The 55,270-nt window shown below is 73.9% G+C and carries 55 protein-coding genes (2 of these 55 cut by a window edge); 34 read left to right on the top strand and 21 right to left on the bottom strand.

Features of this window, described 5'->3' with window-relative positions; all coding sequences use genetic code 11:
- Together ACH499_RS27015 and ACH499_RS27010 are read left to right on the top strand one after the other, a co-directional pair.
- A protein-coding gene (locus tag ACH499_RS27015) for an AMP-dependent synthetase/ligase (protein ID WP_356206455.1) crosses the window boundary here: on the top strand, positions 1 to 523 show its 3' portion. The gene continues 1,394 nt to the left of window position 1, outside the view; 523 of the gene's 1,917 nt are visible here — the last part of the coding sequence; the start codon falls outside the window, past its left edge; the stop codon is at positions 521 to 523.
- A 136-nt stretch (positions 524 to 659) separates the two neighbouring features.
- On the top strand, positions 660 to 1,094 hold the full coding sequence (locus ACH499_RS27010; RefSeq protein ID WP_356206453.1) for an ATP-binding protein: 435 nt from the start codon (positions 660 to 662) through the stop codon (positions 1,092 to 1,094).
- A 9-nt stretch (positions 1,095 to 1,103) separates the two neighbouring features.
- On the opposite strand, the gene ACH499_RS27005 is transcribed toward ACH499_RS27010, so the two are convergent.
- Together ACH499_RS27005 and ACH499_RS27000 are read right to left on the bottom strand one after the other, a co-directional pair.
- A complete protein-coding gene (locus ACH499_RS27005) occupies positions 1,104 to 1,583 on the bottom strand; it encodes an ATP-binding protein (protein ID WP_356206450.1) in 480 nt (159 codons plus the stop codon).
- A 46-nt stretch (positions 1,584 to 1,629) separates the two neighbouring features.
- Positions 1,630 to 2,001 carry a PRC-barrel domain containing protein gene (locus ACH499_RS27000; protein WP_356206447.1) on the bottom strand — a complete coding sequence of 124 codons (372 nt, stop codon included), beginning with the start codon at positions 1,999 to 2,001 and terminating at the stop codon, positions 1,630 to 1,632.
- A gap of 380 nt (positions 2,002 to 2,381) precedes the next feature.
- On the opposite strand from ACH499_RS27000, the gene ACH499_RS26995 reads away from it, so the two are divergent.
- The 10 genes from ACH499_RS26995 (at position 2,382) to ACH499_RS26950 (ending at position 18,183) form a co-directional block, all read left to right on the top strand.
- Positions 2,382 to 6,377: a HAMP domain-containing protein gene (locus tag ACH499_RS26995; RefSeq protein ID WP_356206445.1), complete on the top strand. Its 3,996-nt coding sequence runs from the start codon at positions 2,382 to 2,384 to the stop codon at positions 6,375 to 6,377.
- Positions 6,378 to 6,480: 103 nt separating this feature from the next.
- Positions 6,481 to 8,895, top strand: coding sequence for a SpoIIE family protein phosphatase (locus tag ACH499_RS26990; RefSeq protein ID WP_399018944.1), 2,415 nt, complete (start codon positions 6,481 to 6,483; stop codon positions 8,893 to 8,895).
- 219 nt (positions 8,896 to 9,114) lie between these two features.
- Positions 9,115 to 9,507: an STAS domain-containing protein gene (locus ACH499_RS26985; RefSeq protein WP_399018906.1), complete on the top strand. Its 393-nt coding sequence runs from the start codon at positions 9,115 to 9,117 to the stop codon at positions 9,505 to 9,507.
- 157 nt (positions 9,508 to 9,664) lie between these two features.
- On the top strand, positions 9,665 to 10,561 hold the full coding sequence (locus tag ACH499_RS26980) for an STAS domain-containing protein (protein WP_399018904.1): 897 nt from the start codon (positions 9,665 to 9,667) through the stop codon (positions 10,559 to 10,561).
- Positions 10,558 to 10,989: an STAS domain-containing protein gene (locus ACH499_RS26975; protein WP_356206439.1), complete on the top strand. Its 432-nt coding sequence runs from the start codon at positions 10,558 to 10,560 to the stop codon at positions 10,987 to 10,989. The genes ACH499_RS26980 and ACH499_RS26975 overlap by 4 nt, the downstream gene beginning before the upstream one ends.
- Entirely contained in the window at positions 10,989 to 11,429 is a 441-nt protein-coding gene (locus ACH499_RS26970) for an anti-sigma regulatory factor (protein WP_356206437.1), read from the top strand. The genes ACH499_RS26975 and ACH499_RS26970 overlap by 1 nt, the downstream gene beginning before the upstream one ends.
- On the top strand, positions 11,429 to 12,490 hold the full coding sequence (locus tag ACH499_RS26965; RefSeq protein ID WP_399018902.1) for a SpoIIE family protein phosphatase: 1,062 nt from the start codon (positions 11,429 to 11,431) through the stop codon (positions 12,488 to 12,490). The genes ACH499_RS26970 and ACH499_RS26965 overlap by 1 nt, the downstream gene beginning before the upstream one ends.
- On the top strand, positions 12,487 to 14,220 hold the full coding sequence (locus ACH499_RS26960) for a PP2C family protein-serine/threonine phosphatase (RefSeq protein WP_399018900.1): 1,734 nt from the start codon (positions 12,487 to 12,489) through the stop codon (positions 14,218 to 14,220). The genes ACH499_RS26965 and ACH499_RS26960 overlap by 4 nt, the downstream gene beginning before the upstream one ends.
- A 252-nt stretch (positions 14,221 to 14,472) precedes the next feature.
- Positions 14,473 to 15,849: an NAD(P)/FAD-dependent oxidoreductase gene (locus tag ACH499_RS26955; protein ID WP_356206430.1), complete on the top strand. Its 1,377-nt coding sequence runs from the start codon at positions 14,473 to 14,475 to the stop codon at positions 15,847 to 15,849.
- A gap of 87 nt (positions 15,850 to 15,936) precedes the next feature.
- Positions 15,937 to 18,183 carry an FUSC family protein gene (locus ACH499_RS26950; RefSeq protein ID WP_356206427.1) on the top strand — a complete coding sequence of 749 codons (2,247 nt, stop codon included), beginning with the start codon at positions 15,937 to 15,939 and terminating at the stop codon, positions 18,181 to 18,183.
- Positions 18,184 to 18,187: 4 nt separating this feature from the next.
- On the opposite strand, the gene ACH499_RS26945 is transcribed toward ACH499_RS26950, so the two are convergent.
- From ACH499_RS26945 to ACH499_RS26930, 4 genes are all read right to left on the bottom strand, one after another.
- On the bottom strand, positions 18,188 to 18,622 hold the full coding sequence (locus ACH499_RS26945) for a hypothetical protein (RefSeq protein WP_356206425.1): 435 nt from the start codon (positions 18,620 to 18,622) through the stop codon (positions 18,188 to 18,190).
- Between the two features lie 28 nt (positions 18,623 to 18,650).
- Positions 18,651 to 19,484 (bottom strand): DUF1206 domain-containing protein, encoded by an 834-nt coding sequence (locus tag ACH499_RS26940; protein WP_356206422.1) that lies wholly within the window; start codon positions 19,482 to 19,484, stop codon positions 18,651 to 18,653.
- A 162-nt stretch (positions 19,485 to 19,646) separates the two neighbouring features.
- Positions 19,647 to 20,507: a SigB/SigF/SigG family RNA polymerase sigma factor gene (locus ACH499_RS26935; RefSeq protein ID WP_399018897.1), complete on the bottom strand. Its 861-nt coding sequence runs from the start codon at positions 20,505 to 20,507 to the stop codon at positions 19,647 to 19,649.
- Between the two features lie 177 nt (positions 20,508 to 20,684).
- Entirely contained in the window at positions 20,685 to 21,128 is a 444-nt protein-coding gene (locus ACH499_RS26930; RefSeq protein WP_399018895.1) for an ATP-binding protein, read from the bottom strand.
- Between the two features lie 178 nt (positions 21,129 to 21,306).
- On the opposite strand from ACH499_RS26930, the gene ACH499_RS26925 reads away from it, so the two are divergent.
- From ACH499_RS26925 to ACH499_RS26915, 3 genes are all read left to right on the top strand, one after another.
- On the top strand, positions 21,307 to 21,528 hold the full coding sequence (locus ACH499_RS26925) for a hypothetical protein (protein WP_356201242.1): 222 nt from the start codon (positions 21,307 to 21,309) through the stop codon (positions 21,526 to 21,528).
- A 201-nt stretch (positions 21,529 to 21,729) separates the two neighbouring features.
- Positions 21,730 to 23,205, top strand: a complete 1,476-nt coding sequence (locus ACH499_RS26920; RefSeq protein WP_399018942.1) for an aminotransferase class I/II-fold pyridoxal phosphate-dependent enzyme — start codon at positions 21,730 to 21,732, stop codon at positions 23,203 to 23,205.
- 314 nt (positions 23,206 to 23,519) lie between these two features.
- Positions 23,520 to 23,975, top strand: a complete 456-nt coding sequence (locus ACH499_RS26915; RefSeq protein WP_356201243.1) for a cyclic nucleotide-binding domain-containing protein — start codon at positions 23,520 to 23,522, stop codon at positions 23,973 to 23,975.
- 7 nt (positions 23,976 to 23,982) lie between these two features.
- On the opposite strand, the gene ACH499_RS26910 is transcribed toward ACH499_RS26915, so the two are convergent.
- Both ACH499_RS26910 and ACH499_RS26905 read right to left on the bottom strand, forming a co-directional pair.
- Entirely contained in the window at positions 23,983 to 25,299 is a 1,317-nt protein-coding gene (locus tag ACH499_RS26910; protein WP_399018892.1) for an MFS transporter, read from the bottom strand.
- 77 nt (positions 25,300 to 25,376) lie between these two features.
- Positions 25,377 to 25,991, bottom strand: a complete 615-nt coding sequence (locus ACH499_RS26905; RefSeq protein ID WP_356201246.1) for a LysE/ArgO family amino acid transporter — start codon at positions 25,989 to 25,991, stop codon at positions 25,377 to 25,379.
- Positions 25,992 to 26,061: 70 nt separating this feature from the next.
- Between ACH499_RS26905 and ACH499_RS26900 the strand changes: the two genes are divergently transcribed.
- Positions 26,062 to 27,027 carry a LysR family transcriptional regulator ArgP gene (locus ACH499_RS26900; protein ID WP_399018890.1) on the top strand — a complete coding sequence of 322 codons (966 nt, stop codon included), beginning with the start codon at positions 26,062 to 26,064 and terminating at the stop codon, positions 27,025 to 27,027.
- A 44-nt stretch (positions 27,028 to 27,071) separates the two neighbouring features.
- Positions 27,072 to 27,323 (top strand): WhiB family transcriptional regulator, encoded by a 252-nt coding sequence (locus tag ACH499_RS26895; protein ID WP_356201250.1) that lies wholly within the window; start codon positions 27,072 to 27,074, stop codon positions 27,321 to 27,323.
- A gap of 175 nt (positions 27,324 to 27,498) precedes the next feature.
- Here ACH499_RS26895 and ACH499_RS26890 read toward each other — a convergent pair whose 3' ends face one another.
- From ACH499_RS26890 to ACH499_RS26880, 3 genes are all read right to left on the bottom strand, one after another.
- Entirely contained in the window at positions 27,499 to 27,972 is a 474-nt protein-coding gene (locus tag ACH499_RS26890; protein WP_399018888.1) for a DUF6098 family protein, read from the bottom strand.
- A 70-nt stretch (positions 27,973 to 28,042) separates the two neighbouring features.
- Positions 28,043 to 29,716: an FAD-binding dehydrogenase gene (locus ACH499_RS26885; RefSeq protein ID WP_399018886.1), complete on the bottom strand. Its 1,674-nt coding sequence runs from the start codon at positions 29,714 to 29,716 to the stop codon at positions 28,043 to 28,045.
- Between the two features lie 25 nt (positions 29,717 to 29,741).
- Positions 29,742 to 30,374, bottom strand: a complete 633-nt coding sequence (locus ACH499_RS26880; RefSeq protein ID WP_356201255.1) for a TetR/AcrR family transcriptional regulator — start codon at positions 30,372 to 30,374, stop codon at positions 29,742 to 29,744.
- Between the two features lie 150 nt (positions 30,375 to 30,524).
- Between ACH499_RS26880 and ACH499_RS26875 the strand changes: the two genes are divergently transcribed.
- The 3 genes from ACH499_RS26875 to ACH499_RS26865 all read left to right on the top strand — a co-directional run bounded on the left by ACH499_RS26875 (position 30,525) and on the right by ACH499_RS26865 (position 33,219).
- Positions 30,525 to 31,154 carry an alpha-ketoglutarate-dependent dioxygenase AlkB gene (locus tag ACH499_RS26875; protein WP_399018883.1) on the top strand — a complete coding sequence of 210 codons (630 nt, stop codon included), beginning with the start codon at positions 30,525 to 30,527 and terminating at the stop codon, positions 31,152 to 31,154.
- Positions 31,155 to 31,230: 76 nt separating this feature from the next.
- Positions 31,231 to 31,977 (top strand): MBL fold metallo-hydrolase, encoded by a 747-nt coding sequence (locus ACH499_RS26870; RefSeq protein WP_356201259.1) that lies wholly within the window; start codon positions 31,231 to 31,233, stop codon positions 31,975 to 31,977.
- Between the two features lie 9 nt (positions 31,978 to 31,986).
- Entirely contained in the window at positions 31,987 to 33,219 is a 1,233-nt protein-coding gene (locus tag ACH499_RS26865; RefSeq protein ID WP_399018881.1) for a DUF4032 domain-containing protein, read from the top strand.
- Between the two features lie 16 nt (positions 33,220 to 33,235).
- Here the strand turns inward: ACH499_RS26865 and ACH499_RS26860 are convergent, their stop codons facing one another.
- Positions 33,236 to 34,108, bottom strand: coding sequence for a universal stress protein (locus tag ACH499_RS26860; RefSeq protein ID WP_399018879.1), 873 nt, complete (start codon positions 34,106 to 34,108; stop codon positions 33,236 to 33,238).
- Between the two features lie 267 nt (positions 34,109 to 34,375).
- Between ACH499_RS26860 and ACH499_RS26855 the strand changes: the two genes are divergently transcribed.
- The 6 genes from ACH499_RS26855 to ACH499_RS26830 all read left to right on the top strand — a co-directional run bounded on the left by ACH499_RS26855 (position 34,376) and on the right by ACH499_RS26830 (position 42,240).
- Complete coding sequence (locus tag ACH499_RS26855; protein WP_399018877.1) at positions 34,376 to 34,729, top strand: UBP-type zinc finger domain-containing protein; 354 nt, start codon at positions 34,376 to 34,378, stop codon at positions 34,727 to 34,729.
- 498 nt (positions 34,730 to 35,227) lie between these two features.
- Positions 35,228 to 38,185: an AAA family ATPase gene (locus tag ACH499_RS26850; protein WP_399018874.1), complete on the top strand. Its 2,958-nt coding sequence runs from the start codon at positions 35,228 to 35,230 to the stop codon at positions 38,183 to 38,185.
- A gap of 120 nt (positions 38,186 to 38,305) precedes the next feature.
- The gene (locus ACH499_RS26845) at positions 38,306 to 39,601 is read left to right on the top strand and encodes a CAP domain-containing protein (RefSeq protein WP_399018872.1); all 1,296 of its coding nucleotides are present in this window, start codon (positions 38,306 to 38,308) and stop codon (positions 39,599 to 39,601) included.
- A gap of 105 nt (positions 39,602 to 39,706) precedes the next feature.
- Complete coding sequence (locus ACH499_RS26840; protein WP_399018870.1) at positions 39,707 to 40,666, top strand: threonine/serine dehydratase; 960 nt, start codon at positions 39,707 to 39,709, stop codon at positions 40,664 to 40,666.
- Between the two features lie 69 nt (positions 40,667 to 40,735).
- Entirely contained in the window at positions 40,736 to 41,713 is a 978-nt protein-coding gene (locus ACH499_RS26835; RefSeq protein ID WP_399018868.1) for an LLM class F420-dependent oxidoreductase, read from the top strand.
- A 101-nt stretch (positions 41,714 to 41,814) separates the two neighbouring features.
- Entirely contained in the window at positions 41,815 to 42,240 is a 426-nt protein-coding gene (locus ACH499_RS26830; RefSeq protein ID WP_399018866.1) for an SsgA family sporulation/cell division regulator, read from the top strand.
- A gap of 45 nt (positions 42,241 to 42,285) precedes the next feature.
- Here the strand turns inward: ACH499_RS26830 and ACH499_RS26825 are convergent, their stop codons facing one another.
- The gene (locus ACH499_RS26825) at positions 42,286 to 42,795 is read right to left on the bottom strand and encodes a DUF6328 family protein (RefSeq protein WP_399018864.1); all 510 of its coding nucleotides are present in this window, start codon (positions 42,793 to 42,795) and stop codon (positions 42,286 to 42,288) included.
- A 154-nt stretch (positions 42,796 to 42,949) separates the two neighbouring features.
- Here ACH499_RS26825 and ACH499_RS26820 point away from each other — a divergent pair, with 154 nt between their 5' ends.
- Positions 42,950 to 43,297 (top strand): hypothetical protein, encoded by a 348-nt coding sequence (locus tag ACH499_RS26820; RefSeq protein WP_356201276.1) that lies wholly within the window; start codon positions 42,950 to 42,952, stop codon positions 43,295 to 43,297.
- A gap of 15 nt (positions 43,298 to 43,312) precedes the next feature.
- On the opposite strand, the gene ACH499_RS26815 is transcribed toward ACH499_RS26820, so the two are convergent.
- Positions 43,313 to 44,296 carry an aldo/keto reductase gene (locus tag ACH499_RS26815; RefSeq protein ID WP_399018861.1) on the bottom strand — a complete coding sequence of 328 codons (984 nt, stop codon included), beginning with the start codon at positions 44,294 to 44,296 and terminating at the stop codon, positions 43,313 to 43,315.
- 58 nt (positions 44,297 to 44,354) lie between these two features.
- Positions 44,355 to 45,581, bottom strand: coding sequence for an FAD-dependent monooxygenase (locus ACH499_RS26810; protein ID WP_399018859.1), 1,227 nt, complete (start codon positions 45,579 to 45,581; stop codon positions 44,355 to 44,357).
- A gap of 156 nt (positions 45,582 to 45,737) precedes the next feature.
- Here ACH499_RS26810 and ACH499_RS26805 point away from each other — a divergent pair, with 156 nt between their 5' ends.
- Positions 45,738 to 46,190 carry an SRPBCC family protein gene (locus tag ACH499_RS26805; RefSeq protein ID WP_356201280.1) on the top strand — a complete coding sequence of 151 codons (453 nt, stop codon included), beginning with the start codon at positions 45,738 to 45,740 and terminating at the stop codon, positions 46,188 to 46,190.
- Between the two features lie 19 nt (positions 46,191 to 46,209).
- On the opposite strand, the gene ACH499_RS26800 is transcribed toward ACH499_RS26805, so the two are convergent.
- The 3 genes from ACH499_RS26800 to ACH499_RS26790 all read right to left on the bottom strand — a co-directional run bounded on the left by ACH499_RS26800 (position 46,210) and on the right by ACH499_RS26790 (position 48,387).
- A complete protein-coding gene (locus ACH499_RS26800; RefSeq protein ID WP_399018857.1) occupies positions 46,210 to 46,908 on the bottom strand; it encodes a ribonuclease H in 699 nt (232 codons plus the stop codon).
- 31 nt (positions 46,909 to 46,939) lie between these two features.
- Complete coding sequence (locus ACH499_RS26795) at positions 46,940 to 47,737, bottom strand: VOC family protein (protein ID WP_365597331.1); 798 nt, start codon at positions 47,735 to 47,737, stop codon at positions 46,940 to 46,942.
- A 167-nt stretch (positions 47,738 to 47,904) separates the two neighbouring features.
- Positions 47,905 to 48,387: a VOC family protein gene (locus tag ACH499_RS26790; RefSeq protein ID WP_356201286.1), complete on the bottom strand. Its 483-nt coding sequence runs from the start codon at positions 48,385 to 48,387 to the stop codon at positions 47,905 to 47,907.
- A 234-nt stretch (positions 48,388 to 48,621) separates the two neighbouring features.
- Between ACH499_RS26790 and ACH499_RS26785 the strand changes: the two genes are divergently transcribed.
- Both ACH499_RS26785 and ACH499_RS26780 read left to right on the top strand, forming a co-directional pair.
- Positions 48,622 to 49,278 carry an ATP-dependent Clp protease proteolytic subunit gene (locus tag ACH499_RS26785; RefSeq protein ID WP_356201288.1) on the top strand — a complete coding sequence of 219 codons (657 nt, stop codon included), beginning with the start codon at positions 48,622 to 48,624 and terminating at the stop codon, positions 49,276 to 49,278.
- Positions 49,278 to 49,880, top strand: a complete 603-nt coding sequence (locus tag ACH499_RS26780; RefSeq protein ID WP_356201290.1) for an ATP-dependent Clp protease proteolytic subunit — start codon at positions 49,278 to 49,280, stop codon at positions 49,878 to 49,880. The genes ACH499_RS26785 and ACH499_RS26780 overlap by 1 nt, the downstream gene beginning before the upstream one ends.
- A gap of 374 nt (positions 49,881 to 50,254) precedes the next feature.
- Here ACH499_RS26780 and ACH499_RS26775 read toward each other — a convergent pair whose 3' ends face one another.
- Complete coding sequence (locus ACH499_RS26775; RefSeq protein WP_356201292.1) at positions 50,255 to 50,647, bottom strand: helix-turn-helix transcriptional regulator; 393 nt, start codon at positions 50,645 to 50,647, stop codon at positions 50,255 to 50,257.
- Between the two features lie 313 nt (positions 50,648 to 50,960).
- Between ACH499_RS26775 and ACH499_RS26770 the strand changes: the two genes are divergently transcribed.
- On the top strand, positions 50,961 to 51,848 hold the full coding sequence (locus ACH499_RS26770) for an RNA polymerase sigma factor SigF (protein ID WP_356201531.1): 888 nt from the start codon (positions 50,961 to 50,963) through the stop codon (positions 51,846 to 51,848).
- A gap of 63 nt (positions 51,849 to 51,911) precedes the next feature.
- On the opposite strand, the gene ACH499_RS26765 is transcribed toward ACH499_RS26770, so the two are convergent.
- Positions 51,912 to 52,367 carry an ATP-binding protein gene (locus ACH499_RS26765; protein ID WP_399018853.1) on the bottom strand — a complete coding sequence of 152 codons (456 nt, stop codon included), beginning with the start codon at positions 52,365 to 52,367 and terminating at the stop codon, positions 51,912 to 51,914.
- A 145-nt stretch (positions 52,368 to 52,512) separates the two neighbouring features.
- Here ACH499_RS26765 and ACH499_RS26760 point away from each other — a divergent pair, with 145 nt between their 5' ends.
- The 3 genes from ACH499_RS26760 (at position 52,513) to ACH499_RS26750 (ending at position 54,871) form a co-directional block, all read left to right on the top strand.
- Entirely contained in the window at positions 52,513 to 53,100 is a 588-nt protein-coding gene (locus tag ACH499_RS26760) for a PRC-barrel domain-containing protein (RefSeq protein ID WP_399018851.1), read from the top strand.
- Positions 53,097 to 53,513, top strand: a complete 417-nt coding sequence (locus ACH499_RS26755; protein ID WP_356201533.1) for a PRC-barrel domain-containing protein — start codon at positions 53,097 to 53,099, stop codon at positions 53,511 to 53,513. Before ACH499_RS26760 ends, ACH499_RS26755 begins: the two co-directional genes overlap by 4 nt.
- A gap of 74 nt (positions 53,514 to 53,587) precedes the next feature.
- Positions 53,588 to 54,871, top strand: coding sequence for a streptophobe family protein (locus ACH499_RS26750; RefSeq protein WP_399018849.1), 1,284 nt, complete (start codon positions 53,588 to 53,590; stop codon positions 54,869 to 54,871).
- 25 nt (positions 54,872 to 54,896) lie between these two features.
- On the opposite strand, the gene ACH499_RS26745 is transcribed toward ACH499_RS26750, so the two are convergent.
- A protein-coding gene (locus ACH499_RS26745) for a hypothetical protein (RefSeq protein ID WP_399018846.1) crosses the window boundary here: on the bottom strand, positions 54,897 to 55,270 show its 3' portion. Its footprint extends 37 nt past the window's final position; only the last 374 of its 411 coding nucleotides appear in the window; its start codon lies off the right edge, out of view; it ends in the stop codon at positions 54,897 to 54,899.

Raw genomic sequence — 55,270 nt, 5'->3', positions numbered from 1 at the left:
CTACCTCGCCATCACGGGCCGCAAGAAGGACATCATCGTCACCAGCGGCGGCAAGAGCGTCGTCCCGGCCGCCCTGGAGGAGCGGCTGCGCATGCACCCGCTCGTGCACCAGGCGGTGGTCGTGGGCGACAACCGGCCGTGCGTCGGTGCGCTGATCACCCTGGACCCGCAGTTCCTGAAGCACTGGCGGGCGAGTCTGGGCCCGGGGGCGGCGGGCGACGCGCCGGTGCGCGAGGCCCGGGTGGAGAACGCGCTGCGGGACGAGGTCGCCCGGGCGGTCGCCGCGGCCAACAGCGCGGTCTCGCGTTCGGAGTCGATCCGGGTCTTCCGGGTGCTTCCGGAGCCGTTCGACGTGAGCAACGGGCTTCTGACGCCGTCGATGAAGCTGCGGCGGGACGCGATCGTGCGCACCTACGCCCTGGAGATCGACGCCATGTACGAGGCGCGCTCCCACCGCCGGCCGCGCGTGCCCGCGCACGAGCCCGCCGCCTGGGAGGACACGGACGACGTCTTCTTCCGGTGACGGCCCGACGGCCCGCGGCGCGGCGCGCCGTTCCCCGGTACACCGGCGCGCGTAGCCTCCGCCCGCTCGGGAACTAACAACGGAGGGGAGGCAAGGAAGGGACGACGCCCGGCGGACGCCGGGCCGGGAAGGCGAAATGGCAGCCGAGTCGCGTTGGGACAGGACACTGGCTTCCGAGGAGATCACGAGTCGCACCGCCAGCTTCACCGGGGAGTTGCACAATGTGACCGGTGCTCGCCTGGTCGCGGAGGAGTTCCTCTACGACCTGGCGCGCGTGTCACCGCCCTCGGCGCCCGAGCACTGGGACGACATCCTGCTGGTCGTCACGGAACTGGCGGCGAACGCCGTGCAGTACGCCCCGGGGCCCTTCGAGCTGCGGATGCGCCGTACCTTCGACGGGGTGCACGTGGTCATGCACGACACGAGCACCACGGAGCCCGCGCCGCGCCCGTTCCATCCGAACAGCGGCGGCGGCGGCATCGGCTGGCATCTGATCCACACCCTGTCCGACCAGGTGAGCGTGGTCACCGGCGGGTCGGGCAAGGACATCCACGTCTTCCTGCCCTGGTGACCGCGCGGCTCAGGCGGCGGGGCGCACCGGGACCAGGGCGCTGATCGTCTTGCCGCCCCCGGGGCGGGGGTCGACGGCCACGTCCCGCGCCAGGCGGGCGACGAGCGGCCAGCCGTACCCCCTGCCGTGGTGCCGGGTGGGGAACGCGTACATCGCGCGGGGCACCACCGCGCTGTGGTCGTGGACGGCTATCCACACGCCCTCGTCCGTGGTGCGCACGTCGAAACCGGCCAGTCCGCCGCCGTGCTGGATCGCGTTGGTGACCAGCTCGGAGACGACGAGCAGCAGGTCGACGACGTCCTCGGCGCGTACGCCGCGACCGGTGCCCTCCCAGCGCTCGCGCACCGCCGACTCGGTGTACGCGCGGGCGCTCGCCGCGCTGGTCACGCCGGCCGGGGCCGCGGTGCCCGCATCCCGGCCCGCTCGAGCTCGCGGCCGGGCGCGGACGGCACCGGATGCGGCCGTGGTGATCGCGTCGCTGCGTCCCATGTCCGATGTGCCCCCGGCTTCGGCCGTGCTGTCGTTCCCCACCGGGTCAGCCCCCCGCGGTCTCCCTCGGCGGCAACCGGTGGTAGTAGTCGCCCACGGCCGCCAGGTAGTCCCGGTCCATCGTCTCGCTGTCGGTGCGGAACCTGGGGGCGGCCTTTATCTCGGCCCTGGTGCAGGCGACGCTGACCGTGCGGGCCTCGGGGTCGATGCCGCGGATCACGCCGACCGGGATGAGCACGCTGCGTCCGAAGACCCAGACGCCGGTGTCGACGACCAGGTGCCGCATGCCGAAGTGATCGGCCTGCCGGTCCACGTGCCCGACGGTCCCGTCACTCGCCTGGACGGTGCAGCCCGTGAGGTCCCGCGTCCCGGTGTGAGTGCTGTCCGTCCTGTACGACCAGATGCTGTCCGTCGGCACGCTGTCCCTTCCTCCCGCGTGGATCGGCGACTGCCGAGCCGGGCGGACGGCTTGGTCCGGACCGGCTCCACAGCAGCGGATACCCGGCGCGGGCCGCGGCATTCGGAACGTGTGACCGGGCGCCCGGGCGGAACCCGGTCCCGGGCCGGTACCGCAGAGCCCGGAACGGACGCTTCCCGGGTGCGGGCCCGCAGGTCACCGTGGGCGGCGGCCCGCTTTGTTCCGCGCTCGGCACCTGGGTTAGCCTCTGACGTATTTCTCATCGAGCAGATCCGTGAACTGCGGAAACGCACGCACAGCAAACCGGGCCGAGCGTCGGTCCGGAGGGGTTCCGAGTCCTCGGGTGCCGAGGGCTCCTGGGGAGCGGAACGAGGGTGCGCATGACCAGCGACAGCACCGGAACCGTGGACGCGGTTCCGGGCGATCAGGAGTTGCGACGGCTCCTTGCAGGCCTGACGGCCGTACGGGACGGGGACTTCGGCACACGTCTGCCGGACGACGCCGACGGGCTTCTGGGGGACATCGCCAAGGTCTTCAACGGCATGGTGGACCAGTTGTCCGTGTTCACCTCGGAGGTCACGCGGGTGGCCCGCGAGGTGGGCACCGAGGGCACCCTGGGCGGGCAGGCCCGGGTGCCGGGCGTCTCGGGCACGTGGGCCGATCTGACCGACTCGGTCAACGCCATGGCGGGGAACCTGACCACTCAGGTGCGGGACATCGCGCAGGTCGCCACGGCGGTGGCCAAGGGCGACCTGTCGCAGAAGATCGACGTCGACGCCCGCGGCGAGATCCTGGAGCTGAAGAACACCATCAACACGATGGTCGACCAGCTCTCCGCCTTCGCCGACGAGGTCACCCGCGTCGCCCGCGAGGTCGGCACCGACGGGCGGCTCGGCGGGCAGGCCGACGTCCAGGGCGTCAAGGGCACCTGGCGCGACCTCACCGACTCGGTGAACTTCATGGCGGGCAACCTCACCAACCAGGTCCGCAACGTCGCCCAGGTGGCGACCGCGGTGGCCAAGGGCGACCTGTCGCAGAAGATCACCGTGGACGCGCGCGGCGAGATCCTGGAGCTGAAGAACACCATCAACACGATGGTCGACCAGCTCTCCGCCTTCGCCGACGAGGTCACCCGCGTCGCCCGCGAGGTCGGCACGGCCGGCAATCTGGGCGGGCAGGCCCAGGTGCGCGGGGTGTCGGGCACCTGGAAGGACCTCACCGACAACGTCAACGTGATGGCGTCCAACCTGACCGGGCAGGTCCGCTCCATCGCCCAGGTCGCCACCGCGGTGGCGCGCGGCGACCTGTCGCAGCGGATCACCGTCAAGGCGGAGGGCGAGATCGCGGCCCTGGCCGAGGTCATCAACACGATGGTCGACACGCTGTCGGCGTTCGCCGACGAGGTCACCCGCGTCGCCCGCGAGGTCGGCACCGAGGGCCGGCTCGGCGGCCAGGCGCACGTGCCGAACGTGGCCGGCACCTGGAAGGACCTCACCGACAACGTCAACTCGATGGCCAACAACCTCACCAACCAGGTGCGCAACATCGCGCTGGTGACGACGGCCGTGGCCAGGGGCGACCTGTCGAAGAAGATCGACGTCGACGCGCGCGGCGAGATCCTGGAGCTGAAGACGACGATCAACACGATGGTCGACCAGCTCTCCGCCTTCGCCGACGAGGTCACCCGCGTCGCCCGCGAGGTCGGCACCGAGGGCCGGCTCGGCGGGCAGGCCGAGGTGGAGGGTGTCTCGGGCACCTGGAAGCGGCTCACGGAGAACGTCAACGAGCTGGCCGGCAACCTGACCCGCCAGGTGCGGGCGATCGCCGGGGTGACCAGTGCCGTCGCCGAGGGCGATCTGACGCGCTCGATCAACGTGGAGGCGTCCGGCGAGGTCGCCGAGCTCAAGGACAACATCAACGCGATGGTGCAGTCCCTGCGCGAGACCACCCGGGCCAACCAGGAGCAGGACTGGCTGAAGACCAACCTCGCCCGGATCTCCGGCCTGATGCAGGGCCACCGGGACCTGCCCGTGGTCGCCGAGCTGATCATGGACGAGCTGGTGCCGCTCGTCTCGGCGCAGTACGGCGCCTTCTATCTCGCCGAGGACGGCGACGAGGGGCCCGAGCTGCGGCTCGTCGGCTCCTACGGCTACCCCGAGGACACGGACAAGCCGGTCCGGATCGCCTTCGGCCGCACACTGGTCGGCCAGGCCGCGCGCAGCCGGCGCACCATCGTGGTGGACGAGCTGCCGCCGGGCTACGTGACCATCTCCTCGGGGCTCGGCCAGGTGGCGCCGAGCACGCTGGTGCTGGTCCCGATCGTGGTCGAGGGCCAGGTGCTCGGTGTGATCGAGCTGGCCTCGGTCACCGAGTTCACGCCGATCCACCGGGACTTCCTCGAACAGCTCATGGAGACGATCGGGGTCAACGTCAACACCATCGTCGCCAACGCCCGCACCGACGAGCTGCTCGCCGAGTCGCAGCGCCTGACGGCCGAGCTGCAGGCCCGGTCGACGGAGCTCCAGGTGCAGCAGGAGGAGCTGCAGCGCTCCAACGCCGAGCTGGAGGACAAGGCGTCCCTGCTCGCCACGCAGAACCGGGACATCGAGGCGAAGAACCTCCAGATCGAGCAGGCCCGGCAGGAGCTGGAGGCACGGGCGCAGCAGTTGTCCCTGGCCTCGAAGTACAAGTCGGAGTTCCTGGCGAACATGAGCCACGAGCTGCGCACCCCGCTCAACAGCCTGCTGATCCTCGCCCAGTTGCTGGCCCAGAACCCGTCGCGCAACCTGACCCCGAAGCAGGTCGAGTACGCCGGGATCATCCACTCGGCCGGGTCGGACCTGCTCCAGCTCATCAACGACATCCTGGACCTGTCGAAGGTCGAGGCCGGGAAGATGGACGTCTCCCCGGAGCGGGTGACGCTGCGGCAGCTCATCGAGTATGTCGAGGCCACCTTCCGGCCCATGACGACGCAGAAGGGCCTGGAGTTCGCGGTGACGACGGCCGCCGGCGCGCCGGCGGACCTGCTGACCGACGACTCCCGGCTGCGCCAGGTGCTGCGCAACCTGCTGTCCAACGCGGTGAAGTTCACCGAGCGGGGCCGGGTCGAGCTGGCCATCGAGCCGGCGCCGGACGACGAGGTGCCGCAGGGCGTGGTGCGGGGCGGTGCCGTGGTGGCCTTCCGGGTGAAGGACACGGGCATCGGCATCCCGGAGCAGAACCTCGAGTCGATCTTCGGGGCGTTCCAGCAGGCCGACGGCACGACCAGCCGCAAGTACGGCGGCACCGGGCTCGGTCTGTCGATCACGCGGGAGATCGCCCAGTTGCTGGGCGGTGCCGTCACCGTCGACAGCACGCCCGACCGGGGCAGCACGTTCACGCTGTTCCTGCCGGTGGCCCGGCCGGACTTCGAGGAGCTGCTGGGCCGGGGCGCCGAGCAGGTGCCGGCCGAGTCCCCCGCCGACGCCCTCGCGGGACCGGTCGTGCTGCCCGAGCCGCCGATCGGCCAGCGGCAGCGCCCCCGGCGCCTGCTGGTGGTCGAGGAGCGTCCGCGCGGCCTGCTGACGCTGGTCGCGGAGAGCGTGGTCACCGACCTGTCGCACGGCCGGGACGACGCGGGCGACCGGCCCCCGCTGGACGTCATCACCGCCGTGGGGGCGCAGGAGGCGGCGGGCGCGCTGGCGGCCGAGCCGTGCCACTGCGTCGTCCTGGAGCTGGGCATGCCGGACTCCGAGGCGTCGCGTTTCCTGGAGGCGCTGCGGGGCGACTCGGCACTGGCGAGCGTGCCGGTGCTCGTGCACAGCGGGCACCGCGCGGACGCGGCGCTGGAGGAGAGACTGCGCACGGCCGCCGGGGGCGGGGCGCTGGAGTTCCTGTCCAGCCTGGACGAGCTGCGCGAGCGGATCGCGCTGCACCTGGCCGCCGAGGAGCCCGGTGACGTGCTCTCGCTGGTGCGGTCCGAGGAGCCGCAGCGGCTGGCTCCGCTGCCCCTGGAGACCGCGCCGTCGGGCCGCACCGTCCTCGTCGTGGACGACGACGCGCGCAACCTCTTCGCGCTCAGCGGCATCCTGGAGCTGCACGGTTTCCGGGTGCTGCACGCGGAGAACGGCCGCCGGGGCATCGAGACGCTGATGGAGCATCCCGACATCGCGCTGGTGCTGATGGACGTGATGATGCCGGAGATGGACGGGTACACGGCGACCGCCGAGATCCGCCGGATGCCGCAGTACGCGGACCTGCCGATCATCGCGGTGACGGCGAAGGCGATGCCGGGCGACCGGGAGAAGAGCCTCGCGTCGGGCGCCAGTGACTACGTCACCAAGCCCGTCGACACCCGGGACCTGATCGCCTGCGTCCGGCGCTGGCTGCCGTCATGAGCACCCAGGCCGTCGTCCCGTACACCGGTGGGCCGGGCGGTGCGCGGCGTGTCCCGCCGCGCACCGTGGCGGTCTCCAGCCGAGGAGCGTACCGATCGTGAGCATGTCCGAGCAGCCGCCCGAGCCGGGCGGCGGTGAGCCGCGGGACGTGGCCGGGGTGTCCCCGGTCTCGCCCGTGGGCCGGCTGGCCGCCACCGTCGAACGGCTCAGCCGCGAGGTGCGGGCCGCCCAGGCGGAGGCCGAGGGGCGGGCGCTGATCGAGCTGGCCAAGGGCATCCTGGTCGCCCGGCTCGGGTGCGGTCCGGCGCAGGCCGCCCGGCAGCTCGCGGAGCTGGCCGAGCAGTCCCAGGTGACGCCGCTGGAGTTCGCGGTCGACGTCATCAACCAGGCCGCACGGGACCGGATGTCGGAGGTCACCGACGCCTTCCTCGCGGCCACCGCCGCGGCGGAGGCGGAGAAGGCCGAGGACGCCGATCAGCAGGCCGCGGAGTCGGCCGCCGTGCGGCTGCGGGCCGCCGAGAGCGGCGCGCTGGCCGCGGACGACACCCAGGCCGTCGCGGACGCCCTGCTGGAACAGGCGCTGCGTCCGCTCGGTGCGGTCGCCGTGGCCATCTGGGCGGCCGGTTCCGACGGCTCGCTCACGCTGGCCGGCTGCGCCGGGTTCTCCGCCGCCGAGGCCGCCCGCTGGCGGTATGTGCCGCCGGACGTGTCGACGGTGGCACGGTGCGGACTGACCGAACGCGCCGGGCAGTGGATCGGGTCGCTGTCCGAGACCGGGCTGCCGAGCGTGGGCCGGCACCAGTATCCGGACGGCGGACGGGCCGCCGTGCCCGCGGGCACGGGCGGCCGTATCCACGGTGTGCTGGAGATCGCCTGGCCGCAGCCCCTGCCCCCGCAGCCGCCGCAGGTGGTGCGTCAGGTGGAGGCGCTGGCCGAGCTGTGCGCGCACACGCTGGAGACGTACGTCCCGCCGCACGGCGCGGGGACGGAACCGCGGGTGATGCCGGACGCGGCGGAGCTGATGGACCTGGCCGACGGGCTGCACGACCCGGCGCTGGTCCTGGTGCCGCACCTGGACGCGGACGGGAACCTGGCGGACTTCCGCATCCAGCACGTGAACAAGCGCTTCATGGACCCGGCCGGCCGGCCGCGCGCCATGGTGGGCGGCGCGCTGCTGCTGGAGGCCTATCCCATGGCCGCCGGGGACAGCGAGCTGTTCCGGAGCGTGGAGCGGGTGTACGCCACGGGTGAGCCGTTCCGGGCGCGGCGGATGAACCTGACGGCGCTGGTGGACCAGGTGCCGCTGTCGGCGGTCGCGGACATCAGCGTCAGCCGGCACGGCAACGCGGTGCTGCTGATCTGGCGCATCGAGGACGAGACGGCCCGGCTGGCCAGTCTGCTCCAGCACGCGCAGCGCCTCGGCCGCATCGGCGGTTTCGAGGAGAACCTGCTGACCGGTGAGATCACCTGGAACGGGCAGCTCTTCGACCTGTACGGGCGGGCGCAGACGAGCACCCCGGTGCCGCTGGAGGACCTGGCGGCCCACGCCCACCCGGACGACGCCGTCACCATCGGCCGGTTCCTGCGCACGCTGCTGCACCACCGCAGGCCGGCGTCCGCGGCGTTCCGGCTCCAGCGGCCGGACGGGGTGACCCGGCACGTGCGGGTGGTGGCCGAGCCGGTCCTGGACACCGACGACCGCCTGCTCGTCGTACGCGGCGCCTACCAGGACATCTCGGCGCAGCACTGGACGGAGGTGGCCCTCGCGGCGACCCGCGACCAGCTCGCGCACACCGAGCAGCAGGCCATGGAGCGGGCCCGGCTGACGCTCCAGTTGCAGCACGCCATCATGCCCCCGGCCCAGGACCCGCTGCGGGTGCCGGACCTCCAGGTGGCCGTGCGCTACCGGCCGGCGGAGACGGAGCAGCTCGTGGGCGGCGACTGGTACGACGCCGTGCTGCTGCCCAACCGCATGGTGCTGCTGTGCGTGGGGGACGTGGCCGGTCACGGCATAGAGGCCGCGACCAGCATGGTGGTCCTGCGCAACGCGCTGCGCGGCCTGGCGGTGACGGGCGCGGGGCCGGGGCAGCTCCTGTCGTGGCTGAACATCGTGGTGCACCACCTGACGGGCGGGGTCACGGCGACCGCGGTGTGCGGCCTGTACGACCCGGACCGGCAGACACTGCGCTGGGCCCGGGCGGGGCATCTGCCGCCGGTGCTGGTACGGGGCTCCGAGGCGAAGCCCCTGCCGCTGGTGCGGGGCATGCTGCTGGGCGCGGTGGCGGAGGCCGTGTACGAGGAGGCCGAGGTGCAGCTCGCCGCCGAGGACACGCTGCTGATGTACACCGACGGCCTGATCGAGCGCCGTGACCGGTCGGTGGAGGAGTCGCTGGCACACCTCCTGAGCACCGCCCAGTCCTCGCCCAGGACCCTGGACCAGCACCTGGACCGGCTGCTCACCTACAGCAGGTCGGACACGGACGACGACACCTGCCTCGTGGGCATCCGGGTCGGGTGACGCGGAGGGTCGATTTCCGGGCGTCGGCGGAAGACCCGTTCCGTACGGCGTATGGCGACGGGATTCGGGGGTAGACGCCGGGCGCGGTGAGCGGTGTCCGCGGTGCGGCCGGCACGCCGGTGGTGAGAGGTCGGCCACCGGCGCGCCGTCGGCCGCGGACCGCGCAGTCGCTCACGGGGGTGGTCCCGCCCCCGGCCGTCAGGATCGTTGGAGGTACACGTGCCCATTGCCCAGAACCCGCTGTCCGTCGAGGTGTCGCTGCCCCGGGAGGACGTCGCGCTGCTCAAGGTGGAGGGCTACCTGGACGTCGACACGGCGACCGAGTTCCAGCACCACCTGGCCAACCAACTGCACCACGGCAGGCGGCACTTCCTGCTGGACCTGTCGGACGTGCCGTTCATGGACTCCTCCGGGATGAACATCATCCTGCGGGTGTACCAGGAGGCGCGCGAGCTGCCGGGCAGCGTGCACATCATCTCCCCCGCCCCGGCGGTGCTGCGCATCCTGGACCTGACGGGGGTGAGCATCACGGTGCCGGTCTCCGACAGCGTCGAGGAGGCGCTCTCCCGCGTCGACCGGGAACCGGAGGGCCCCGAGGTGCCCGGCGCCTGAACAGCAGGACCGTACCGCCGCTCGTCCGGACCGTTCGTGCGGGAGCAGGTGTCGTACGAGATCAGCGGGTGGTTACAGTTGTCGCCCGGCAGAGTCACGTCGCCGTCACGTTGCCCGAGGGGTCGGTACGGCGCAACGCGGATGAGGAGTGGAACAGGTGCCGGAGCAGGCGGAGAAAGCGGCCGGATCGGCGACACAGGAGATCAGGGAGTTCCTGCGGCGCCGCCGTGAGCAGATCGCCCAGCGGTGGGCGGACGAACCCTTGTTCCGTGCCGTGTTCACCATCTCGCGGGACGAGGCGGTGGAGGCCGGGAAGTCCGTGGTGGACGCCCTGGCCCAAGTCGCGGACGCGGCACGGGTGGAGGACCCGGACGCGGCGGGATTCACCACGGTGCGCGAGCAGTTGGCGCGGATGGGCGCGGCCCGTTCCCGGGCCGGGCTGAGCACCGCCCAGGTGTCGAGCGAACTGGCCACCCTGCGCCCGCCGGTGGAGAAACTGCTGCTCGCCGATCTGCCGGACGCCCCCGCGGACCACGTCCGGGACTGCGTCACCACGCTGAGCGTCCTGATGGGCACCCTGCGGGTCGTGGTCATGCAGACGGCGCTGAGCGAGGGGCAGGCACTCATCGACCGGCAGCGGCTGCAGTTGCTGGAGGTGGCCACGCCCGTCATCAAGCTGTGGGACGGCATCGTCGCCGTGCCGCTGATCGGGACGCTGGACAGCGCCCGCAGCCAGGTCGTGATGGAGACCCTGCTGGAGTCCATCGTCGAGCAGCAGGCCCGCTACGCGATCCTGGACATCACCGGCGTCCCGACCGTCGACTCGCTGGTCGCCCAGCACCTGATGAAGACCGTCGCGGCGGCCCGGCTGATGGGCGCCGAGTGCATCGTGTCCGGCATCCGGCCCGCCATCGCGCAGACGATGGTCCACCTCGGCCTCGACCTCGGCACCGTGGTGACCCGCGCGAGCCTGGCCGACGCGCTGGGCTACGTGCTGCACCAGCTCGGCGTCGGCATCGTGAACCCCGTGGCGAACGGTCCGGTCGCGCGGTGAACGAGGCGTTCCCGGGGCCCGGAGCGGGTCCCGTCGCGGGCCATGTGCCGGTGCTGCGGCTCGGCGACGTCCTGCTGGTCACCCTCCAGGGCGACCTGCACGACAGCACGGCCCAGCAGCTCCAGGAGGACCTGGCCGAGACCATCGTGCGCAGTGGCGCGACCGGCGTGATCATCGACATCTCCGGTGTGGAGATCGTCGACTCGTTCCTCGGCCGGGTGCTCGCCGAGATCGCCGGGCAGACCGACCTGCTGGCCGCGCGGACCGTGGTGGTCGGCATGCGTCCCGCGGTCGCGATCACCCTGGTCGAGCTGGGGCTCACGCTGCCGAGGGTGCACACCGCGCTGAGCACCGAGGTGGCCATGGAGCTGCTCGCGGCGGGAGCCGCGTCGTACCGCTTCGGCGGCCTGCGCCAGGAGAGTCCGTGATGCACACTGCCGCGGGCGCCCAGGCCCGCCTCCCGATCCGTTCGGACATGGATCTGGTGTGGGTGCGACAGCACGTGCGGCAGGCGGCCGCGCAGCTCGGCTTCGGCCTGGTCGACCAGACCAAGCTGGTCACGGCGGCCAGCGAGCTGGCCCGCAACACGCTGGTCTACGGCGGTGGCGGGGTCATGGAGACGGAACCCGTCGCGCAGGGCGGTGCGCAGGGGCTTCGGCTCACGTTCAGCGACGAGGGGCCCGGCATCGCGGACGTGGAGCAGGCGCTGAGCGACGGCTTCACCTCCGGCGAGGGTCTGGGCATGGGCCTGGGCGGTGCCCGCCGCCTCGTGCACGAGTTCGCCATCGAGAGCGAGCCCGGTGCCGGCACGACGGTGCGGGTGACCTCCTGGGTGGGCCGGCCGCCGCGGCCGCGGGAGGAGACCTGATGCCCCGTGTGTGGGAGGTCCCGGTGCACGACTCGACCCGGGTGCGTGACGCCCGGGTGGCCGCGGAGCACGCGGCGGCCCGGGCCGGGCTGGACGAGCAGTGCACGGCCTCGGCGGCGCTGGTGGCGACCGAGCTGGCGACGAACCTGCTCAAGCACGCCGGCGGCGGCCGGGTCCTCATCGACGTCGTGTCCCCGCCCGTGCTCACCGCGGGCCGGGAGGACGCCCGGGTCGTGCAGATAGCGACGGTCGACCACGGTCCGGGCATCGCGGACGTGCCCGCCGCCCTGAGCGACGGTTTCACCACCACGGGCTCGCTCGGTGCGGGCCTGGGCACCTGCGCGCGCCTCGCCGACGACTTCGACCTGCACAGCGTGCCGGGCCGGGGCACGGTGGCGCTGGCCCGGATCGGCGGCGCCGCCCGGTTCCGCGCCTCGGGCGACCCGGTGGCCGCGGTGCGTGCCGGGGGCGTGAACGTGCCCTTCGGCGGCGGCGACTACTCGGGCGACGCCTGGGCGTGGGTGCGGGCCGGGGACCGGGTGACCCTGATGCTGGCCGACGGCCTCGGTCACGGCCCCGAGGCGGCCCGGGCGTCGTCGGCCGCCGTGGAGGCGCTGCGCGGCGCGGCCCGTCTGGTGCCGTCCGAGGCGCTGAAGCACCTGGACGCGGCGCTGTCCGGCACGCGTGGCGCGGCCGTGGCGCTGGCCCAGGTCGATGTGCGGGCCGGGCTGCTCAGGTTCGCCGGCATCGGCAACGTCGGCGCCCGGCTGTGCGCGGAGGGCACCTGGCGGCCGCTGGTGTCCCAGCCCGGCATCGTCGGCACGCACCGGCCGACGACCGTGCGCGACGAGGAACGGGAGTGGGGCGAGGACCGGGTGCTGATCCTGCACAGCGACGGCCTGCCGAGCCGCTGGACGCCCTCCCCCGACTCCTGCGCCCCCTCGGTCGATCCGGCGGTGACCGCGGCCGTGACCGTCCGTGACGCCAGCAGCCCCGCCCGCCCCGTGCGGGACGACACCGCCGTGGCCGTTCTGTCCTCGACCCCGCCGGACCGCCGATGACCCGTACCTGGCAGATCTCCGGCGTCACCGACGCCGCCCGGGCGCGTATCGCCACCGCCCGCATCGCCGCCGCCCACGGTGTGCCGCCGCTGGAGCGGGTACGGCTGGCGGCGGCGCTGAGCGCGAGGCTGCGGCAGTGCCTGACCAAGGGCGGCACCTGGTCGCTCACCCTGGAGACGGGCACCGAACCCGCCGGCACGCCGGACGCCGGGCGGTGCGTGCTGCACGCCCTGGTGACGCGGGAGGGCGCGGCGGCCGACGGCGAGCCGCCGTGGCGGACGACGGTGCCCTGCTCCGAGGCGATGCCCGCCGACGGCGAGGACTCGGTCGCGGACGACCCCGGGGCGCTGGCGGAGGCGCTGCTGGGCGCGGACGAGGACACCTCACTGGTGCTGGACCGGCTCGCCGAGCAGGAGGACCTGGTCGCCTTCCACCGGGAGGAGCTCCAGCAGACGAACCAGGGCGTCGTGGCGCTGCACGCCGAGCTGGACGCCGCCGGGCGGGCCCAGCGGGAGGCGTTCGCCGCCGAGCGCAAGGCGCGCACCGAGGCGGAGAACGCCCGCCGCCGGCTGATGTTCCTGGCGGACGCGAGCGCGGTGCTCACCGCGTCGCTGGACCACCACGAGATCGTGCGCCGCCTGCCGGACCTGCTGGTACCCGAGTACGCCGAGACGGTCGACGTCTGGATCTTCGAACAGGACAGCGACCGGAACGGGTCCCCGGCGCACGCCGCGGCGGCCGTCGTCGCCGCCCGCACCGGACGGCCGCAGTACGCCGCCCGGCACCCGGGCGGGCTGCCGGGCGTCCAGGACCAGCCGCCCTCGGCGCTGGAACCGGACCGGCCCCTGCTGTGCATCCCGCTGCAGACCCGGGGCGCGCCGCTCGGAGTGGTGACGCTCAGCCCGCCCGGGGAGGGCTGGGACCCGGACGACGCCGTGATGCTGATCGAGCTGACCCGGCGGGCGAGCATCGCCATCGACCACGCGCAGCGCTACCAGCACAACCGCGACATCGCCGAGACCCTTCAGCGCGCCCTGCTGACGGAGCTGCCGGCCCCGCCCGGCCTGAGCCTGGCCGCCCGGTACCTGCCGGCCACCCACGGGCTGAACATCGGCGGCGACTGGTTCGACGCGTTCCGCCAGCCCGACGGCGGGGTGATCGTCGTGGTCGGCGACGTGACCGGGCACGGGCTGCGGGCGGCCGTGATGATGAGCCAGCTCCGGACGGCGCTGCGGGCCTACGCGGTGGACGGCGGCAGCCCCGGGCGGCTGCTGACCCGGCTGCACACCTTCCTGCACCACCTCCAGCCGGACCTGTTCGCCACCGCCGTCATCGCGCGCTTCCACCCCGACGACCCGACGATGACGTGGGCGGCGGCCGGTCACCCGCCGCCGGTGCTGCGTACCCCGGACGGCGCAGTGCGCATCCTGGACGCCAAGCCCGGCGCGATGCTCGGCATCCCGCTCCAGCAGGAGATCCACGACCACACGGAACTGCTCGCGCCGGGTTCGACGCTGGCGCTCTACACGGACGGCCTGGTGGAGCGGCGGGCCCGCGGCATAGACCCGGGCATCGGGCGCCTGGCCGACGCGCTGGGCTCCTTCACGCCCGATCAGTTGGCGCGGGACCTGGAGGGCTCGGCGGACGGGATCCTGCGTCCGCTGCTCAGCGACTCCGAGCGCGACGACGACGTGTGCCTGCTGCTGTGCCACCTCGACGGCACCGGCTGACCGGAGCGCCACGGCACCGCTCCCCCGCCCGTCCCGTCACCACCGCTCCGCGCTTCCCTTTCCGTCCGTTCACGCGCGCCCGGTGCGCCACGGCCCCGGCCGGGGCATGGTGGTGCTCAGGGTGTGTCGCCTGCCTGGCGCTCCCGGCTCGCCGAGCCGCCGCGGACGCGATGGGATCGACGAGGTGCGAAGCAGCGATCCAGGGGCAGGCGAATGGCGTTCGCGGCAGACCGCCCGAAGCCGCAGAAAGGGATGAACACCGTGACACGACCCAGGATCCTGGTGGTCGGCGCAGGTTTCGCCGGCGTGGAGTGCGTCCGCCGTCTCGAGCGCAGGCTCTCCCCCCACGAGGCCGACGTCACCCTGGTGACGCCGTTCGCCTACCAGCTCTATCTCCCGCTGCTGCCCCAGGTCGCCTCGGGCGTGCTGACGCCCCAGTCGATCGCGCTGTCCCTGCGCCGCAGCAGGCGCTACCGCACCCGGATCATCCCCGGCGGGGCCGTCGGCGTGGACCTCAAGGCGAAGGTCTGCGTGGTGCGGACCATCACCGGCGAGATCGTCGACGAGCCGTACGACTACATCGTGCTCGCCCCCGGAAGCATCACCCGCACCTTCGACATCCCCGGTCTGACCGACCACGCCTTCGGCATGAAGACCCTCGCCGAGGCCGCCTACATCCGCGACCACGTCATCTCGCAGCTCGACCTCGCCGACGCCAGCCAGGATCCGGCCGAGCGCGCGTCCCGGCTCCAGTTCGTCGTGGTCGGCGGCGGATACGCGGGCACGGAGACGGCGGCGTGTCTGCAGCGGCTCACCCACGCGGCCGTCAAGCGCTACCCGCGCCTGGACCCGGCCCTGATCAAGTGGCACCTGATCGACATCGCGCCGAAGCTGATGCCCGAGCTGGGCGAGAAGCTCGGGCGCAGCGCGCAGGAGGTGCTGACGCGGCGCGGCATCGAGATCTCGCTGGGGGTGTCCATCGCCAAGGCCGGTCCCGAGGAGGTCACCTTCACCGACGGCCGGGTGGTGCCGACCCGCACCCTGATCTGGACCGCCGGCGTGGTGGCGAGCCCGCTGATCGCGACGCTCGGCGCGGAGACGGTCAGGGGACGGCTCGCGGTCACCGCCGAGATGTGCCTGCCGGGTCACGACGGGGTGTTCGCGCTCGGCGACTCGGCGGCGGTGCCGGACCTCGCCAAGGGCCAGGAGGGCGCCGTCTGCCCGCCCACCGCCCAGCACGCGACGCGGCAGGGCAAGCACGTCGCCGAGAACCTCATCGCCACCCTGCGCGGTCAGCCGATGCGGCCGTACGTCCACAAGGACCTGGGGCTGGTCGTCGACCTCGGCGGCACCGACGCGGTCTCCAAGCCCCTCGGCGTCGAGCTGCACGGCCTGCCCGCCCAGGCGGTGGCCCGCGGCTACCACTGGTCGGCGCTGCGCACCGGGGTGGCCAAGGCCAGGGTGGCGACCAACTGGATGCTGAACGCGGTCGCCGGCGACGACTTCGTGCGCACCGGTTTCCAGGCCCGCAAGCCGGCCAAGCTGAAGGACTTCGAGTACACGGACGCCTATCTGACGTCGGAGCAGGTGCGCGAGCGGGTCGAGGGAGCGGGCCGGTCCCCGTCGTGACCCGCCGCGGGGGATCCTCCTGCGGCATGGCATGCTGAATGTGGATCTCGGCGAGAATCGGCCTGAACTGGGAGAGTGTGCGGCGGCGTGAAGGCAGCGGGGCGCTCGGTGCGGACACGACTGCGGGACCGCGCCGCCGCGTCCGATCCCGGACTGCTGCGGCTGACGGCAGGACTGCGGACGGTGGGCGCCATCGCCCTGGCGCTGGCCGTGCTCGCCGCGCTCGGGTCGGACGTCACGCATCTGGTGGCGGGCGCCATGTCGGCGATGGTCGCCACCTTCGCCATCCGGGAGAAGCAGCCCGGTGCCCAGGCCGTCACCCTGGCGCTCGGCCTGCCGGTGGCGCTGGCGTCCGTGTCGGTGAGCACGGTGCTCACCCGTCATGTCGTCATCGGTGACGCCTTCTTCGTCGTCCTGATCTTCTGTGCGGTCTACAGCCGCCGGTTCGGCGACCGCGGCACCGCGCTCGGGCTGATCGGCTTCCAGGTGTACTTCGTCGCCCTGTTCGTGGGCGCCAGGACGTCCGCGCTGCCGGGGCTGTGGAGTGCGATCGCCGTGGCGTTCGCGTGCAGCGCCCTGGTGCGCTTCGCGATCGTGCCGGCCACGCCGGCCCGGGTCCTGTCACGGCTGCGGCAGGCCTTCCGGGCCCGGCTGGCGCAGCTCATCTCGGTGCAGATCGAGCTGCTGGACGCCGGGCCCGACGAGATCGACAGGACGCTGGAGCGGCTGCGGGAGGGCACCGCGCGGCTCCACGAGACGGCCCTCATGATCCAGTCCCGGCTGGAGGAGGGCACCCCGGACGCGTCCACGGCGCGTCTGGTGCAGCGCCGCATCGCGGACGCGGAGATCGCCGCCGAGCGCCTGGGCCTGCTGTTGCTGAGCGCGCGCAGCGCCGAGCGCGCGGACACCCTGACGCTGCATCTACCGGGCGCCCCGGCACCCTCGGTGGGCACGACGCCCGCGCCCGGCGAGGCGACGGCGGTCGTGCGCCGTGACCTCTCGGCGCTGCGGGCGCTGGTGCTGCGGCCGCCGTCCGAGGCCCGCGGCACGGCGCTGTCGCATCTGCGCAACCGGCTGCTCGGCTACCGCGACGAGGAGAACCTGCCCGAGGCGACGGCGGCCGTGCAGGACGTCTTCCGCGGCATCGGTGAGAGCGCGCGCGCCGTGATGGGGCTCAGGATCGCGCTGGACGGGCCGCAGGACGAGTCGGACGACACTCCGGCGACGACCCGCTCGCGCGAGGAGCTGGACGCCGAGGACGCCGCCATGGACGCCGGTGAGGAGGAGGTGCCGCAGGAGGAGGCGACCGGTCTGCGGCGGCCCACCACCCGTGCGGCCGTGCAGGTGGCCGTGGGGTCGTCCCTGGCGATCGTGGGCGGGGAGTTCCTGTCCTCGCAGCGCTGGTACTGGGCGGTCCTCACCTGCTGGATCGTCTTCATCAACACCGCGTCCACGGGCGAGATCCTGGTGAAGGGCTACCGCCGGCTGCTGGGCACCGTGTTCGGGGTGGTGGCCGGCATCGTGCTGGCCGGGCTGGTCGGCAACCACACCTGGACCGCGTTCGGGCTGACGCTGGTGTTCATCTTCGCGATGTTCTACACGGCGCCCCTGTCGTACACGCTGATGTCGTTCTTCGTGACGGCGATGCTCGGGCTGCTCTACACGGTGCTGCACACCTACAGCATGTCGGTGCTGCTGCTGCGGGTGGAGGAGACGGCGCTGGGCGCGGCCTGCGGGATCATCGCGGCGGCGCTGGTACTGCCGATCCACACGGACCGGCGTACGAACGAACTGCTGGGCACCGTCCTGGAGCGGCTGGTGGACGTCACCGAGGGCGCCGTCGACCAGCTCAGCGGCGGCCCGGCCGCCGATCTACTGGACACGGCGCGCGACCTGGACCAGGCGCTCGGCGATCTGCGGGGGGCCACCCAGCCGCTGACCCATCCGATCACGCCGTTGCGGGCCCGCCGGAACACGGCCCAGTACGTGGTGGCGCTGCTGGAGACCTGCGCCTATCACGCGCGGTCCCTGGCCGCGACGGCCGAGCTGCTGCCCACCCACCCCTCGATCGCGGCCGATCCTCGGCTGCGCGGCGCGGTGCGGCGCACGGTGCGCAACATCGAGGCGATCGCCGCCCGCGTCGCGGACGAGCACGCGGGCACGGAGGTGGAGACCGGGCCCAGCATCGCGTCGCTGCTGGAGCCGGACGTCGACGGGGCACCGCGCTACGGCCGCATCACGGGCCGCGTGCTGCGGCACCTGGAACGGCTGGACGAGGCCGTGGTGGGTCTCGCCCGGCCGCTCGGTGTGCCCGTCGCGGCGCCGAAGCGGTGACGGGTCAGAAGTCGCTGGGCAGCCCGCTGGCCTCGGCGATGCCGCGCAGCTCCTCGTTCTGCCGGTGGCGTTCCTTCAGGTAGTCGGCTATCTCGCCGAGGCGCTCGGGGTCGGAGGCGGTGGCCGCGTCCGTGACGACGCGGACGGGTCCGGTCTCCTCGGTGCTGATCTCGACGACCTCGTTGTCGAGCCGGCCGGTGACGGCGGTGGCGATGACCAGGGCGGCCTCGTCCCGGATCTCCTGGGGCAGCGCCTCGGCGTTGTCGCCGTCCAGGGAGAAGTCGATGGTGGGCATCTGGTGCTCTTCGATGGCCTGGAGGACCGGTTCGACCACGCTGAGCAGGAGCTGGTAGTCGTCGGTCTCCATGCGGAAGCGCAGGAGGTCCAGGTAGACGTCCACGGGACGTCCGTCCGGCGGAGGAATCTCGTGTTCGTTCATCCGCCCCGTGTTCCCCCTGCCGCGCGGATCAGACCCTGCGCCAGCGTGCCAGCGCGAACGAGAACACGCCGAAGAGCATCAGCCCCGCGGCGACCAGGGCCGCCAGCCAGGGGCCGAGGGGCGTCCCGGCGAAGGAGCGCAGGGTGTCGTCAAGACCCTTGGCCCGGTCGGGCTCGTAGTCGACGGCGGCGCGTACGGCGAAGGCTCCCGCCGTGGCGAAGACGATGCCGCGCGCCGTTCCGCCGCCCACACCGGTGACGTCGACCAGGCGCCGCGCCCAGGGGCTCAGCTCGCCGCGCTTCAGCTTCTTGTGGTAGCTGCGCCGCAGGGCCTGGACGGCGATCACCACGCCGGCCACGACGATCGCGGCCCCGGCCAGGCCCACGGCCCACCGCCCGGCGGGCATGCCGAGCAGCTTGGCGGTGACGTCGCGGGACTGCCGGTCGCCGGAGCCGCCGCCGCTGCCTCGCGAGCCGGCCGCGAAGGCCAGGACGGAGTAGGCGACGAACGCGTAGAACACGCAGCGGGCGGCGGCCGGCAGCCGCTTCTTCGCGGAGCGGCCGTCCTCGCCCACGGCGCCGAAGAGCGCCTCGGACAGCCGCCACAGGGCCATGCCGACGAGTCCGGCGCCCAGCGCCCACAGCAGGACGGCGCCGAACGGCTGCTGTGACAGTTCGGCGAGGGCGCCGCCGCGGTCGGCCTGCCGGTGGCCGTCGCCGAAGGCGATCCGCAGGGCCAGCAGCCCGACCAGCAGGTAGATGACGCCGCGGGCGGTCAGGCCCGCGCGGGCGGCTCCTTCGGCGGCCGATCCGTTCGCCGCCCGCCGCGCCCTGGCGCGGCCCGTGCGTGTCAGTACGCTCATCTGGTCTCCCCTCCCGGACTCTCCGCTTGCCCCGCCTTCTCCCCCGCACACCGCAGGCGTGCGGCTGCGGCCCGGCACGGCCGGCGAGGACAAGCCGCCCCGCCCCGAACGCCGGGGCCGGCGTTCGGGGCGGGGCGGCTTCCCGCTGCCGTCCGGGTGTCGTCAGGCCGTCGCGCGACGGCGGGTGCGCTCCCCCAGGGCCTCGTCGCGCACGCGGGCGCAGCTTCGGCTGATGAGCCGGGAGACGTGCATCTGGGAGATGCCCAGGCGGTCCGCTATCCGGCTCTGCGTCATGTCCTCGAAGAACCGCATGTAGAGGATCGCCCGCTCGCGTTCGGGCAGCCGGCGCAGCCCCTCCTTGGCGGACTCGCGGTCGATGACCGTGTCGTACGAGGCGTCCGCGGCGCCGAGGGTGTCGGCGAGGCTGTAGCCGTCGTCGCCGGCCGACAGCTCGGCGTCCAGCGACAGGGTGCTGAAGCTCTCCAGCGCCTCCATGCCGGCGCTGACCTCGTCCTCGGTGAGGCCCGTGTGGGCGGCCAGGGCGGCCACGGACGGTTCGGGGCTGCCCGGGCTCTGGGTGAGCTCGCGGCGTGCCACCCGCACCTTGTTGCGCAGTTCCTGGACCCGGCGGGGCACGCGCAGCGCCCACATCCGGTCCCGGAAGTGCCGCTTGACCTCGCCGGTGATGGTGGGCACGGCGTAGCTCTCGAAGGCACCGCGCTCCGGGTCGAAGCGGTCGATGGCCTTCACCAGCCCGAGTGCCGCGACCTGGCGCAGGTCCTCGATGGACTCGCCGCGGTCCCGGAAGCGGCCCGCGATCCGGTGGGCCATGGGCAGCCAGGCGGTGACGAGTTCGTCGCGGACGGCATCCCGCTCCGGGCCGTCCTCCAGGCCCGCCAGCCGGTGGAAGAGGTCCACCGTGTCCGGCGCGTCGTCGTGACGGCGACGGGCGGTGCCGGCCGGGGCGGGGGCGTCGGCCGGTTCGGGGGTACCGGGGCGGATGGTGGGCGTTTCAATGAGCATGCGGACTCGCTCCTGAACGGTGGTCTCAGGGGAACTTTCCGCGGAAGCGGCACTGTCCGGGTCCACCCGGAGGGGCCGAAGCAGTCATGCCGCTCCCGCTGCTGCGCCTCCGGTCCGAAGCACGAACTTGCGACTGCCCCCGCCCCGGTGGAACAAACTCCGCTTTTCGAAAAGTACTCAGGACAGCGGAACGACGACGGTGATGCGCTTGCCACCGGACGGAAGGTCTGCCACGCACACGTCGCAGGCCAGCCGGCAGACGATGGGCCAGCCCCGCCCGCCGATACGGCGGCGGCCCTGCGGGTCGGTCGGTGCCACGGCCACCGGAAGCTCGTCGCTGCGGTCGGCCACGGAGACGCGGACACCGGGGCCGACCATCTCGACCTGGAAGTCGGTGACACCGCCGCCGTGCAGGATCGCGTTGGTGGTCAGTTCGGAGGCGACGAGCAGGGCGTCCGACAGGGCGTCCGCGTCGTAGCGCGTGTGGCGGGTGCGGCAGCATTCGGTGACCACGCGCTCCACCGTCTCGCGCGCCTCGGCGGGTTTGCACGGCCGCGGCGGCCGGCTCCGGTGCGCGCGGGCCCGCTCGGCGGCGGCCGGGGTGGTGTGCCTGTCACACATCCGACAGCTCCCTGGTCGGTGGGATGGACGGTGGTGCCGTACCTGGCGGGGGCCGGCCCTCCCGGCGCCGCGCGCCCGCCGTGTGCTGTCCGGCTGACCTTCCACCGCACCTCCAAACCTTCGGCCCTCCGTACGGCCCAACGGCCATCCGGGCGCCTTCCGGGGGTACGCGGGGTGCATGACGGATGTTGTGGACTCGGACGAACTGCTGCGCCGCATGCACCGCGCCAGGGCCTGCGCGGTGGAACAGGAACGCACATGGCGGTCCCGGAGGGACGAGCTGCGCTCGACCGACCCCGAGGGTTCCCGGGAGGCGGCCGTCCGGACGATGGCGTACGAGGCGGTCCTGCGCGTGCTGGACGAGGTGCTGACCCCGGGCCGGCGCACGGCGTCGGGCTGAGCCGGCCGGTGCCCGGCGCCCCGCCGGGACCGGGGAGCGCACCGACCGGGTGCGCGAACGGGGGGACGTTCCGCGCCGTCCGCCGCCCGTGCGGGCGCGGGGTGACGCGCGCGGCCGCCGCGCGGCGGCCCGGGACGCGGTGAGGGCGCCCGCACCGGGGTGTGCGGCATGGCTGAGTCTCCGGCGGGAAACCGGGTCGGCATGACAGCCGACCACACCCGAGCACCTGTCCTGGAAGCCCTCGTCGAGTACCGCCGCGAGGGGCGGTTGTCGTTCACGCCCCCTGGGCACAAGCAGGCGCGCGGTGCCGATCCCGCGGTGCGGGAGGTGCTGGGCGACGCCGTCTTCTACGGTGACGTCCTGACGACCGGCGGGCTCGACGACCGGCTCACCCGGGGCCGGGTGCTCCAGCGCGCCCAGGAGCTGATGGCCGACGCGGTCCACGCCGATCACACGTTCTTCTCCACCTGCGGCAGCAGTCTCTCGGTGAAGGCGGCGATGCTCGCCGTGGCGGGCCCGCACGAGAAGCTGCTGATCGGCCGGGACGCGCACAAGTCCGTGGTGGCCGGTCTGATCCTGTCCGGCATCGAGCCGGTCTGGGTGGAGCCGCGCTGGGACGCCGAGCGGCATCTCGCCCATCCTCCGTCCGCCGAGGCCTTCGAGCAGGCGTTCGCCGACCACCCCGACGCCAAGGGCGCGCTGATCACCAGCCCGACGCCCTACGGCGCGAGTGCCGATCTGCGGGCCGTCGCCGAGGTCTGCCACCGGCGTTCGGTGCCGCTGATCGTCGACGAGGCCTGGGGCGCGCATCTGCCGTTCCACCCCGATCTGCCCTCGTGGGCGATGGACGCGGGCGCCGACATCTGCGTGACCAGCATCCACAAGATGGGCAGCGGTCTGGAGCAGGGGTCCGTGTTCCATCTGCGCGGCGACCTGGTCCCGCCGGAGCTGCTCGGCATGCGGGCCGACCTGCTGGGCACGACCAGCCCCTCGGCGCTCATCTTCGCGGGGCTGGACGGCTGGCGGCGCCAGATGGCGCTGCGCGGCCGGGAGGTGATGGGCGGGGCGCTGGATCTCGCGGCCGAGGTCCGCGCGGCCGTCGAGGAGATCGGCGGCATGCACGTCAACGACCGGGACGACTTCTGCGGCCCGGGGCTGGCCCACGGCTTCGACCCGCTGCCGGTGGTGATCGACCTCGACGGGCTCGGCGTGTCCGGCTACCGGGCGGCGGACTGGCTGCGCGAGAACCGCGGCATCGTCGCGCACCTGACCGACCACCGCCGCATCGGCGCGCAGATCACGCACGGCGACGACCACGAGACCGTGGGGGAACTGCTCGCCGCGCTCAAGGACCTCGCCGGGGCCGCCCCGGAGCTGGGCCCGGCGCCGCGGGTCGAGGTGCCGTCGCCGTCCGGGCTGCGGATGCCGCAGGTGATGCTGCCGAGGGACGCGTTCTTCGGGCCGACCGAGGACGTACCGCTGGACCGGGCCGCAGGACGCGTCGCCGCCGAGATGATCACGCCGTATCCGCCCGGCATCCCCGCGGTCCTGCCGGGTGAGCGGCTGGCCGAACCGGTGCTGCGCTATCTGCGCACCGGCCTGGACGGCGGGATGTACCTCCCGGACCCGAGCGACCCGTCGCTGGAGACGGTCAGGGTGGTGGCGGGTGACGACTGACCACACACGGTGATCACGCAGTGAGACGTGTCACGTGGCCCGGCACCGGATTTCCGGAACCGCGAGAGATGGTTTAGCGTTCACCCATACGTGGCGACGGAGTCGACGGACAGGTCCTCCGTGTGTCACCGCTTACGGCCCTGGCTGGCTTCCCCCGTCCAGCCAGGGCTTTTTCACGCCCGGACGGCGCCCTCCCACAACGCGCACGGAATTCGTACGGAATCCGCCGTCCGCCGAGGTGCTCAGGGGGCCGCCAGCGGCTGAAATGGGCTTAGGGAACGGACCGGAACCGAATCTCGGCGAGGAGCCCGGCCATGACCAAAGCGATCAAACTGCTCACCGCCCTCCCCCCGCCCCAGCGGGCCCGGCTCACGGCGCTCGCCCGGGAGGTCTCCTTCCCGGAGGACACCCACATCTTCGAGGCGGGCGGCAGGGCCGACCGCTTCTGGGTCATCCGGTCCGGCGCCGTCTCCCTGACCCAGCAGGTGACGCCGTTGCAGCGGGTGACCGTCGCCAGCCTGGGCGTCGGTGATCTGCTCGGCTGGTCGTGGCTCTTCCCGCCGTACGAGTGGGACTTCGGCGCCGAGGCCTTCAGCCCGGTGCGCGCCTACGAGTTCGACGCCGAGTCGGTGCTCGCGCTGTGCGAGGCGGACCCGCAGCTCGGCATCGTGCTGGTGCGGACCGTCGCGGAGATCCTCGCGCACCGGCTGGAGGCCACCCGGGGCCGGCTCATGGAGCACGCCGCGCTGCGGGGGCGCAGCGCGCTGTGAGGCGGCGTCAGACCCGGTAGCGGCGCAGCGCCGGCACGGCCGCGGCCAGGGCCAGCATCACCACGACGACGAGCAGCCCGCCGCCCGCGACCGCCTCGCGGGCCCCGAAGACGGAGCCGGCGCCGCCGTGCAGGACGTCGGCCAGGCGCGGGCCGCCCGCGACGACCACGGTGAAGACGCCCTGCATCCGCCCGCGCATCTCGTCGGTCGCGGCGGACAGCAGGATCGCCCCGCGGAAGACCATGGAGACCATGTCGGCCGTCCCCGCCACGGCGAGGAAGGCGACGGCGAGCCACAGGCTGTCGCTCAGTCCGAACCCGGTGACGGCCGCGCCCCAGACGACGACGGAGCCGATCACCATCCACCCGTGCCGGCGGGCGCGGGAGAACGTGCCCGAGAACAGTCCGCCCGCCACGGCGCCGACGGGGACGGCCGCGAACAGCAGGCCGAGCGCGAGCCCCTCGCCCCAGGGGGCGTAGGTCTCGGCGGCGAGCTGGGGGAACAGGGCACGGGGCATGCCGAGGACCATGGCGACGATGTCGGCCAGGAAGGAGAGCAGCAGCACCGTGTGCCCGGCGATGTAACGGAAGCCGGCGGCGATCTCCTTGACGCCCGCGCGCCGCGGTGCCGTGCTCGTCAGGGGCGGCAGGGCGGGCAGCCGGTGGACCGCCCAGACGGTGACGCACAGGGCGAGCGCGTCGACGAGGTACAGCTCGGCCAGGCCGACGACGGGGATGAGCGCGCCGGCGAGCAGCGGGCCGACGATCTGGCCGGTCTGCATGACGGTGGAGCCGAGCGCGTTGGCCGCGGGGAGTTCGTCCTCGGGGACCAGGCGGGCGATGGAGGCGCTGCGCGCGGGGGCGTTCAGGCCCCAGAAGGCCTGCTGGAGCGCGAGCAGCAGCATCAGGACGCCCACCGACTCGATGCCGGTGACGGCCTGCGCCCAGAACAGCAGGGACGTCACGGCGATGCCGACGTTCGTGATCAGCAGGAGCTTGCGGCGGTCCATGGCGTCGGCGACCGCTCCGCCCCACAGCGCGAACACGATCAGCGGCAGCAGCCCGGCGAGGCTCGCCGCGCCGACCCAGGCGGAGGAGCCGGTGATGTCGTAGATCTGCTTGGGCACGGCGACGGCGGTGAGCTGGCTGCCGACGGCCGTGACGACGGTCGAGGACCACAGCCTGCGGTAGGCCGGGCGGCGCAGGGGGCGGGTGTCCATCGCCCAGCGGCGCCGGCCGCGCCGCTCTCCGTCCGCGGCGGGGGCGTCGTCCGGGGATTCGGTACTGCTCTCGGTGTCCACGCGCTTCCTACGTGCTCGATACATCCTTCGACTGCGGGGCCTACTATCGCAGCTCCGTTCGGGCGGCTCGGGCGTCGCGCGGTCCGGCACCTGACGTGCGGTCAGGCGCCCGCGATCAGGGTGAGGCCGAGGACGATCATGGTGGCGGCGACCAGTCCGTCCAGGACGCGCCAGGCGGCGGGCCGCGCCAGGAAGCGGCCGAGGAAGCGGGCACCGAAGCCGAGCGCGGCGAACCAGCACAGGCTGGCGACCGCGGCCCCCAGTCCGAAGGTCCAGCGCAGCGGGCCGCGGTCGGCGGCGACGGAGCCCAGCAGGAACACGGTGTCGAGGTAGACGTGGGGGTTGAGCCAGGTCAGCGCCAGGCAGGTGAGCACCGCCCGCCGCCGTGAACCCGCCGCGTCGCCCTCCGCCCGCAGCGCGCCGGCCGGCCGGACCACGCGCCGGGCGGCCAGCGCCCCGTAGGCGAGCAGGAAGAGGCCGCCGATCCAGGCGATCACGGTCAGCGCCTCGGGCCAGGCCACCACCACCGCGCCGACCCCGCCGACGCCCAGCGCGATGAGTACCGCGTCGGACAGGGCGCAGATGCCGACGACGGCGAGGACGGCGTCACGGCGGACGCCCTGGCGCAGGACGAAGGCGTTCTGGGCACCGATGGCGACGATGAGCGAGAGACCGGTGCCGAAGCCCGCGGCCGCGGTGGTCAGGGCGTTGTTCATGCTCCCGACGCTAAGCGGGACGATCACTGCCCGTACAGCTAAAGATTCTTACGTATCCTTAGGGATTGTGATGACGACGGATCTGCCGCTGGACCAGGTGCGCACGCTCCTGGCCGTGGTGGACGAGGGCACCTTCGACGCGGCCGCCGCCGCCCTGCACGTGACGCCGTCCGCGGTCAGCCAGCGGGTGAAGGCGCTGGAGCAGCGCACCGGGCGCGTGCTGCTGCTGCGCACCAAGCCGGTGCGGCCCACGGAGTCCGGGGCGGTGCTGGTCCGCCTCGCGAGGCAGATGGCCCGGCTGGAGCGGGACGCGTACGCCGAACTGGGGCTGAGCGGGGCGGCCGGGGAGCCGACGCGGGTCTCGATCGCCGTCAACGCCGACTCGCTGGCGACGTGGTTCCTCGGCGCGCTCACGCGGGTGCCGCAGGAGCCCCGGCTCTGTTTCGAGCTGCGCCGCGAGGACGAGGGGCACACGGCGACGCTGCTGCGGGAGGGCGTGGTGATGGCCGCGGTGACCTCCTCGCCCGATCCGGTGCCGGGCTGCACCGTCCGGGCCCTGGGCCGTATGCGCTACCGGCCCTGCGCCGCCCCGGAGTTCGCCGCCAGGTACCTGGACGGGCCGCTGCGCAAGGTGCTGCCCGAGGCGCCGGTGGTGTTCTTCGACCGGCGGGACGACTTCCAGGACGGCTTCGCCCGGCGGCTCGGGGTGGGCGGAGCCGCCCCGGGGCGGCATTACGTGCCCACGTCGGAGGGCTTCGTGGAGGCGGTCGTCGCGGGGCTGGGCTGGGGCATGGTGCCGCAGCCGCAGGCCGAACCCCTGCTGGAGGCCGGGCGGCTCGTCGACTTCGCCCCGGACCGGGCGGTCGACATCCCGCTGTACTGGCAGCAGTGGAAGCTCGACTCCCCGGCGCTGGCCGCGGTGGCCGAGGCGGTGGTGGCGACGGCCGCGGAGGAGTTGCGGAACCAGGCGCGTGCGGTACTCCCGGCGAACGGGCGGTTTCACTCCGCTGTCGACAGGTCACCCGAAACGGAGTAATGCATTCACGAGGGCGCGACACTATTCGATCGCAGGTGACTTTGATGGACGACTGGCGAGAGCACGCCGCGTGCCGCACGGAGGACCCGGACCTGTTCTTCCCGATCGGCACCACCGGCCCGGCACTGTTGCAGACCGAGCAGGCGAAGGCGGTCTGCCGGCGCTGCCCGGTCCGGGAGCAGTGTCTGCAGTGGGCACTCGACACGGGGCAGTCCCTCGGCGTCTGGGGCGGGACCAGCGAGAACGAGCGGCGCGCGCTGAAGCGGCGCACGGCCGCGCGACGGCGCTCCGGCTGAGGACGGCCGGTCACGGCTCCATGTGGCCGGCCGCACAAGGCCGGTCACGGCCGGGGACCACGGGCAGGACCAGGGACGGCGGGCACGCCGGTGAATCGGCTGCCGCCGTTCCCGGACGTCCGCCGTTCCCGGACGTCCCGCCCGTCTGCCCCGGCCACCGCGGCCGGCGCGAAACTCACGGGCCGGTGCGGCGCAGCGGCCCCCAGGGGCGTTCCTGGAGTTCCACCTCGACGCGGGCCTCCTCGATGACCTCGGGGGCGATCCAGCACATCGGCCGGGCGTCGGTGACCAGCGGCTCGTTGTCCGGGCCTCGGCCCGCCTCCCGGCCGGTGAGCACCCAGGGCCGTACGCCCGGGCCCTTGTCGTGCGGGAGATGCGCGTAGTCGTGCAGCCGGCGGGCCGCCCACACCCGTACGGGGCGGTCGGCCCACCACTCCTCCACGTCGAGCGGACTGGCCGACAGGCCCGGCATGGCGACACCGGTCAGCTCGTCGGTGCTGGAGGCCTCGGCGAGGTCGGTGCCGGGACCGCGCGACCAGCGCACGTACAGACCCCGGTGCCGTGCGACCAGGTCGGTGAGTCCGTCCAGTGTGCGCACCACCGACAGGTCGTCCGGCGTGCCCCTGTGCTGACCTCCCTCGTCGGCCATGTGCCGCTCTCCTTCCTTGCCCCGTCAGGGCGACGGGGTACCCGGACAACGGGAGAGGAAATCGTGCCGCTCAGGCCGTCTGCCGCGCCGCGGCCCGGCCCGCCGCGCGCCCGGAGAAGAGGCACCCGCCGAGGAAGGTGCCCTCCAGGGCGTTGTAGCCGTGCACCCCGCCGCCGCCGAAGCCGGCCACCTCGCCCGCCGCGTACAGCCCGTCGACGGGCGTGCCGTCGGCGCCCAGGGCGCGGGAGTCCAGGTCCGTCTGGATGCCGCCCAGGGTCTTGCGGGTGAGGATGTGCAGCTTGACGCCGATCAGCGGACCGGCCTCGGGGTCGAGGATGCGGTGCGGGGCGGCGACCCGGCCGAGGCGGTCGCCGATGTAGCGGCGGGCGTTGCGTATGCCCTGCACCTGGGCGTCCTTGGCGTACGGGTTGGCCATCTGGAGGTCGCGGGCCTCGATCTGGCGCCGGATGGAGGCAGCGTCGAGGAGCGGCTTCTCCGTCAGCCCGTTCATCGCGTCGACCAGTCGCTCCAGGCCGGGCGCGGTCACGAAGTCGGCTCCCTCCCGCAGGAAGGCGTCCACCGGGCCGGGCGCGCCCTTGCCGAGGACGCGTTCGCGCAGGAACCCGGCGCGGTCCTTGGCGGTGATGTCGGGGTTCTGCTCGGAGCCGGAGAGCGCGAACTCCTTCTCGACGATCTTCTGGGTGAGGATGAACCAGGAGTGGTCGTGGCCCGCGAGGTCCTCGGCGGTGCGCAGGTGCCGGAGGGTGCCGAGGGTGTCGTAGCCGGGCAGGTACGGCGAGGGCAGGCGGCGGCCGAGCGCGTCGAACCACATCGAGGACGGTCCGGGCAGGATGCGGATGCCGTGGCCGGGCCAGACCGGGTCCCAGTTGCGCACCCCCTCGGTGTAGTGCCACATCCGGTCGCGGTTGACGAGGCGGGCGCCCGCCTCTGCGCTGATGCCGAGCATCCGCCCGTCGACGTGGGCGGGTACGCCGGTGACCATCCGCGCGGGCGGGGTGCCGAGGCGTTCGGGCCAGTGGCGGCGGACGGTGTCGTGGTCGGCGCCGATGCCGCCTGAGGTCACGATCACGGCCGGGGCGGCGATGTCGAACTCGCCGACGGCGTCCCGGTTGGAGGCGACGCCTCGGGGCGAGTGGTCCTCGGCGAGGAGCGTGCCGCGGACCCCGCGCACCGCGCCGCCCTCCACGACCAGGTGGTCGACGCGGTGGCGGTGGTGGAAGGTGAGCAGCCCGTCGCGAGCGGCCTGCCGCGCGTACCGGACGAACGGCTCGACCACGCCGGTGCCGGTGCCCCAGGCGATGTGGAAGCGGGGCACCGAGTTGCCGTGCCCGCCGGCGGTGAGGTCGCCGCGCTCGGCCCAGCCGACGGTGGGCAGGAAGGTGATGCCGTGCCCGGCCAGCCAGGACCGCTTCTCCCCCGCCGCCCACTCGACGTAGGCCCGTGCCCAGCGCACCGCCCAGGAGTCCTCGTCGTCGGTCCGGTCGAAGCCCGCGCTGCCCTGCCAGTCGCTCCAGGCCAGGTCGAAGGAGTCCTTGACGCCGAGGCGCCGCTGCTCCGGGGAGTCCACGAGGAACAGTCCGCCGAAGGACCAGAAGGCCTGCCCGCCGAGGTTGGCCGCGTTCTCCTGGTCGACCAGCGCGACCCTGCGGCCCCGGCTGGTCAGCTCGTGCGCCGCGACCAGGCCCGCCAGACCCGCTCCGACCACGATGACGTCGGCTTCCATGACGACCGTCCCTTCCTCGTCCGTCTCAACAGGGGGTGTTGCCCGGGGTGCCGTCGGAGCCGTCACCGGGGCGGCCTCCGTCGGTGAGCAGCGCGGTGAGAAGCTGTTTCAGCCAGCCGCGGGCGCGCTCCACGTCCCGGTCGAGCAGGAGCTGGACGGTGACGCCGTCGTAGGCGGCGACCACGGCGTGCGCGGCGGCGTCGGCGTCGCCCAGCACGGCGGGCAGCGGGGCCTGCCCGTGGGCCCGTGCCAGGCGGTCCGCGACGGCCGCCCGCAGCCGCGCCCGGTGCTCCAGCAGGGTCCGTGCCACCTCCGGGTCGCGGGCCGCGTGCACCAGGAAGTCCGTCTTCACGAGGAGCCAGTCCCGGTCGAGCAGCAGCACCCCGGTGACGCGGTCCACGGCGGCCCGGACGTCGAGGTCCGGGCCGTCGAGGGCGAGGGCGCCGGAGACCTGGTCCGCGATCAGCCCGGCGCGCTCCCGGTAGAGGGCGAAGAACAGCTCGTCGAGGCTGTCGAAGTTCGAGTAGAAGGCCCCCCGGCTGTACCCGGCGGCCTCGCAGACCTCCTCGATGGAGACCCGGCCGAACCCCTTGGCGGCGAACACCGTGAACGCGGCCTCCAGCAGGTTGGCGCGGGTCCGCGCGCGCCGCCTGGTCACCCGCCCCTCCCGCGGCTCCACCACCACGCACCGCCCTCCGCCGTCGGATACGGGAATGTATCGAATACACCGCTGTATCGAAAGAGCCCGGACAGTGCGGCGGATCGGCCGGGATAGAACAGATTTTCGATTGCGAGGTACGCTGGTTCCATGACCAGGCACCTCCAGGGATCCCTCTTCGACCAGGCGGACGACGTCCGGCTCGGTCCCCTCGACGGGGTGCGCCGCACCCCGCTGGGCTCCGGAGCCTGGATCGACGTGCTCCCCGGGTGGCTCAGCGGCGCCGACGCGCTGTTCGAGCGGCTGGCGGCCGAGGTTCCGTGGCGGGCGGAGCGGCGGGCGATGTACGACCAGGTGGTCGACGTGCCCCGCCTGCTCGCCTTCTACGGCGCCGGCGACCCGCTCCCCCACCCGGTGCTCGACGAGGCCAGGGACGCGCTGTCCGCGCACTACGCGGCGGAGCTGGGCGAGCCGTTCACCACGGCGGGGCTCTGCCAGTACCGCGACGGCCGGGACAGCGTCGCCTGGCACGGCGACCGGATCGGGCGCGGCGCCCGCCAGGACACCATGGTCGCCATCCTCTCGGTCGGCGCGCCCCGCGACCTGCTGCTGCGCCCGGTGGGCGGGGGCGGCGGCACCGTGCGCCGCCCGCTGGGCCACGGCGACCTGATCGTCATGGGCGGCTCCTGCCAGCGCACCTGGGAGCACTGCGTCCCCAAGAGCACCCGCGCCGTCGGCCCGCGCATCAGCGTCCAGTTCCGTCCGCGCGGAGTGCGCTGAGCGTCGCCCGCGCCAGGCGCCCCGCGTCTGGTTGGCTGTCCCCCGTCGGACAGTCACCTGGAAGGCGGGGACATCGATGCGCGCGGACGTGCGGCACGTCGCGGACGGCACCTACCTGGTGCACGGAAGCAGCACCAACTGGGTCCTGCTCACCGAGGGCGACGCGGTGACCCTGATCGACACCGGCTATCCCGGTGACCGCCGGCTCCTGCTCGACTCCCTCGCGCGGATCGGCAGTTCGCCCGAGGCCGTGGCGGCGGTCCTGATCACCCACGCGCACAACGACCACCTGGGCTCGGCCGAGTACCTGCGCGCCGCCCACGGCACGCCCGTCCTGCTGCACGAGGCCGAAGTACCCCACGCCCGGCGGGAGTTCCTCCACCAGGTGTCGGTCGGCGAGGTACTGCGCAACATCTGGCGGCCGGGCGTGCTGCCGTGGACCGCGCACGTGCTGCGCTCCGGCGGCACCCGGCAACTCCCGGTGACCGCGCCGGCCGCCTTCGCCACGGGCGGCCCGCTCGACCTGCCCGGCCGTCCCGTGCCGGTGCACACCCCCGGGCACACCGGCGGGCACTGCGTCTTCCACCTGCCGGACGCCGGGGTGGTGGTCTGCGGCGACGCGCTGGTGAGCGGGCACCCCACGTCGCGGGTGCGCGGCCCGCAGCTCCTGCCGGACATGTTCCACCACGAGCGGGACCGCGCGGTGGCCTCGCTCGACGTCCTCGCGGGCCTGGACGGCGACGTGCTGCTGCCCGGCCACGGGCCCGTCCACCGGGGGCCGGTGAAGGACGCCGCGCGACGGGCCCGGGAACACGCGTCCTAGAGTCGGCACATGGCCTTGCAGATCAGCGCCACCAACCCGGAGCACCCCGCGCTCCTTCTCGAACTCCCCTGGCACCTGCCGCTGGAGGAGTGGCCGGAGGAGTACCTCGTACCGCTCCCCCGCGGCATCTCCCGCCACGTCGTCCGCTACGCCCGGGCCGGCGACGAGGTGATCGCCGTCAAGGAACTCGCCGAGCGGCCCGCCCTGCGCGAGTACGGGCTGCTGCGCGACCTCGACCGGCTCGGCATCCCCGCGGTGGACGCGCTGGGCGTGGTCACCGGGCGTACCGACGGCGCGGGCGAGCCGCTGGAGCCGGTGCTGATCACCCGGCACCTCGGCGGCTCCATGCCGTACCGGTCGATGTTCGAGACGACGCTGCGCCCGGCGACCATGCACCGGCTGATGGACGCCCTCGCGGTACTGCTGGTCCGGCTGCACCTGGCCGGTTTCGCCTGGGGCGACTGCTCGCTGTCCAACACCCTCTTCCGGCGCGACGCGGGCGCCTACGCCGCCTACCTGGTGGACGCCGAGACCGGCGAGCTGCACTCCCGGCTGAGCGAGGGGCAGCGCGCGTACGACCTCGACCTCGCCCGCGTGAACATCAGCGGCGAGCTCCTCGACCTGGAGGCGTCGGGGGCGCTGCACCCCTCCGTCGACCCGGTGGACTTCGGCACCGAGATCTGCGCGCGCTACGGCCGGCTGTGGCAGGAGCTGACCCGCACCTCGGTTTATCCGGCGGGCAAGCACCACTACATCGAGCGCCGCATCCGGCGGCTCAACGACCTCGGGTTCGACGTGGCCGAGATGCAGATCGAGCACGCCTCGCACGGAGACACGGTCACCTTCGTGCCCAAGGTCGTCGACGCGGGCCATCACCAGCGCCAACTGCTGCGCCTGACGGGCCTGGACGCCGAGGAGAACCAGGCCCGGCGGCTGCTCAACGACCTGGAGAGCTGGATGGCCACCCAGGACGACCACGCCCCGGGCGACCCCCTCGGCGCCCGCCCCGAGGTGCTCGCCCACCGCTGGGTGCGGGAGGTGTTCCGGCCGACCGTGCGGGCGGTGCCCCTGGAGCTGCGGGGCGCCATGGACCCGGCCGAGATCTACCACGAGCTGCTGGAGCACCGCTGGTACCTGTCCGAGCGGGCCCAGCACGACATCGGGCTGGACACCGCCGTCGAGGACTACATCACCCACATCCTGCCCAGGGCCCGGGACACCCTGCGGCCCACGGACGACTGAGGCCGCCCCGGGCCGCTCAGGTGTGCGGGACCACCGCGACCGGGCAGCCCGCGTGATGCAGCACGCCGTGCGCCACCGAGCCGATCCGGGCCCCGACGGCCGTACGACGGGCGCGGCGGCCGACGACCATGAGCTGCGCGCGCCCGGCCACCGACAGCAGCACCTGCCCGGCGCTGCCCATCTCGACGTGCTCGACGACCGGCACGTCGGGGTAGCGCTCGCGCCACGGCGCCAGCGCCTCACCGAGCGCCTTCTCCTCGTACGGCTCCAGACCGCCGGCCTCGTCGGCGAGCGCCATGGAGGCCGGGCTGTACGAGAACACCGGCGGCAGGGTCCAGGCGCGGACGGCACGCACGGTGGCGCCGCGGGCGGCGGCCGTCGCGAAGGCAAAGCCCAGCGTGTCGGCGCTGTCCCGCGCGTCCCCCTGCTGGCCGACGACGATCTCGCGGCCGCCCGCCTCCGCGCCGGGGTCGTCCCCGGCCCGGACGAGGACCACGGGCCGGGTCGCCTCGGCGATCACCTGCTGTCCGACGGAGCCGAGCAGGAAGCCGACGACCGGGCCGTGTCCGCGCGAGCCGAGGACCAGCGTCTCGGCGTCGCCCGCCGCGGCGAGCAGCGCGGCGACGGTGTCGCCCTCGCGGTCCTCGGTGGACACCTCCAGGTGCGGGTGGCGCTCGGTGACGGTCCGGGCCGCCTCGGCCAGGGTGTCCCGCACCCACCCCTCCTGCGTGTCCCGGTCCCCGGCGCCGGCCGCGTCCTCGGGCCGGAACCGCCAGGCGTGCACGATGTGCAGCGGAGTGCCCCGGCGGACGGCCTCCCGCCCGGCCCAGGCCAGGGCCGCCAGGCTCTCCTCGGATCCGTCCACCCCTGCCGTGATCGGGCGCGTCATGCGGTTCCCTCCCGGTGTCGCGATCATGTCCACGGAACCAGTCTTCACTACGCCGCCCGCACGCCGGTGCGGCGGGGCGCGCCCCGAGGCCTCGTTCCGCACGGGCGAGGCCGGGCGAACGACCCTACGATGGGCGACGACGGCACGCCCAACCGTGCGGGCCCCGCTCCGCGACGACCGGCCGCCGGCCGGGTTCCGCGGCCGTCCCCGTTGCCAGGTCATCCTTCCGCCCACCGCGGAGGCGTCCGAACCGACCGAGGAGCCGGCATGACCAGTGACACCGGAATCGACCCCACCGTCCCGCCGAGCGGCGCGGGCTGCGTCGAGTGCGACGCGGCGGGCGGCTGGTGGTTCCACCTGCGACGCTGCGCGTCCTGCGGCCACATCGGCTGCTGCGACAGCTCCCCGGGCGGGCACGCGACCGCCCACTTCCGGTCCACGGGACACCCGCTGGTGCAGAGCTTCGAGCCCGGCGAGGACTGGTTCTGGGACTACACGGCGGACGAACTGCGCCCCACGGGCCCGCGACTGGCTCCGCCAGCCAGCCACCCGGAGACCCAGCCCGCCCCGGGTCCGGCCGGGCGGGTCCCGGCGGACTGGACCCGGTTCCTGCGAAGCTGAGCGGTACCCCGGGGGGGGCGGACGCGGGCGGCTGCCGTCGACAGCCGGGACCCCCGCCGCCCCTGCGCCGGGCTTCTGCCGGGCGGGCCAGGCATACGCCCCTCGCGGGGGGGCACCCCGCCCGGCTGCCGGGTAGGGACCGCGTCCCGGGCGGTCATACGGGCCACCAGGACGGATGCGGCGATACGCGGAGGGACGGCGCGGGTCGTCGCCGGACGCGCGGACGAGGTAGCCCTCGCCGGGCGAGCCGAGCCCGCAGGGCGGGGGGCAGTCCCCGGCCCGACGCACGGGCGCCCAGCGCGGCTCCCGCCGCACGCACGGACGACGACAAGCCCTCGCCGGAGGCTCCGGGAGTCCCCAGGGCAGAGCGGGGCACGGGCCCGGCCCGACGCGCGGGCGCCCGGTGCGGTTCCCGCCGGACACGCGTGCCCGCGCGGGGTTTCGCCGCCGTCGGCCGGCGGGCAGGGGGATCCGCGCGGTGCGTGCCAGGATGGGGGCGTGTCGCAGTCATCGTTCACCAGCCCGCTCGTCGGACGCGAGGACGAACTCGCCCGTCTCACCGGCGTGCTGGAGCGTGCCCGGTCCGGTGAGCCACGGGCGGTGCTGATCGCCGGGGACGCCGGGGTCGGCAAGACCCGCACGCTGGACGAGGTGGCCGTACGGGCCGCCGCGGCCGGGACGACCGTGCTCACCGGGCACTGCGTCGACCTGGGCGACGTGGGCCTGCCGTACCTGCCCTTCACGGAGATCCTCGGCCGGCTCGCCGCCGACGAACGGTTCGCCCCCGTGCTCGCCGGGCACCCCGTGGCCGAGCGGCTGCTCGGCGGCGGCACCGGCACCGCGCGGGACGCCGACCGGCGCCCGGGCCTGTTCGAGGGTATGGCCCGCCTCCTCGGCGAACTCGCCGACACCGCACCGCTGCTGCTGGTCCTGGAGGACCTGCACTGGGCCGACCAGTCCTCCCGGGACCTGCTGCGGTTCCTGCTCAGCCGGGGCGTCCCGCAGCACCCGGCCGGCGGCCCGGCCGCGCACCGGCTCGCCGTGTTCGCCTCGTACCGGGCCGACGACCTGCACCGCCGCCACCCCCTGCGGGCGCTGCTGGCCGAGCTGGTGCGACTGCCCCTGGTGGAGCGGCTCGAACTGCGGCCACTGCCCGACGCCGACGTGGCCCGGCTGGTGCGCTCCCTCGGGGACCGCCCGCTGCCCGACGCCACCGTCCACCGCATCGTCGAGCGCGCCGAGGGCAACGCCTTCTACGCGGAGGAGCTGGTCGCGGCGACCGGTACCGCCGCCCAGGGCGTGCCCAGCGCCCTCGCCGACGTCCTGCTCATCCGCGTCGAGCAACTCTCCGACACCGCCCAGCAGGTGCTGCGCACGGCGGCCGTCGCCGGGCGCCGCGTCGGGCACGACCTGCTGCGGGACGCCGTGGGGCTGCCCGAGGAGGAGCTGGAGTCGGCGCTGCGCGAGGCGGTGGGACGGCAACTGCTCGTCCCCGGCGAGGGCGACACGTACTCGTTCCGGCACGCCCTCGCGCGGGAGGCGGTCTACGCCGACCTGCTGCCCGGCGAACGGGCCCGGCTGCACGGCGTGTTCGCCCGGCTGCTGGCCGGTGCCGGCCGCAGGCCCGAGAGCGCCGCCGAACGCGCCCACCACTCCCGGGCCAGCCACGACCTGCCCGCGGCGCTCACCGCCTCCCTGGAGGCCGCCGACCACGCCCAGCGGGTCGGCGCGCCCGCCGAGGAACTGCGGCACGTGGAGACCGCCCTCGACCTGTGGTCGGCGGTGGACGCCTCCGCGCGGCCGGCCGGCACCGACTCCGTGACGCTCACGCTGCGCGCCTCCGCCGCCGCCGTGCACGCCGGTGAGCTGCACCGCGCGGTCTCGCTCACCCGCTCCGCGCTGGCCGGCCTCGGCCAGGACACCGACCTGGAGCTCGCCGCCCGCGTCCGCTACACCCTGGCCGGGAACCTGCTCGAGGTGGACAGCCTGTCCGCCGCCTTCACCCACAGCAGCGAGGCGCTCTCCCTGATCCCCGCCGAGCCCCCGTCGCGGACCTGGGTGTGGGCCGCGGCCACCCATGTCGTGGCGGCCCGTCAGGTGGGGGAGCAGGAGGTCGCGCTGCGGACGGCGCGCCGGGCCGTCCGTGTCGCGGCGGACCTCGGCATCGACGACGCCCTGGCCGATCTCCTGATCTCCCTGACCGGTCTCGAGGGCAACGGCCGGCGCACTCCCGCGGGCCGCGAACGGCTGCGGGAGGCCCGGGAGCTGGCACGGCGGGCGGGCAACGCGCCGGTGGAGATGCGGGCGCTGTTCAACCTGGCCATCGGCTGCTTCGAGTCGGGCGAGATGGAGGAGTGCCTGTTCTGGGCGGCGGAGGGACGGGACCGGGCCCGGCGCTCGGGGCTGCTGTCCTCGCCGTATCCGCGGGAGATGCGGTACCTGCGGATGCTGGTGCGCTACACGCTGGGACAGTGGGACGAGTGCCTGAGCGACGCGGCGGACGGTGGCGGGGCGTCGCCCGAGGTCCGCGACCACACGGTCGGCCCGGCGCTCTACGTGAGGGTGGCGCGGGGTGATCTCACCGCCGCGGACGGCGCGCGAGCGCTGCTGCGGGGGCCGTTCGACTGGCTGGGCACCCTGGTGGCGGGCGTCGTGCTGACCGACGACGGGGCGCTGCGCGGTGATCCGGAGGAGGCCGTGCGGTGGGCGCGGTCCACCGTCGAGGCGCTGACCGACGACGCGGGCTTCCGGCCCGCGGTCACGGTCCGGCTCGCCGCCCTGGCCCTGTCCGCGGTCGCGGACGCGGCGGCCGAGTCCCGTGCGCGGGAGGACCGTACCGGAGCACGGCGGTGGACCGCCACGGCGGCCGAACTGGTGGAGCAGGCCCGGGACACGGCCCGCCGGGACGTGAACGGGCTGCCGCAGGGGCCGGAGGGGCAGGCCTGGCTGGCCCGCGCCGAGGCGGAGTGGACGCGGGCCTCGACCGGACCGGACGTCGCGGCCTGGGAGAAGGCGGTGGCCGCGTTCTCCTACGGCGACGTGTACGAACACGCGCGGTGCCGGCTGCGGCTGGCGGAGGCCCTGCTGACGGCCGGCCGCCGCGAGGAGGCCGCGCGGGAGGCGGCCGCGGTGCGCCGGGAGGCCGACCGGCTCGGCGCCACGCCGCTGCGCGAGCGCCTCGACGCCCTGGTGCGGCGCGGACGGCTGACGGACGCCGCGCCCGGCGAGGGCCGTACGGCGGTGCTGACGGCCCGCGAGGGGGACGTGCTGCGGCTCCTCGCCCTCGGGCGCAGCAACCGGCAGATCGGCGAGGAGCTGTTCATCAGCGCCAAGACGGCGAGTGTCCACGTCTCCAACATCCTCGCCAAGCTGGGCGCTTCGAGCCGTACGGAGGCGGTGGCGGTCGCCTACCGGCAGGGGCTGGTCGCGGCGGAACCGACCGCCTCCTCCGGGTGACCCACGGCCGCGGGAGCGGCGGCCCCGTTCCGGGAACCCGGCCCGGCCGGTGGGACGTTGACCCTGCACCCCCACCGCACCCCCACCCCATGGCGAACCACGACACAGGGCGGCACAGGCATGAGCGACTTGGTCCCCGGCGGCAACGTCCCCCTGCCGGCCGGCCCCGTGAGCGTGCGGGTGCCGGGCGCGTTCGACGTGTCCGCGCTCATCACGGACGACGGCGGCACGGTGGGCGGCGACGGCGACTTCGTGTTCTACAACCAGTCCGAGGCACCCGGCGCCCGGCTCCGGGGTGACACCCTCACGGTGGATACCTCGCGGCTGCGCACCGGCGCGACCCGGGTGACGGTGGCCGTCAGCCCCTCCGACCCCGGCACCGCGCTGAGCGCCCTCCCCTCCCCCGCGCTCCACGTCACCGACGCGGCGGGCCGCACGCTGGCCCGGTTCTCGCCGCCCCGCCCGCGGCAGGAGACGGTGCTGCTGCTCGCCGAGCTGTACCGGCGCGGCGAGGGCTGGAAGCTGCGCGCGCTCGGCCAGGGGTACGCGGACGGACTCGCCGGTCTCGCCCGGGACTTCGGGGTGGAGGTCGTGGACGACACCCCTGCGGCCGGCCCCGGCGCCTCCGCTCCCACCGCACCCGGGGACGGCTTCCTCGGCCTGGTCAACTCCGCCCGTGCGGCGGCCGGTTCCCCGTCCGTCGCCGCCGACGCCCGGCTGGCCTCGGCGGCCCGTTCGCACGCCGCCGCGATGGCGGCCGCGGGCGCGCTGAGCGTGGAGTCGCGGGACGGCGTCTCGGTCCACCAGCGCGTCGTCCTCGCGGGGTACGCGTATCTCACGGTCGGCGAGCACCTGGTCTCGGGGCCGCGGACCCCCGAGGAGTTCGTCGACCACTGCCTGCGTGCCGAGCGGTCCCGGCGCACCCTCCAGGACGCCGCCTTCACGCACGCCGGCTGGGCGTACGTCACCGGCGGCCCCTCGGGCGACACGTACTGGACGGTCCTGTGGGCCGTGCCGCTGACGCCGGACGGGCTCGACCGGGCGACGGGAGAGGTCGTCGCCCTGACCAACCGGGAGCGGGCGCGGGCCGGTCTGCCCGCGCTGACCGCCGATCAGCGGCTCGCCGCGGCCGCGCAGGCGCACAGCACCGACATGGTGGCCCGCGACTTCTACGCGCACACCGACCCCGACGGCGGCAGGCCCTGGGACCGGGCCGTCGCCGCCGGCGCCGCGGTGGGCACGGTCGGCGAGAACATAGCGTGCGGCCAGCGCTCCCCCGCCGAGGTGGTGGAGGGCTGGATGCACAGCCCCGGGCACCGGGCCAACATCCTCACGGCCGGCTTCACCCGCATCGGCGTCGGTCTGGCCGGCGGCGGCCGTGCGGGCATGTACTGGACCCAGCTCTTCGGCGGCTGACCCCCCGTCGGGGAAGACCGCCCCAGCGGGTGATCTTGGCGGAACGAAGCCCTCCGCGCGAGGATGCCACCCGGCCCACGCCCCCGCGCCGGAAGGATGACTGTCTTGATCGGGATCACGGAGATCGAAGCCGCGGCCGAGCGGATCGCCGGCCATGTCGTACGCACCCCGACCGTGCCGAGCCCGGGGCTGTCCGCGCTGCTCGGGGTCCCGGTCACCGCCAAGCTGGAGCTGCTGCAGCGCACCGGGTCGTTCAAGGCGCGCGGCGCGACGGCCAAGCTGCTGTCGCTGACCGAGGCCGAACGGGCCGCCGGTGTGGTGGCGGTCAGCGGCGGCAATCACGGCATCGCCGTGGCGATGATGGCCGCCGCCCTCGATGTGAAGGCCACGGTGGTCATGCCGCGTACCGCGCCCGCGCGTTCGGTGGAGACCGCCGAGGAGGCGGGCGCGCTGGTGCGGCTCACCGACGGCATGGACAGCGCCTTCGAGCTGGTGACGCGGCTGCGGCAGGAGGGGCTGACCCTCGTCCACCCCTTCGACGATCCCCTGGTGATCGCCGCGCAGGGAACGGTGGGGCTGGAGTTCGCCGAGGACGCCGGGGAGCTGACCGACGTGCTGGTCAGCATCGGGGGCGGCGGTCTGATCGCCGGGGTGGCGGCGGCGCTGCGGGCCCGCCGGCGCGGCGTACGCGTGTGGGGCGTGGAGACGGAGGGCGCCGAGGCCATGTCCCGGGCGCTGGCGGCGGGCGGCCCGCTGCCGGTCGAGCTGTCGTCGGTCGTCACCACGCTCAGTGCGCCGTCCGTCTCGCGGCTCACCTACGACCATGTGAAGGAGCTGGTCACCGAGGTCCTGGTGGTGCCGGACCGGGAGGCCGTGCGGGGGTCGCTCGAACTGGCCGAGCACGGGAAGGTGTGGACGGAACCGGCCGCCGGCTGCCTGCTGCCCGCGGCCCGGCAGGTGCGGGAACGCGTCGGGGACGGCGCGCGCGTCGGGCTCGTGGTCTGCGGGGGCAACGTCACCTCCGCCGACGTGACGGAGTGGACGCACCGCTTCGGCCTGCGCTGAACCGGGGGCCCCGAAGCGGCCGGCGGCGGCCGGCCGTTTTCGCTCCGTCCGGACGGGGACTCGCCCCGTATGGTGCAAATCGGATACACGATGATGACCGAGCAGGCCGGCCCCCGCGAGCTCGTCGACCACGTGGTGCGCGCCGAGCAGGTGGGCTTCGACTTCTCGGTGACCTCGGACCACTACTTCCCGTGGCTGCGCTCGCAGGGGCACGCGCCGTACGCGTGGAGCGTGCTGGGGGCCGCCGCGCAGGCGACGTCCCGCATCCCGCTGATGACGTACGTGACCTGCCCGACCTTCCGCTACCACCCGGCGGTCGTGGCGCAGAAGGCGGCGACGGTGCAACTGCTGTCCGAGGGCCGGTTCCGGCTGGGGCTCGGCTCGGGCGAGAACCTCAACGAGCACGTGGTGGGCGGCGGCTGGCCGTCCGTCGACGTGCGCCACGAGATGCTCCACGAGGCCGTGGAGATCATCAGGGCGCTGTTCGAGGGCGGGCACGTCAACCACCGCGGCACCCACTTCGACGTCGAGTCGGCCCGGCTGTGGGACCTCCCCGACAGCCCGCCGCCCATCGGCATCGCGGTCTCCGGGGAGCGGTCCTGCAAGCTGGCCGGCGAGCACGCCGACCTGGTGATCGCCACCGAGCCCGAGACGGACCTGATCGAGGCGTTCGACCGGCACGGCGGGCAGGGCAAGCCGCGCGTCGGCCAGCTCCCCGTCTCCTACGACCCGGACCGGGACGCGGCGATCGAGCGCGCCCACTCCCAGTTCCGCTGGTTCGGCAACGGCTGGAAGGTCAACTCCGAGCTGCCGCATCCGGATTCGTTCGCCGGGGCGACCCAGTTCGTCACACCGGACGACGTGGCGGAGTCGATCCCGTGCGGTGACGACCCGGACGCCTTCGTCGAGGCCGTACGCCCGTTCGCGGAAGCCGGGTTCACGGAGGTCGCCCTGGTGCAGATCGGCGGCGAGACCCAGCAGGCGTTCCTGGACTGGTCGGAGAAGACCCTGCTGCCGGCGCTGCGCGACGCCCTGGGCGGTTCCTGACGACGGGCGGCGGCGAGGCGATTCACCCGTTCGACGGAGCATCTCCCGCGAATCGGGGGTACTAGAGGGCCCTACGTCCGTTCTCCCGGAGGCCTTCTGCTGTGAACTCCCTCGTGCACAAGACCATGGTCGTGCAACTGCAGACGGGCGACGCCGACCGCTTCCCGGTGCTCGCCCACCTGAGCTACGACGCCGCGGACCCCTTCGCGCTCACCGTGGTGTTCAGCCACGACGGGCGCGTGCTCGCGCGCTGGACGCTGGACCGGGAGATGGTGGCCGACGGGCTCGCCGGCCCGGTCGGCGTGGGCGACGTGCGGATGCGGCCCGAATCCCAGGGCGTGTGGGAGGAGTTGCGCATCGAGTTCCTCGGCGACGCCCGGCCCGACGGGGACCGTCACCGGGCCGTGGTCTTCGTGTGGGCGGCGGCGGTCGCCGCGTTCCTGCGCGAGACGTACGCGGTGGTGCGGCCCGGCGAGGAAGAGGTGCGCGTCGACGACTTCCTGGCGGAACTGACGGCCGAGGGCTGAGCGGCGGCCGGAGCGCGGCGCGGCTCCCCGGGAGGGGCCGCGCCGTCAGCGTGACGTGTGGCGGTGCCGGGTCCACAGCGGAATGGCGAACCAGCACAGCAGGTACCACAGCACCACGCCCGCCACGATGAGGGGCACGAAGCCGTCGTGGGTCGCCACGCGCAGGATCAGCAGCAGCGACGCCGTGGTCGTGGCGAGCAGCAGCACCAGGCCCAGCAGGGTCAGCCGGGAGGCCCACCGCACCGCCTGGGGCTTCACCCGCCGCCCGGAGACGAGGCGGTGCAGGGACACCGGCCCGATCAGCGCCCCGGTGGTCACGGCGCCGAGCACGACCGTCACCAGGTAGATCGTCCGGTCCGTGTCCGACAGGCTGTCGTACTTCGGGCTGAACACGACGGTGAGCAGGAAGCCGAAGAGGATCTGCACGCCCATCTGCGCGACGCGGACCTCCTGGATCAGCTCCGTCCACATCCGGTCCGCCCGCTCCTCCTCGGTCTCGTGGCGTCCCCTGCGCCGGTCAGGGGTCCCCGCCGTGTCCGCACCCGTGTCCGCCACTGTTCCTCCCGGTTGCCGCGGCCTCGCGTCCTCTTCCCTGTTCCCGGGTTCCCCGCGGTCAGGCGCCGTGTCACGGGGTCGGGGCCCGGTTTGGGCGGCCGGGGGACGGTTACACGGGCGGCACCGACAGCGAGGCCGAGGAGGATGGCGAAGGATGTCCGACACTCAGCTCACCGTGACCCTCAGCGGTGGCGGCATCGACGACGCCCGGGCGGTCGTGCGCGCACTGGCCGGGGCCTTCGGGGCGCCCGACGATCTTCCGTCCGACGAGCGGGCGACGGTGCGCACCGCCACCTTCAGCTCCTCCGCGACGCCGGGGGCGGACCCTGCGCCGCCGGAGGCGGGCGTCCGGCTGTCCGGGCCGGTGACGGTCACCGTGCAGGGCACCCCGCAGGCCGTCGAGGCCGCGAGCAGGACGCTGACCGGCGCCTTCTCGACGCGGGACGAGGGGGCGGCTTCCGGCGACCAGGAGCGGGAACGTCAGTTGCTCCTGGTCCCGTGAGGCGGCGCTACGCAGTTACCAGCGGCCCTCGACCTGGTCCTTGATCCGGCGGTCGTAGAGGTCGCGGACGGCCGCGAGCGTCGTACCGGACAGCTCGGGCAGCCGGGCGGCCTGCGTGTTGGCGCGGGCCTGCTCGGGCGACCGGGCGCCGGGGATGACCGTGGTCACCCCGGGCTGCTGGACGATCCAGCGCAGCGCGAGCTGGGCCGGGGTGTATCCCTCCGGGGCGAGGGCGGCGAACTCGGCGGCGGCCTCCACGCCGGTGGCGAAGTCGACGCCCGAGAAGGTCTCGCCCTGGTCGAAGGCCTCACCGTGCCGGTTGAAGGAGCGGTGGTCATTCGCGGCGAAGACGGTGTCCTTGGTGTACTTGCCGGTCAGCAGACCGGAGGCGAGCGGCACCCGGGCGATGATGCCGACGCCGGCCTCGCGGGCGGCCGGCAGGACCTCGCGCAGCGGCTTCATCCGGAACGGGTTCAGGATGATCTGCACGCTGGCCACGTGGGGCCGGGCGATGGCGGTCAGCGCCTCCTCGCACGTCTCGACGCTGACGCCGTACGCCTTGACGCGCTCCTCCTCCACCAGGGTGTCCAGCGCGTCGAACACCTCGTCGGCGGAGTAGACGGGGGTGGGCGGGCAGTGGAGCTGCACCAGGTCGAGGACGTCGACGCCGAGGTTGCGGCGGGAGCGGTCGTTCCACTCCCGGAAGTTGCCGAGGACGTAGTTCTGCGGGATCTGCTCGACGCGGCGGCCCATCTTGGTGGCGACCGTCACACGCGCGTCCCGCCTGCCGCGCAGGAAGGCCGCGATGGTCTGCTCGCTGCGGCCGTCGCCGTAGACGTCGGCGGTGTCGAAGAATGTCACGCCGGACTCGGCGGCCGCCTCCAGCACCGCGAGGGCTTCCCTGTCGTCGACGTCTCCCCAGTCGGCACCGAGTTGCCAGGTGCCGAGGCCGATCACCGAGGCGTGCTGCTGGGACCGTGCGAAAGTGCGCTCTTCCATGGGTGCAGTCTGTCACCCGGCGCGCCCGGGGACCGCGCCGGGACGGCAAGGCCGCAGGTCACCGACCGCGTCCGGCGTCCTGCGCCCGGGCCTGCACGCGGCCGGCCACGCGCGGCCCCAGCCAGCGCTTGAGCCGGCGCAGCGCCTCCAGCTGCCCGGCCGCGCGGTCGAGCCGGTAGTACAACTGGGGCGGCACGTACGGCAGCAGCGGCGAGTGCCGCTGGCCGAGCAGGGCGAACATCCGCTCCGGAGGGAGGTGGATGTAGCGGGGCAGGTTCTCGTACCACTGGGCGCTGTGGCGGGCGGCGCTCTGCACCGGCAGCAGCGCGGCCTTGCGTTCCCGTTCGTACCGGGCGAGGGCGTCGGGGAGGCGGGCGCTCTCGCGCAGGGCCGTCGCCAGGGCGATGGCGTCCTGGAGGGCGAGCGTGGTGCCGGCGCCGATGGAGTAGTGGGTGGTGTGGGCGGCGTCGCCCAGCAGGACCAGGTTGCCCCGGGACCAGGTGCGGTTGGTGAGGGTGCGGAAGGTCAGCCACGGGGCGGCGCCGGACGCGGGCGTGGGCCGGCCGGACAGCGGGTGGCCGTCGAGGACGCCGGCGAACGCCTTCTCCAGCAGGCCGAGCCCCTCGGCCTCGTCGGCGCGGTCCAGGCCGAGGCCGCTCCAGGTCTCGGGGGCGCACTCGACGACGCAGGTGCTGCCCTCGGGGCCGAAGGCGTAGCCGTAGGCCCAGATCCAGCCGTGCGGGGTCTCGGTGAAGGCGAAGGTGAAGGCGTCGAAGACCTTGGTGGTGCCGAGCCAGATGTAGTGGTTGCGTCCGGCCAGGATCTCGGTGCCGAAGTGTCCGGCGTCGTGGGTGCGCAGGGCGCTGCGCACGCCGTCGGCGGCGACCACCAGGTCGGCGCCGGGCGGGTCGCCGGCGCCGATCTCGTCGTCGAACCGCAGGCGCACGCCCAGCGACCGGGCACGGGCGGCGAGGATCTCCAGCAGGCGGTGACGGCCGATGGCGAAGCCCTCGTCCCCGCGGTGACGGGTCGTCAGCCCGTCGACGTGCGCCACGCCGTCGCGCCAGCGCACCGAGTGCTCCTCCACGGCGCGCGCCGACTCCGGGTCGTGCGTCTGGAGTTCGTCGAGCAGTCCGCGCCAGTAGGTCACGCCCCAGCCGTAGGTCGAGCCCTCCGGGTTGCGTTCGTGGACGGTGATGTCGTGGGACGGGTCCTGCAGTTTGAGGAGGATCGACAGGTACAGGCCGGCGGGCCCGCCGCCTACGCAAGCGACCTTCACGCGCACCCCTGATATGCACTCAAATCGGACATATGACAAGGCAGGTTAACAGGGGGGCGGTCATCTCCCGCCGTGCCGCGGGACGGTGGGCCGGGGTGATTCACCGTTCCGGCGCCGGGTACCCGCGCGGTCCCATCACGCGAAACGAAGGAGGAGGACAGCGTGTCGCAGGTTCAGGAAACCATCGAGGTCGGCGTCCCGGTCCGCACCGCCTACAACCAGTGGACCCAGTTCGAGTCGTTCCCCGAGTTCATGAACGGGGTGGAGCGCATCGAGCAGCGCGGCGACACCCTCACGCACTGGGTGACCAGCGTCGACGGCGTGCACCGCGAGTTCGACGCGGAGATCACGGAGCAGATCCCCGACGAGCGGGTCGCCTGGACCACGGTGTCCGGCGAGACCAGGCAGGCGGGTGTGGTCACCTTCCGCCCCCTGGACGCGGACCGCACCGAGGTGCGGCTGCGGATGGAGTTCCAGCCGCAGGGCGTCACCGAGAAGGTCGGCGACAAGCTCGGCGTCGTGCACCGGCAGACCAAGGGCGACCTGGAACGCTTCAAGCGGTTCATCGAGGAGCGCGGCCGCGAGACCGGCGCGTGGCGCGGCACCGTCGCCTGACCCGCGCGCCGGGCCGGGGCTATCCGGCGGCCGCCGTGCGGCACTCCGGGTGACCCCAGCCCTGGTCGTTCTTGGCGATGGACTCCCCGGCCGCGTACGAACGTCCGCAGACGCAGCGTCCGGGGAACTTGGCCTTGATCGTCCGCGCCGAGGAGCCGCCGCCCTTGCGCGCGCCGCCCGCGGACCTGCGCGGTGCCTTGCGGACGGGGACGTCGGGCGCGGGCGGCGGCTCCGGCGAACCGAGGCCGCTTCCCGCGGGCTCCTGCACGGTGGCCGCCTGGCTGGCGGCGCGGTCGGCGAAGTCGTTGAGCCGGTCGCCGTCGACCTGGTGGGCGGGCACGTAGCGGAACTCGACCGAGCGGCCGTCGAGCAGCTCGTCGATGCGCACGACGAGCTCCTGGTTGGCGACCGGCTTGCCGGCGGCCGTCTTCCAGCCGTTGCGCTTCCAGCCGGGCAGCCACGTGGTCACGGCCTTCATGGCGTACTGGGAGTCCATGCGGACCTCCAGCGGCACGTCCGGGTCGGTGGACGCCAGCAGCCGCTCCAGCGCCGTGAGCTCGGCGACGTTGTTGGTCGCCCGGCCGAGCGGCCCCGCCTCCCAGCGGGCCGGGGCCTCGGACGCGTCGGCCACCACCCAGGCCCAGCCGGCCGGGCCCGGGTTTCCCTTCGAAGCCCCGTCGCACGCGGCCACCACACGTTCACGCATGTCCCCGATCATGCCATGGCCCGGCGTGGTGCCCGGACGGCCCTCAGGAGACCGGCTTGAGCTGGGGCATCTCCCCCTCGGTCTTCGTCATGTCGATCACGGAGAAGTTCGCGCCCTGCGGATCGCTGAGCGCCGCGAAACGGCCGAACGGGGTGGTCATGGGCCCGAAGCGCAGCACACCGCCGAGCTTGGTGGCCCGCGCCACGGCCTCGTCGCAGTCGGTGACGGCGAAGTAGACGTTGATGTACGGCGCCACCTCGGGCGGGAAGTCCTCCGTCATCCGCATCCGGCCCAGGACGGTCTGGTCGCCCAGGTCGAAGACCCGGAAGTCGACGTTGTCGTCCTCCATCTGCTTCGCCTTGTAGGAGAAGACGGCGGGGAAGAAGGCGTCCGACTTGTCGGGCTCGCGGGTGAAGACCTCGGCCCAGCAGTACGCGCCGGGTACGGCCGTCGCCTCGAATCCCTCGTGGGTGCCGCCCTGCCAGACGCCGAAGACGACGCCGCTCGGGTCGCGCGCCAGGCACATGGTGCCGAACTCGCCGACCTGCATCGGCTCCAGCAGCAGCTCGCCCCCGGCCTCGCGAATGCGGCCGGCGGTGGCGGCGGCGTCCGGGGAGGCGAAGTAGAGGCACCACTGGGACTGGTCCTCCTGGCCGGGCGGAGGCGGTACGACGGCGGCGACCGCCTTTCCGTCCACGTAGCACTGGGTGTAGTTGCCGTACTCCGACGACGATTCGCCGAAGGTCCAGCCGAGGACGTCTCCGTAGAAGCGCTTGGCCCCTTCGACGTCACTGAACATCGCGTCGGCCCAACAAGGGGCCCCTTCGGGTTGCACGGCCATGGCTGCCGCCTCCGCGTTGCTGAGTGTTCCGGATGGTTCTGGTGGTGCGGACGGTACGGAACGTCCGATTCCTCACGCTAGTCATCCGTGCCCGGCCCCGCGCGCCGAGCGGGGCGCGCCGCGGGCGGGCCGGACGCGGGCCGCCGCCGAGCGCGGCGGCGAAGGGTTCACTGACCCGCGTACGCCTTCTCCAGCTCGGCGATGTCGAGCTTGCCCATCGTCATCATCGCCTGGTTGACCCGCGCGTTCCTGGCCGGGTCGGGGTCGCGGAACAGGTCCATGAGCCGGACGGGCACGACCTGCCAGGAGACCCCGTACCGGTCCTTGAGCCAGCCGCAGGGGCCGTGCTCGCCGCCGCCCTCGACCAGCTTGGCCCAGAAGTGGTCGACCTCGTCCTGGCTCTCGCACATGACCTGGAACGAGATCGCCTCGTTGAACGTGAACTGCGGGCCGCCGTTGAGGGCGACGAACTTCTGGCCGTTGGCCGTGAAGTCCACGGTCAGCACGGAGCCGGCGGGCTGCGGCGCGCCCTCGGGGTAGCGGGTGACGGAGCCGATGCTCGAGTTCTTGAAGACCGAGACGTAGAACTCCGCGGCCTCCTCCGCCTGGCCGTCGAACCAGAGACACGTGGTGAATCCGTCGGTGATCATGAGTACCTCCTGGCGTGGAACACGGTCACCACTGTCGACCGGTGCGGGCCCGGAAACTCATCGGTGCGGTGCGGCACGAGCGGCCGGCCGCACTGCGCGGGGGGGGGCGCTCTGCCCTGGGCAGATCTGCCCGGGGCAGAGAAACGCCCGCGCGGACCGGACCCGTCCGAGAGTGGAGGAACCGCGGCGCCCGTGCCGCGCCCGACGTCCTCGACGACTCGACAAGGAGCGCCGATGTCCCCACTCACCGCCGGCCCGCTGCCGGCCGCGCCGCCCCGCATGGAGGAGGGCGACACCCCTCCCAGCCGGTTCGACGACCATCTCGCCGCGCAGCTCCTCGCGCAGCGGATCGTGCTGCTGGGCACGCAGGTCGACGAGGTCTCCGCGAACCGGGTCTGCGCGCAGCTCCTGATCCTCTCCGCGGAGGACCCGCGCACCGACATCAGCCTGTACGTCAACAGCCCGGGCGGTTCCGTGCACGCGGGGCTCGCCATCTACGACACGATGCGGCTGATCCCCAACGACGTGGCGACGCTCGCCATGGGCTTCGCCGCGAGCATGGGGCAGTTCCTGGTCAGCGTGGGCACGGCCGGCAAGCGCTACGCCCTGCCGAACGCGCGGATCATGATGCACCAGCCGTCGGCGGGCATCGGCGGCACCACCGCCGACATCGAGATCCAGGCGGAGAACCTGGAGTTCACCAAGCGGACCATCGAGCGGATCACCGCCGAGCACACCGGGCAGAGCCCGGAGACCATCTCCCGGGACGGCGACCGCGACCGCTGGTTCACGGCCGAGGAGGCCAGGGAGTACGGCATGGTGGACCAGGTCGTCCAGTCCCTCGCGGACGTCCGGCCGGCCGCCTCACGACGCAGGATGGGGTTGCAGTGATGGGCAGCTACACGATCCCGAACGTCGTCGAGCGCACCCCGCAGGGCGAGCGGTCCTACGACGTGTTCAGCAGGCTGCTGTCGGAGCGGATCATCTTCCTGGGCACGGAGATCGACGACGGCGTCGCCAACGTCGTCATCGCCCAGCTCCTGCATCTGGAGTCGTCGGCGCCGGAGAGCGAGATCGCGATCTACATCAACTCCCCCGGCGGCTCGTTCACGTCGCTGATGGCGATCTACGACACGATGACCTTCGTGCAGGCGCCGATCTCGACGTTCTGCGTCGGCCAGGCGGCCTCCACGGCGGCCGTGCTGCTGGCCGGCGGGGATCCGGGGCGGCGGTTCGTGCTGGAGCACGCGCGGGTGCTGCTCGGGCAGCCGGCCAGCGGGGGCCGGCAGGGCACGGTCTCCGATCTGGCGCTGCAGGCCAAGGAGATGGTGCGGATCCGCTCCCAGGTGGAGGAGGTGCTGGCCCGGCACACGCGGCACGACGTCACGACACTGCGCGCGGACATGGACCGCGACAAGGTGTTCACCGCGGAGGAGGCGGTGGCCTACGGCCTGGCCGACGAGGTCCTGAGCCGCCGCCTAGCACGGGTATGAGACCCGGCCACGGCGCCGTGTGTCACCCACGGGGCGCCGGCCGGGGCGCTCCACGGCTCACGCCGGGGCGCCTCGGCCGGCGCCCCGGCCGTATGAGCGGCCCGTCGTAGCGCGGGCACCCGGCCGGGACTGTGACGGGGGCCGGGCTCCCCTCGGCAACCGCACGAGCGCCCGACAGACCGCGCGAGCGACCGGGCCGGGCCCCGGGGTCGACGCGCGGGCACCCGGCCGGGACTGTGACGGGGGCCGGGCTGTCCGCCCTGCCTCGCGACGTTCGTACGAACACGGACCCCCCGGACCGCCCGGTCGGACGCGCGGGACGCCGGCCCCGGGCCGCACGCCGACGCGAGGGCCCGGAGCGGGGCGACGCGGTGTCAGGCGGCCAGGCACATACCGTCGACGCGGGCACCCGGTGCGCCGTTCGCGCGGTGGGCGCCGGTGTGCCGGGAGGTCACGCGGATCAGCTCCCCCTGGGCCCGCGCCAGCAGGTCGGCGAGGCCGAGGCCGAGGGCGGCCGCCGCGGCGGCGAGGACCTCCGACGAGGCCTCCTTGCGGCCCCGCTCCACCTCCGACAGATACGGCATCGAGATGCGCGCGGCTTCCGCGACGTCCTTCAGGGTCCGTTCCTGGGCGAGGCGTTCACGCCGCAGGACGTCGCCGACCAGATCGCGCCACAGGGGCTCTCTGACGGCGGGGCGGGCCTGCGGGCGCGCGGACGGCGGGCGCAGGGCGATGACGCGGGCTTCGTTCGGCACGTGGCTGGTCACCTCTACAGCGTAGGAGCCGAAGCGCCCGTGGGAAGGGGGCGGCATTCCGCCCACAGGGAAATCCGACGCGCGCCGCTCCCCCGCCGCGAGCGCCCCTCGCCGTACCGAGCAGGTCTCTCGCGGCCCGCGCCCGGATGCCGTCGGGCCTGCGCGGACCTACCCTGGAGCGGGACGCGACACCCCGCGGAACGCGCGGTCGACCGCATTCGCGCCACTCGGCAAACCGGGTGGCATGTACCGCCGCGCCCTGGGTACCCGCCCACCGGGTAGAAACCTAGGGAGACGTCCAACCGTGACTTTCGTGGGAGAGGTAATGGAGACCGCCGTGATCCGGCCGGAAGCGCAGGTCGTCGAGAAGACCACCGAAAGCGGGACGGACGACGGGTCACTTCCGGGCGTCGTGGACCCCCGTGCCGTGGCCCCCCGGGACGCGCGGCAGCTGTCCCGCCAGTTCTTCCGGCGCCTCACGGAACTCGAAGAGGGCACGCACGAGTACCAGTACGCGCGCAACACGCTGATCGAGATGAACATGTCGCTCGTGCGGTTCGCCGCCGGCCGGTTCCGCGGTCGCGGCGACGACATGGACGACATCGTGCAGACCGGCATGATCGGCCTGATCAAGGCCATCGACCGGTTCGAGCTCTCGCGCGAGGTCGAGTTCACCTCCTTCGCGCTGCCGTACATCGTCGGCGAGATCAAGCGCTTCTTCCGCGACACCACCTGGGCGGTGCACGTGCCGCGGCGGCTGCAGGAGCTGCGCGTGGAGCTGGCGAAGGCCCGCGAGGAGCTCTCCAGCCGCCTGGACCGCGAGCCCACCGTGGCCGAACTCGCCACGCTGATGAACATCAGCGAGGCCGAGGTCGTCGAGGGCCAGATCGCCTCCAACGGCTACAACTCCTCCTCGCTGGACGCCGCGCTGACCGGGGACGGCCCGGAGAGCGGCGAGTCGGTGCTCGCCGACTTCATCGGCGTGGAGGAGGACGGCCTGCGGCTCGTCGAGGACTTCCACGCACTCGCCCCGCTGATGGCCGAACTCAGCGAACGGGACCGGCGGATCATCCACATGCGGTTCGTGGAGGAGGCCACCCAGGCGGAGATCGGTGAACAGCTCGGCTGCTCGCAGATGCACGTGTCGCGGCTGATCAAGCGGATCATCACGCGCCTGCGCGAGGGCATGCTCGGCGAGCTGGGCTGCGCCTGACACCCCGTACGCCCACGGCCTTCGGGGTGCGCCGGTGCCCCGCACCGAGGCGCGGCCCGTCGGTCATTCCGCGCTGACGGCCACCACGGCCCGCACGCGCTTGCCGACCGGCACCAGTTCGACGACGACCGTATCGGCCAGGGCGTGGACGATCTCCAGTCCGTGCCGGCCGACGCGCTCGGGGTCGCGGGGGAAGCGCCTCGGCACGGTGCCGCTGCTGTCGTAGACCGTCACCGCGACGAGTTCGTCGGTGCCCTCCAGCTCCAGGATGTACGGCCCCTGGCTGTGCCGGTCGGCGTTGGTGACCAGTTCGCTCACGACCAGCAGCACCGCGCCCTCGGTCCGCACTCCGACCGTGGCGCACCACTCGGTCCTGAGCCGGTCGAGGAAGACGGAGGCGAAGGAACGCGCCTCGGCGATGCTCCCGGGCTCGCCGGAGTAGTGGGCCGCCCGCCTCAGCGGCTCCACGGGAACGTCGAAGCCAGTCGGTATCACTGCCTCGTCCAGGTGCTCGGTCATGCGTTTCTCTCTCGGAAGCCGGACTGGCCGGACGCTACTGCACGAGTCCTCGTACCCCGAGACCGGCTCCCCAGTCCCCCTTTTCGGCCAGTGCGGGCATCGTCACAGCCGGCCGGGGAACCCGCAGGTGCGGGAAGGGTGTGCGATGGACGAACTGATGGGTGCCCGCAGTATCTCCACCCGGCCGGTGGTCACGCTGGGCGGGGACGCCGTCGCCCACGTCAAGGACACCGTCCTGGACGACTCCGCCGGGCACGTCACCGGTTTCACCCTGACCGGTCCCGGCCTGTGGTCCGGGCCGATGAAGGAGGGCCTTCCCTGGCCCGCGGTGCACGCGCTCGGCCACGACGCGGTGATGATCCGGGACCGGCGGAGCCTGGTGAGCGCCGCCCTCCTGACGGTGCACCAGGAGACCGTGCGGGCCCGGCTGCTGGGGGCGCGGCTGCTGACGGAGGCGGGCACCGAGATCGGCACGGTGCTCGACGTCGTGGTGGAGGGCGGAACCGCCGGCCGGGTGGCCGGTTTCCGGGTCGCGGCGAGCAGGCGCTTCCTGCCCGGCCCGACCCGTCACCGGCGACGGGTGTACGTGCCGCGGGGCGAGTCGGCGACGGTGGCCGGCCGCACGCTCGTCCTGCCCGCGGACGCGGTGCGGCACGTGGCCGACGACCTGTGGGGGCTCACGGCCCTGGTGGGCGGGGCCGCGCCCGGCAGGCGGCGGGGGTGGCAGCCGTGATGCTGTTCACCGAGGTGCGGGGGCTGCCCGTGCTGAGGGCGGACGGGGACGAGCGGCTCGGCCGCGTGACGTCCCTGACGGTCGACGCCGCGGCCGGCACGATCGGCCACGTCCGGTTCCGGGCGGGCCGGCTGCGCGGGGAGAGGGTGCTGCCCTGGGAGGCGGTGCGCTCGATGGGCCCGGGCGCCGTCCGGGTCTCGCCCGTGGCCGCCCCGGAGGCGGTGCCGCCCGGTCACGACCTGCTGGGCCGCCGGGTGCTGACCGAGGCGGGCACGGAGCACGGCACGGTGCTGGACGTGGCGTTCGATCCGCCGACGGGACGGGTGCTGGCGTTGTTCACCACCCGGGGTGAACTGGCCGCCGGCCGCATGACGGGGCTCGGCGACCACGCGCTGGTGATCAGGGCTGACTGAGGCGGCGGGGACCGACCGACGCGGACGGCCCCGCCGGGCGGGCGGGCCGAGCGGGCGCTGCTTAGCGTGGCCGGGTGAGCGCGCGAACCCCCGCCCCCGGCGTCCGGACGGCGGCCCGGCACGGCTGGGCGCAGGCCCTCGGCACGGTGCTGGCCGCCCTCGTCGCCATGGGAGCCGTCGCCGCGTTCGGGCTGTGGGCGGCCGGTGCGACGGACCTGCCCGACAACGCCTTCCCCCGGGTCGTCACGGCGACGGTCGTCGCGGCCGTGGGCGGCTCGCTGGAACTGTCCGGGGACGCCGGGGGCCTCGTGGCGACCAGCGCGGGACTGACCGTGATGCCGTTGTCCGTCACACTGACCGGGGCGCTGGTGATCGCCGCGGGGTTCCTGCGGCCGCTGCGGCACCGGGCGGTCGCCGGCCTGCCGGAGCTGGCCGGCTGGGCCGGGCGGATCGCCGTGCTGTGGCTGCTCGCCCTGCTCGGGCTGGCCTTCGCCTCGCGCCAGACGTTCGAGGTGTCGCTCGGCGAGGGGATCCTCGACGACCTGGGCGACCTGTTCGACATCACTCCCCGGATCGGTTTCACCACCGACGTCCCGCTGACCGTCCTGTTCGGCCTGCTGTGGCTGGCGGGTGTGCTGGTGCTGGCACTGCTGGTGTCGCGCGGCGCGCCGCTGCCGGGGCGGCTGCTCGGCCTCCACGCGTCGGTGCGGCCGGCGGCGTACGCGATGGTGGCGCTGCTGCTGGTGTACGTGGCCGTCGGGGCCGTGGTCGCGCTGGTGGTCGCCGGGACGCGCGGGCACCCGGCGCAGACGTTCGCGGTGCTGCTGCTCGGGCTGCCGAACCTGGCGTGGCCGGCGCTGACCGTCGGCCTCGGCGCCACCTGGGACGGCCGGGTGGAGGGTCCGTTCGGACTGCCGATGCCGCATGTGCTGGACGAGGTGCTGCGCACGCCGGACGTCTCCACGGTGAACCTGGCCACGCTCACCGAGCAGGACGCCCGGATGTGGTGGCTGCTGGTCGCGGCCGCGGTGCTGGTGCCGGCCGCCGCCTTCGTGGCCGCCGCCCGTTCGCCGCGGCCGGTGCCGGCCTGGCGGCACGCCGTCCACATGGCGGTCGCGCTGGCGCTCACGGTGCTCATGGTCTGCCTGGTGGGCCGGATCTCCGCGTACTACGGCCTGTCGGTGCTCGGCATCGGCGACCTGGGCGGCGATCTGGCCGGGCGGTTGTTCCTGCGTCCGCGGCTGTGGGGCGCGGTCGGTCTCGCCCTCGCGTGGGGTCTGGTCGCCGGGTTCCTCGGCGCGCTGCTCGCGCGAGGGGTGCGCGGCGCGGGCGGCGCGGTGGCCGGACGCCGGAGGTAGTCGCCCGGCTCCCGGCGGGCGGGGCTCAGGCGACGGGGACGACCAGCGGCGGGGCGGCCCGCTGCATGCGCAGCGCGTCCACGGACTCGGCCAGCAGTTCGTACTCGGTCGTGTCGTCGCTGGTGGCGATGCGCACCAGGCGCCCCGCGGCCAGTTCGTCGGCGACCAGTTCCTGCTGGCCGTCGTCCGCGCACCAGGTGCGCAGGACGCGGGACACGTCGGGGGCGTCGTCGGCGACCGGGGTCAGGGCGCCGCGCGGTAAGTGCGGGGTGTCGGGCTGCGGGTCCAGGCGCTCGGCGATCCACGACGCGCGGTCGCGCAGCCACCACAGGGCGAGGGCGAGCGTGGGCGCCCGGTAGGTGCCGAGGGGTACGCCGATGCGTCGTCCGTCGCAGACGC

The organism is Streptomyces sp. NPDC018947, assembly GCF_044390505.1.
Lineage (GTDB): Bacteria > Actinomycetota > Actinomycetes > Streptomycetales > Streptomycetaceae > Streptomyces.
Note: the sequence above shows the minus strand (reverse complement) of the source record. Positions and strands in the feature narration are given on the sequence as shown.

Bases quoted from the DNA above. Each gene is read 5' to 3' on its own strand.
- ACH499_RS27010 (WP_356206453.1), top strand. From the start codon at position 660: ATGGCAGCCGAGTCGCGTTGGGACAGGACACTGGCTTCCGAGGAGATC.
- ACH499_RS27005 (WP_356206450.1), bottom strand. From the start codon at position 1,583: ATGGGACGCAGCGACGCGATCACCACGGCCGCATCCGGTGCCGTCCGC.
- ACH499_RS26995 (WP_356206445.1), top strand. From the start codon at position 2,382: ATGACCAGCGACAGCACCGGAACCGTGGACGCGGTTCCGGGCGATCAG.
- ACH499_RS26990 (WP_399018944.1), top strand. From the start codon at position 6,481: ATGTCCGAGCAGCCGCCCGAGCCGGGCGGCGGTGAGCCGCGGGACGTG.
- ACH499_RS26970 (WP_356206437.1), top strand. From the start codon at position 10,989: ATGCACACTGCCGCGGGCGCCCAGGCCCGCCTCCCGATCCGTTCGGAC.
- ACH499_RS26965 (WP_399018902.1), top strand. From the start codon at position 11,429: ATGCCCCGTGTGTGGGAGGTCCCGGTGCACGACTCGACCCGGGTGCGT.
- ACH499_RS26960 (WP_399018900.1), top strand. From the start codon at position 12,487: ATGACCCGTACCTGGCAGATCTCCGGCGTCACCGACGCCGCCCGGGCG.
- ACH499_RS26955 (WP_356206430.1), top strand. From the start codon at position 14,473: ATGAACACCGTGACACGACCCAGGATCCTGGTGGTCGGCGCAGGTTTC.
- ACH499_RS26945 (WP_356206425.1), bottom strand. From the start codon at position 18,622: ATGAACGAACACGAGATTCCTCCGCCGGACGGACGTCCCGTGGACGTC.
- ACH499_RS26940 (WP_356206422.1), bottom strand. From the start codon at position 19,484: ATGAGCGTACTGACACGCACGGGCCGCGCCAGGGCGCGGCGGGCGGCG.
- ACH499_RS26935 (WP_399018897.1), bottom strand. From the start codon at position 20,507: ATGCTCATTGAAACGCCCACCATCCGCCCCGGTACCCCCGAACCGGCC.
- ACH499_RS26930 (WP_399018895.1), bottom strand. From the start codon at position 21,128: ATGTGTGACAGGCACACCACCCCGGCCGCCGCCGAGCGGGCCCGCGCG.
- ACH499_RS26925 (WP_356201242.1), top strand. From the start codon at position 21,307: ATGACGGATGTTGTGGACTCGGACGAACTGCTGCGCCGCATGCACCGC.
- ACH499_RS26920 (WP_399018942.1), top strand. From the start codon at position 21,730: ATGACAGCCGACCACACCCGAGCACCTGTCCTGGAAGCCCTCGTCGAG.
- ACH499_RS26915 (WP_356201243.1), top strand. From the start codon at position 23,520: ATGACCAAAGCGATCAAACTGCTCACCGCCCTCCCCCCGCCCCAGCGG.
- ACH499_RS26910 (WP_399018892.1), bottom strand. From the start codon at position 25,299: ATGTATCGAGCACGTAGGAAGCGCGTGGACACCGAGAGCAGTACCGAA.
- ACH499_RS26905 (WP_356201246.1), bottom strand. From the start codon at position 25,991: ATGAACAACGCCCTGACCACCGCGGCCGCGGGCTTCGGCACCGGTCTC.
- ACH499_RS26900 (WP_399018890.1), top strand. From the start codon at position 26,062: ATGACGACGGATCTGCCGCTGGACCAGGTGCGCACGCTCCTGGCCGTG.
- ACH499_RS26895 (WP_356201250.1), top strand. From the start codon at position 27,072: ATGGACGACTGGCGAGAGCACGCCGCGTGCCGCACGGAGGACCCGGAC.
- ACH499_RS26890 (WP_399018888.1), bottom strand. From the start codon at position 27,972: ATGGCCGACGAGGGAGGTCAGCACAGGGGCACGCCGGACGACCTGTCG.
- ACH499_RS26885 (WP_399018886.1), bottom strand. From the start codon at position 29,716: ATGGAAGCCGACGTCATCGTGGTCGGAGCGGGTCTGGCGGGCCTGGTC.
- ACH499_RS26875 (WP_399018883.1), top strand. From the start codon at position 30,525: ATGACCAGGCACCTCCAGGGATCCCTCTTCGACCAGGCGGACGACGTC.
- ACH499_RS26870 (WP_356201259.1), top strand. From the start codon at position 31,231: ATGCGCGCGGACGTGCGGCACGTCGCGGACGGCACCTACCTGGTGCAC.
- ACH499_RS26865 (WP_399018881.1), top strand. From the start codon at position 31,987: ATGGCCTTGCAGATCAGCGCCACCAACCCGGAGCACCCCGCGCTCCTT.
- ACH499_RS26860 (WP_399018879.1), bottom strand. From the start codon at position 34,108: ATGACGCGCCCGATCACGGCAGGGGTGGACGGATCCGAGGAGAGCCTG.
- ACH499_RS26855 (WP_399018877.1), top strand. From the start codon at position 34,376: ATGACCAGTGACACCGGAATCGACCCCACCGTCCCGCCGAGCGGCGCG.
- ACH499_RS26845 (WP_399018872.1), top strand. From the start codon at position 38,306: ATGAGCGACTTGGTCCCCGGCGGCAACGTCCCCCTGCCGGCCGGCCCC.
- ACH499_RS26835 (WP_399018868.1), top strand. From the start codon at position 40,736: ATGGTGCAAATCGGATACACGATGATGACCGAGCAGGCCGGCCCCCGC.
- ACH499_RS26820 (WP_356201276.1), top strand. From the start codon at position 42,950: ATGTCCGACACTCAGCTCACCGTGACCCTCAGCGGTGGCGGCATCGAC.
- ACH499_RS26815 (WP_399018861.1), bottom strand. From the start codon at position 44,296: ATGGAAGAGCGCACTTTCGCACGGTCCCAGCAGCACGCCTCGGTGATC.
- ACH499_RS26800 (WP_399018857.1), bottom strand. From the start codon at position 46,908: ATGATCGGGGACATGCGTGAACGTGTGGTGGCCGCGTGCGACGGGGCT.
- ACH499_RS26795 (WP_365597331.1), bottom strand. From the start codon at position 47,737: ATGGCCGTGCAACCCGAAGGGGCCCCTTGTTGGGCCGACGCGATGTTC.
- ACH499_RS26790 (WP_356201286.1), bottom strand. From the start codon at position 48,387: ATGATCACCGACGGATTCACCACGTGTCTCTGGTTCGACGGCCAGGCG.
- ACH499_RS26785 (WP_356201288.1), top strand. From the start codon at position 48,622: ATGTCCCCACTCACCGCCGGCCCGCTGCCGGCCGCGCCGCCCCGCATG.
- ACH499_RS26780 (WP_356201290.1), top strand. From the start codon at position 49,278: ATGGGCAGCTACACGATCCCGAACGTCGTCGAGCGCACCCCGCAGGGC.
- ACH499_RS26770 (WP_356201531.1), top strand. From the start codon at position 50,961: ATGGAGACCGCCGTGATCCGGCCGGAAGCGCAGGTCGTCGAGAAGACC.
- ACH499_RS26765 (WP_399018853.1), bottom strand. From the start codon at position 52,367: ATGACCGAGCACCTGGACGAGGCAGTGATACCGACTGGCTTCGACGTT.
- ACH499_RS26760 (WP_399018851.1), top strand. From the start codon at position 52,513: ATGGACGAACTGATGGGTGCCCGCAGTATCTCCACCCGGCCGGTGGTC.